The organism is Microvirga arabica, assembly GCF_016811235.1.
GTDB lineage: Bacteria > Pseudomonadota > Alphaproteobacteria > Rhizobiales > Beijerinckiaceae > Microvirga > Microvirga arabica.
Genome location: NZ_JAFBID010000036.1, coordinates 1 through 53633, shown reverse-complemented (window position 1 = coordinate 53633; position 53633 = coordinate 1). Strand labels below are relative to the sequence as shown.

The window sequence follows — 53633 nt, the reverse complement described above, 5'->3', positions numbered from 1 at the left end:
AGCAGCGCGAGGCGCTGCTGCTGGTGGGCGCCGAGGGCGTGTCATACGAGGAGGCGGCGCAGATCTGCGGCACCAATCTCGGCACGATCAAGAGCCGCATCAACCGCGCCCGCACCCGCCTGGCGGAACTCCTGGCCCTCGATGCCCAGGAGGATCTCGGCCCCGACCGTCTGGTCAAGGCCGCTTTGTTCATGCAGACGCCCTGATCCCCCCTACTTGCCGGCCGCCTTGCGCAGGGCCGCATTGATGCGGTCCTGCCATCCCGGACCGTCCTGCTGGAAGTATTCGAGCACATCCTGATCGATTCGCAGGGTGACGCTCTCCTTCACGCCCGGAATCGACGGCGCCGGCGCGGGTCCCTCGATGGGCTTGGTTGTGACTTTCTTGAAGGCCGCCTCGGCCGCCTTCAGGGGATCGGTCGTTCTGCGTTCGCCTGGTGATCTCGACATGTCGGTTTCCTCATTGAGAGCTGCCTTGAAGGCCGCTTCGAGCAAGGCGCCTCTGCGCCACCCGAGTTCGTTGAACCGGCAGGGGCGGCGCGATGGAGCGGCGTCTCGGATCGTGAAAAGGAACGCCTGGGTGAACCGGGGGGCAGGGCGTAAGTTCCGAGAACAGCGATGCCGCACAACCCTGGCCGACCGCTCGCTGCGATGGAGCATCAGCCGCGCCGCGCCGCCTCGATGGCAGCGACGTCGATCTTCGTCATGCTCATCATGGCGTCGAATACGCGTTTGGCCTCTTGGCCGCCTGCCGCCAGCGCCTCCGTCAGCACGCGCGGCGTGATCTGCCAGGATATGCCCCACCGGTCCTTGCACCAGCCGCACGCGCTCTCCTGGCCGCCATTGCCCACGATGGCGTTCCAGTAGCGGTCTGTCTCCTCCTGATCGTCGGTGGCGATCTGGAACGAGAAGGCTTCGTTGTGCTTGAACGCGGGACCTCCGTTGAGACCGAGACAGGCAACACCCGCAACCGTGAAATCGACCGTCAGCACGTCGCCCTGCTCGCCCGATGGATAGTCGCCGGGTGCCCGGTGAACCGCATGCACGGCGCTGTCGGGAAAGGTCTCGGCATAGAAGCGGGCGGCAGCCTCGGCGTCCTTGTCGTACCAGAGGCAGATCGTATTCTTTGCCATCGCGTGTTCCTTTCCCTCTGAAGCCGATTCTCTCACCTTTAGTGGTGCACCGCCGCGTTCTCGTCGATATGGGCGCTGGAATAGATCCTGTGCGCCAAGGCGGCCAAGCCGAGCAGCGTGATCGCCGCGAGGGCGCAGCAGGTTGCGAAGCCCAGCGAGAAGCCGCTGCGTGCCACGTCCAGCCATGCCGGCGCGGTGTCTCCCATGGTTTTCGCCGTCTCGACCGCGCCGGCGAGCGTGCTGGAGACGGCGAGCTGCTGGGCGGCGTTCAGCCCGCTCAGGTCCACGCCGTCCATGGTCATGCGATAGACGAGCGTTCCGAGGCTTCCGAGCAGGGCAACGCCGAGCGCTCCGCCGAACTCCGCGCTCGTCTCGGAAATGGCCGAGGCGGAGCCTGCCTGCTCCGGCGGCGCGGTGCCGACGATCAGGCCTGTGGTGGTGAGGACGACGGGCACGAAGCCGAGACCCACCAGCATGCTGGTCGTAAGGACGCCGACGAGGCTCTCGGCATAGGCGGCAACCGCCATCGCGGTGACGCCGACCGCATAGACGAGCAGCCCAAAGAGAACCGTCTTGACCGGCCCGAGCCGGTTCGTGAACCGGTACGCGTGCAACGACATGATGGTGAAGACGAGCGCGGACGGCACGGACCACACGGCCGCCTCGAGCGGTGACAGGCCGAGAACCAGTTGCAGGAAAAGGTTCTGAAACAGGAACACGCCGAACACGAAGAACATGCCGGCCAGATTGACGATCAGCGAGGCGGTGAATGCCGGGATGCGGAACAGGCGCAGGTCGATCAGCGGATGCGCGAGGCTCTTCTGGCGACGCACGAACAGCACGCCGATCAAGAGGCCGGCCGCGATGGCAACGAGCTGGCGCGGCGCGAAGCCGTCGGCCGCCATGTGCTTGAAGCCGTAGATGATCGGCAGCACCGTCCCGAGCGACAAGGCGACGCTGACGAGATCGAGCTTTTCGCCGCCCCCGGTCCTGTATTCCGGCAGCAGGAAGGGGGCCACGACCAGCAGCGCGAGCATGATCGGGATGTTGATCAGAAACACCGATCCCCAATGAAAATATTGCAGCAGCACCCCGCCGATGAGAGGCCCCACCAGTCCCCCTAAGGCGAAGGCGGTGCCCCAGATGCCGATGGCACGATTCCGCTCGTGTTCGTTCTGAAACAGGTTGACCACCAGGGACAGGGTCGAGGGGGCAATGGTCGCTCCGGCAATGCCCAGCAGCGCACGCGCGACGATGAGCTGTTGCGCCGTGCCGGCAAATGCCGCGAACGCCGACGCCACGCCGAACGCGAATGCTCCGATGAGCAGCACGAGCCTGCGGCCGATCCTGTCGCCGAGCGTGCCCATGGTCACGAGGAAGCCCGCGACCATGAAGCCGTAGATGTCGTTGATCCAGAGAAGTTCCGAAGCCGATGGATCGAGATCCGCCACGATGGCGGGCATCGCCAGGAAGAGCACGGACAGGTCCATCGAGTAGATCAGGCAGGCGATCGACAGCACGCAAAGCCCGATCCACTCACGGCGCCCCGCGAGCGGCTGGTCTTGAACGGGTGCGTGTACGTGCATGAGCCGACTCTCATCCTGGCGGGCGGGCACTGTTACGTCCTCGTGAGGATTCGGCAAGTCTCGGAGAGATTGGGTTGGTGATCCTGTTCATCATTGACGGTAGTTGCGCCCGAACGAGCACAGGAATGCGCTGAAGGGGCCCGGGTGAAGAAAACGTCCAAGATTTTGCCGCGTGACCAGGATGGCCTTTGGCACGCGTTCATCCAGATCGTGCGTGTTTAGGCGTCGGTCTCGTGTTTGTGCACGACAGGGCATGGGTGTACGTGCCTGTCCTCTTGCGCAACGTGCGAGCAGGGCGATGGCTGTCGATATCGTAATTGTATCCGCTGGACCCGATATAAAGTTACATAAAATCCAAATTTCTTCAGTAACAGATCATTGATTTCTTTGGCTGTCATCAAAATCAGCGCGCAAGCTTTAGTATAAGCAAGCTTAAGCTCGGCAGACATTCATCGGGTTATTTTGGGTAATCTGCATCCAGTCGCTGATTTGCCGTGTAGTGTCTCCTCAGGGTGAATGCGGGCTTCGTCTTTGTCTTGCGTGCGGCTGTCTGAGAGCCACAGCTACGCCACTCCCCTGAAGCTCACTCGCTACCAACCATGGGAGTCGTCGATGACTGAGCAAAACCATATGGCACACGGCGGATTGTCTGCCGGCGGAGCCAGCGGATCGCATAGTTCGCTGGAACTCAACAGCGCCAACCTCAATGCCGCCCTTCAAGCCTTTGCCGGTGCAGACCGCGTGTTCTTTGCGGACCTGAGCGAACTTAACAATTCCGAAGCCGAAGGCGGGGCTCTGCTCCTGCTCAAGGGCAACCGGCTCACCGTCATCACAGCTGCCCGTGGTGTGGAGGCTGGCCAGATCCACCCGCAGCACATTCACGGCTTCGTGGACGGAAGCAACGCAACGGTGCCGACCCTGGCTCAGGACGATGACCGGGATGGTTTCGTCGAGCTGGCCGAGGGTCTGGACACCTATGGTCCCGTTCTCCTCAACCTCACGTCCCCTCCTGGCTCTGGTGCTTCCGGTTTCCCTGCACCCACCGGTACCTCGTTCCTGTTCTCCCAAACCTACGACCTGTCGGATGCCCGCAATGGGGATCTCGCAAGGCTGCTGGACGACGTATCGCTGAACAGGCGCGAGATCGTTCTGCACGGCAAGTCGGTTCTCGCCGAGCATGGGCAGGGCACGACGGGTGAGGTGGACGGAACGGCAGGCTATAAGCTCGTGCTGCCGATCGCGTCCGGTGAGATCCGGGAACTCTCCTTCAACAGCGCCCTTGCGTCCTTCGAGGCTGCGGTTTCCCTCCAGGTTCGCGACGCTGTTGTCGGCAATGGCGGCAACAACACGCTCAGAGGGACCAGGAGCGACGATAACCTCCAGGGGCGCGGTGGCCGCGATGTCCTGTTTGGCAGGGCGGGCGATGACTACCTGAACGGTGGCTCGGACCGGGACACGCTCTACGGCGGCTCCGACGACGACTATCTCGACGGCGGCTCAGGCCATGACAGGCTGTTCGGCGAATCCGGCGATGACTATCTTGTCGGCGGGTCGGGCAACGACGAGCTGTCCGGCGGATCCGGTCACGATCACCTCTTCGGCGGCACGGGCAACGACCGGGCCTCCTTCAATGTCTCGTCCGGCGGCTCTGACATCGTCAACCTGGGCACGGGCTCCGACACGGTCAGTGTCACCGCTTCCTCGGCGCGGCAGGTTCGTCTCACCTTTACAAGCGCGGAGGTGGGCAACGGAACGGCGACCGATGCCGGTACGATGACCAATCAGGATGGCGGCCTCGGGTTCGCCTCCAGTCCGAAAACCGTGCCGGCGAGCTCGTTGGCGCCATCAGCCGCTTCGACGACGAGGGGATGACGTTCGATGCTGCCAGGTCCGGACTGACCTTTGACGTACGCGACCTCGTCTCGGGCGCAGCCCGCGGCGATCAGTTCGACGTTGTGAGCCTCGGCACCAGAGGCGCTGACAATCTCAAGGCCGTTCAGTCGGGCGACGCCTACTACTTCAATGCCGGCATGGGCAATGACCGGGTAACGGGCGGGAGAGACGACGACTTCCTAGTGGGCGGTGCCGGCAACGACAGCCTCAGCGGCAGTCGCGGCGACGACACGTTCATCGGTGGCGGCGGCAATGACGTGCTCACCGGCGGCACGGGCGATGACGCGTTTATCTTTGCCGCTCCTCTCGACCCGGCAAGCAATGTCGACAGGATCCGGGACTTCCGCGCCGGTGACGATACGCTGCGGCTCGACAACACCGTGTTCGTCGGGTTGACGGACGGGGCTCTGAGCGCCAACGCCTTCGCGCTCACGAGCGCCGCCGCGGAGGCCGACGACCGGGTCATCTACGATCAGAGCACAGGCAACCTGTTCTTCGATGCCGATGGCGGGGCTCGGGACAACCAGACGCTGTTTGCAACTCTGACCAACAGGGCCAGCATCACGGCGAGCGACTTCTTCGTGATCTAGCCTCCTCACGGCCAGCAAAGGTGCCCCGGCCATATGGCCGGGGCACCTTTGTCCGGCCTCAGCTTTGCTCTTCTCCCAGTCGAGTACCTCAACTGCCAGCGTCATCGCCTTTGATGATTGACCGGATCTTCTGCGCCAGAGCGTCCACGGCGAAAGGCTTCGTGATCATTTGCATTCCCGGCTCCAGGAAGCCTGCTGCCAAGGTGGCGTTCTCAGCATAGCCGGTGATAAAGAGGATCTTGAGGTCGGGGCGTCCTTCGCGCGCGGCATCGGCGAGCTGGCGCCCATTCAGGCCCGGCAGACCCACATCCGTGATCAGGAGATCGATGCGTCGCCTGGATTGCAGGATCTTGAGCCCTTCCGGTCCATCCGCCGCCTCCAGGGTCCGGTAGCCGAGATCCTCCAGCACCTCGACGATCAGGCTGCGAACCACCGGCTCGTCCTCGACCACCAGAACCGTCTCGCCGGTCGCGGCCCGCGGCGCCTCGGCCAGGGTCGCCGCCTCGATCTCCGCCTCCGTCTCGCCGCGATAGCGCGGCAGGTAGATCTTGATCGTGCTTCCTTGCCCGACTTCGCTGTAGATCTTGGCATGTCCCTCCGACTGCCGCGCAAAGCCGTACACCATGGACAGGCCAAGGCCGGTGCCCTGGCCGATGGGCTTGGTCGTGAAGAACGGATCGAAGGCGCGGGCGATCACATCCTGCGGCATGCCGGTTCCCGTGTCCGTCACGCAGATGCAGACATACTGGCCCGGCTTCACGTCGCGCTGAGCGGCGACATACGCGTCGTCGAGATGGGCGTTGCAGGTTTCGATCGTCAGATTGCCGCCGTCCGGCATGGCATCGCGGGCGTTGATGACGAGATTGAGAAGGGCGCTCTCCAGCTGGTTGGGATCGCACAGCGTCGGCCAGAGACCGCCTGCCAGCACCACCTCCAGCGTGACCGTCTCGCCGACCGTGCGCCGGAACAGGTCCTCCAGGGAGGCCACGAGCGCGTTCGCCTGCACAGGCCTCGGGTCGAGCGGCTGGCGGCGTGCAAAGGCAAGCAGGCGATGCGTCAGCGCGGCTGCACGGTTTGCCGAGGTCGTCGCCGCGGTGATGTAGCGCTCGGCGGTGTCCGTCCGTCCCTGCGCTATCCGCGTGCGCAGCATGTCCAGGGAGCCGATCACCCCGGTCAGGAGGTTGTTGAAGTCGTGAGCGATGCCGCCCGTGAGCTGGCCCACCGCCTCCATCTTCTGGGATTGACGCAGAGCCTCTTCCGTCTCCCGTAGGGTTTCGGCCGCAGCCCGCTCCGCCGTGATGTCGCGGCCGATGGCGTAGAATAGTCCTTCCTTCGGCACGGCCGTCCAGGAGATCAGCCGGTAGCTGCCGTCCTTGGCCCGGAAGCGGTTCTCGAACCGGAACGTCTGAATCCCTTGGTCGAGGCGTGAAAGTTCTGCGAGCGTATTTTCGGCATCGTCCGGATGGATCAGACCCAGGAAGTTGCTGGCCAGAAGTTCAGCCTCCGACCAGCCGAGCATCGCGGTCCAGGCCGGATTGATCGCCAACAGGGTTCCGTCGGCCCGGCACACATCCATCAGGTCCGTGCTGAGCTGCCAGATCTGGTCTCTTTCCCGCGTCCGCTCCTCCACCTCGGCTTCCAAGGTTTCGTTCAGACGCCGCAGCGCCTCTTCGGCGCGCCGGCGCTCTTCGATCTCCCGCTGCGCTTTCTGGAACAGGCGGGCGTTGTCGATGGCCACCGCCGCGCCTGCCGCCAAGCCGACGATCAATCGCTCAGACCGCGCGTGGAACACGCCGGGCTGCGCATGCCCGAAGAACAAACCGCCGATCACCTCGCCCGAGCGCGACGTCACCGGCACGGCCAGATAGCTGCGGACCGGCAGGTGGCCCGGGGGCATGCCCCGGTGCGGCTCCGAGTGTCCGTAGGCCGGATCCTGGGTGATGTCGTCCGACCGCACGATCCGTTCGCCGCTGAACGTTGGGGCGAAGACATGCGTGTTGCGCGGCATCGGGAACTTGGAGAACGCTTCGCGCGGAACGCCGGAGATCGCATAGAGCATGTAGCTCTCGCCCGCCTGACTCTCCACGTTGTAGAAGAAAGCGCCGAACTGGGCCCCGGTGAGCTCGACACCCGCATCCGTCACCTTCTGCACGAGCCGGTCCAGGTCGAGCTCGGACGCGGCGGCTGCAAGCGCCGTGTTGAGGATCTCCAGGGCGCGGGTCTCCTCCAGCAGGGCCTCCTGGCTGGCGCGCCGCTCCGAGATGTCCTCCGTGGTGCCGTACCACTTGACGATCTGCCCATCGTCCCCGCGCCGCGGAGAAGCGCGCGAGTGCATCCAGCGATACTCGCCGGCGCGCATCCTGACCCGGTGCTCGATGTCGAAAGGCTCCCCCGTGGCAATGGAGTGCGCCCATGCCTTCAAGGTCGGCTCCACATCGTCCGGGTGCATGGCCTGCGCCCAGGTCCCGCCCAGTCCCGTGGTGCCGGTCCAGTCCTGCCAGCGACTGGCGACGCGATCGAGCTGGCCGTTGGCAAGGGACGTCCAGCTGACCTGGGGGCTCAGTTCGACCGTATGGCGGTAGTGGTCCTCCGCCTCGTGAAGCAGAGCCTCCGCGTGCTTGCGCTCGGAGATGTCGCGGTAGAAGACCGCCAGGCCATCGGGAGCCGGATAGGCCCGGATCTCGATCCAGGCCTCCCGTCCGTCAGGCCATGTGTACCTGTTCTCGAACATGACGGGCACGCGCTCCGCCATGGCCTTCTTGTACAGCTTGCCCAGCGGAGAGTTCTCCGTGTTCGGCCAGACCTCCCAATGCGTGCGCCCGACGATCTCGGCCTCGGCCCGCGTCTCCAGCCGCAAGCCGGCCGGGTTGATCCGGAGAACGCGGAACTCCCGGTCGAGGAGCACGAAGGCCTCGTCCATGCCATCGAGCACGCCCCTGGCGCGCTCCTCGCTCTGGCGCAGGGCCTGCTGGCCGAGGACCTTGCCGGTCGTCTCCGTCGCGGCGCAGAACATGCCGGCAATCTTGCCGTCGTCATCCCAAATCGGGTTGTAGGAGAAGCTGAACCAGGCTTCCTCCCGATAGCCATGGCGCTCCATCGGGATCAGCAGATCCTCGTGCCAGCTCGCCTGGCCGGCCAGGGTCTGGTCCACGAGCGGCTTGATCTGCTCCCAGATGTCGGACCAGACCTCGGCGAAGGGGCGGCCGAGGGCGCCGGGATGCTTGGCGCCGAAAATCGGCACGTAGTCGTCGTTGTAGAGGAAGGCGAGATCCGGCCCCCAGGCGATGAACATCGGCTGCTTGGCGTTGAGCATCAGGCGCACGAGGGTGCGCAGCGTCCGTGGCCATGTGTGCGGCTGGCCCAGCGGCGACGTGCTCCAGTCGTGCGCCCGCATGCGCGCGCCCATCTCGCCACCGCCTTCCAGGAAGGGGTAAGGGGCGCTGGAAGTCGGTCCGCTCCTGCTAGTGTCCATCCGGATCCTCGATGACAGCTTGCGCAGGGCCTAGCCGAGCATGCCGAGGCAGATCAAGCCAAACGGACCAACAGCAACGATCGTCCTGAATGGGGCTGAGCGTGTTCCGGACCAGGATCATAGGCAAACGACAGGGGGAGGATTCCCGATAGGGCGAATGGTTTGCCATAGGTGCAAAGGGAGCCGAAACGAAGGTGTGACGGGGATACGATCTAGAGCAACCAAAAGGGATCTCAACGCCAACCCTCTTCCTAAGGTAGCCTGGCTCATGGTTCTGGTGAGGGGGTCTAGATAGTGTTTTTTGCCACAGGCATCGTCTGCCCCCTTGCCTGAACCAGCTTGGCGGCATCGGGAATGAGGAGCGTATCGCCTTTGCCGAGGCAGCCTTGATTCCCTCCAACCAAGCCTTCAAGGTTTCGGATCGCAGGACAAAGGCCTCGAGCCTGAATAGCCCATTGAGCCAGGAGCAATCGCGTGAATCTCACAAGTTACGGCAGGACACTGGTAGCCGGTGAGGCACGGGGCGAACTGCTCAGCGCGGAGGTGGGTCTCAGCTTCTGGGGCGGCGTGGATCCTCAAACGGGGATCGTCATCGACCAGCATCATCCTTTGCGCAACCGGAGCCTGGCCGGGCGGGTGCTCGCGATCCCGAGCGGCCGCGGATCGTGCTCCGGAAGCGGCGTGCTGCTCGAACTGATCCTGAACGATCATGCGCCGGCGGCCATCGTCATCTGCGAGCGCGAAGAGATCCTCACCCTCGGCGCAATGATTGCCGAGGTGGTCTTCGACCGGTCGATCCCGGTGCTGCGGGTGGACCGGGAGGTGTTCGCGCGCCTCGGTGAGTACCGGTATGCCAGAGTGGCGGGAGCCGGCCTTCAGCTTCTCCACGAGCCGCCCGCTGAGGATTGGCAACCCCACGGGTTACAGCATGAGGTCTCTGGAGAGACGTCCGTCCACCTGGATGCGATCGACCAGGCGTTCCTCTCGGGCCAGCACGGCAAGGCGGCGGAAATCGCCATGCGCCTGCAGCTGCGGATGGCCGCCGTTCAAGAGGCCGAGGCCTTCATGGACGTATCCCAGGTGCATGTCGACGGCTGCATCTACACCGGGCCGGCGAGCTTGCGCTTTGCCGAGATGCTGGTCGCGTGGGGAGCGCGCGTGCGGGTGCCGACCACACTCAACGCCATCTCGGTGGACAAGCGCCGCTGGCGTGCACAGGGCGTGGCAGACGACTTGGGAAATCCGGCGAGCGCCTTGGCGGATGCCTACCTTGCCATGGGCGCTGAGCCCAGCTTCACCTGCGCGCCGTACCTGCTCGAGAGTGCGCCCCGATTTGGCGAGCAGGTCGGCTGGGCGGAGTCGAACGCGGTGGTCTATGCCAACAGCGTGCTCGGCGCCCGGACGATGAAATACCCGGACTACCTGGACATCTGCATGGCCCTGACCGGGCGTGCTCCGCTCGCGGGCTGCCATCGCGATGCCGGACGGCGGGCGACGCTCGCCCTGGATGTTGAGATGCCTCCGGAAGCCGATGACAGCTTCTGGCCGCTGCTCGGCTATTGCTGCGGCGCCATTTGCGGCACCGAGATCCCGCTGATCCGCGGGCTGGAGACGAGCGCTGCCGGGCCGGACGCGTTGAAGGCCTTCGGTGCAGCCTTTGCCACGGTGGCTGCCGCACCGATGTTCCACATCGCCGGGATCACGCCTGAAGCGGACGGGCAAACACCGGAGCGCCAAGCGCGCATCGAAGTGAGCGCGTTGCAGCAGGCCTGGGAGGCGCTGAACACCGCCACATCGCCGGAGGTCGGGCTTGTCAGCCTCGGCAATCCGCACTTTTCCTTAAGCGAGTGCGCGCGCCTGGCCGCGCTCGTGCGGGGGCGGACCAAGTCGGCGGATGTTGCGCTGATCGTGACCTGCGGCCGGGCCGTGTTTGAGGCGGCCTCGCAGGCCGGTCATGTGGCCGAGGCCGAAGCCTTCGGCGTGCAGTTCGTGACGGATACCTGTTGGTGCATGCTCGGCGAGCCGGTGATCCCTCCGGCGGCTCGAACGCTGATGACCAACTCCGGCAAATACGCGCATTATGCGCCGGGCCTGGTTGGGCGAGGGGTCCGGTTCGGCAGCATGGCCGCCTGCGTGGAGGCTGCCTGTCACGGCCGTGCGCAACAGGAACCGCCGGCCTGGCTGCTTTGACAAGGTTGATCTGCCGGGGCGGCGGGCGTACGAGGTCCCGAACCGGCTGCAGGCCTTTGCACAGGAACCGCCTCATGAAGAAGATCGGCTTTCTCTCGTTCGGACATTGGTCGCCTACGCCCGGGTCGCAGACCCGGTCCGCCCGCGACACGCTGCTCCAGTCCATTGAGCTTGCCGTGGCGACCGAGGAACTGGGCGCGGACGGCGCATACTTCCGCGTCCATCACTTCGCCCGCCAGCTCGCCTCGCCGTTTCCGCTGCTGGCGGCCATCGGCGCAAAGACCAGCCGCATCGAGATCGGCACCGCGGTCATCGACATGCGCTACGAGAACCCGCTCTACATGGCCGAGGATGCGGGCGCGGCCGATCTGATCAGCGGCGGCCGTCTCCAGCTCGGCATCAGCCGCGGCTCGCCCGAGCAGGTGATCGACGGCTGGCGCTATTTCGGCTACGCGCCGGAAGAAGGCCAGAGCGATGCCGACATGGCCCGCCAGCACACGGACGTGTTTCTCCGCGTGCTGAGCGGCGAGGGCTTTGCCCAGCCGAACCCGCGCCCGATGTTTCCCAACCCGCCCGGCCTCTTACGCCTCGAGCCGCACTCGGAAGGCCTGCGCGAGCGCATCTGGTGGGGCTCCGCGTCCGACGCCACGGCCGTGTGGGCCGCGCAGCAGGGCATGAACCTCCAGAGCTCAACCCTGAAGGAGGACGAGACGGGCGAGCCCTTCCATGTGCAGCAGGCCCGGCAGATCCGCCGCTACCGGGAGGCCTGGAAGGAGGCGGGGCATGCCCGCGCGCCGCGCGTCTCGGTCTCGCGCTCCATCTTCGCGCTCATCGACGACCGCGACCGCGCCTATTTCGGCCGCGGCAAGGAGGGCGACCAGATCGGCATCATCGACAACATGCGGGCGATCTTCGGCCGCTCCTACGCGGCGGAGCCGGACCGGCTGGTGGAGGAGCTGAAAGCCGACGAGGCGATTGCCGAGGCCGACACGCTGCTGCTCACCGTGCCGAACCAGCTCGGCGTCGCCTACAACGCCCATGTGATCGAGGCGATCCTGAAGCACGTCGCCCCGGCGATGGGCTGGCGCTGACGCGCCGGCCCCGCCGATGCTGGCGCTCTTGCTCGAGCATCGGATGAACCCCAAAAGTGCAGATCCACTTTTGGGTCCGATGCTTTAGGCCGGCAGCACGATCACCTTGGTCTTGACCGGCGTGCGGTCGTAGAGGTGCATCATGTCCTGGGTGAGCAGGCCGACGCAGCCGCTGGTGATGCCGTTGCCGATCGATTCCGCGTCGAGGCTGGCATAGATCGTGTAGAGCGTGTAGGCGCCGTTCTGGTAGAGATGGAGCGTGCGCGCGCCGAGCGGGTTGTCGAGGCCGCCCGGCATGCCGCGGGCCCATTTGGCGGCTTCGGGCTGGCGCTTGATCATCGCCGCGGGCGGGGTCCAGGTGGCCCATTCGCTCTTGCGCCCCACATAGGCGTCCCCGCTCCACCGGAACCCGTCGCGGCCCACATTGGCCCCGTAGCGGGTGGCGTTGCCGCCGTCCTCGATGCGGTAGACGTAGTAATTGCCCGGATCGACGATGATCGTGCCCGGCGCCTCCTTGGTCTCATAGCGCACGGTCTTGCGGAAATACTTCGGATCGACCTTGCTCACGTCGATCGCCGGGATCGGGAACTTCTCATCCGGCACCGGCCCGTAGAGCTTTGAGGCCTCGGCAAGGCTCATGCCGTCCGACGTCACGCAGCCGGCGAGCCCCAGGGCGCCGATTCCGGCCGCCGATCCGGCCAGAAACGACCGGCGGCTCAAAAGCCCCGCTCGGCGCTCCATCAACCCCGCCTCGTCCGTCCCGCCGGCACCGGCGTTTTTAACCTGCCTGATCATGATTGGCCATTTCCCTTGTCCTGGCTGCCCGGCGCAACAAGGCACCGGCAACCACCCGCTGAATGTTTGGTTAAGCGGGAGAGTGCCGTCACAGGGCGCGATTGGCAAGTCCGGGCCTATAGGCGGGGACCAGGGCGTAACGGTGCGGATGACCATGGTGGGGCAAAGGCGCTCCTCGTACGAGGGTGCGTTGGGGCTTTCGGGGTCGGCAATGGGGCTGCCTTGGGGCCTCAACGGGATTGCTGCATGAGCGGGATGGCCTCGAGGGAGGGGAACTCCAGGATGATCCCGTCTACATCGTCATTCACTTCAAAATATGCCGCCACGCAGTTGGCCGACTGCTCGAACGCGGTACCTACCAGGTTCCGCGCCATCGCCTTTGTCAGCTCCCACGCCTGACCCACATTGCGCAGAGCCTCACCCTCGAGATCAGGGAGGGCGCCCTCCCTGATATCCCCATTGAAGCAGATGCGCGCCATGGATGTTTCTGAGGCTTGAGGCGATGGGTTCTCGGTGGAACCCGCGAAGCACCAAGCAATGCGGAGCTGCTCCCTCGGTGCCGCTCTCAGATTGTCGAGGATGCAATGGTGAGAACGCCTCTTGGTTCGGGTTGTGGCGCGTGATCGAGCAAACGTGCGACCTGCTCTCTGGTCAGGGCCCTGAAGTACCGGTAGCCCTGCAGTTCGTCACAGCCTGCACTGCGCAGGAAATGCTCCTGTTCCCTGGTTTCGACCCCTTCGGCCGTGACTGTCAGGTTCATTGCTTGGCCCAGGGCGACGATTGCACTGATGATCGCCCCCGCGCTGTCTTCCCGTCCCAGGCTGCTCACGAAGGAGCGGTCAATCTTGATCTTGTCCACTTCGTAGCGGTGCAGATAGCCAAGACTTGAGTAGCCGGTTCCAAAGTCATCGAGCGCGATCCTGAAACCTGCCGCCCGCAGCTTCCTCAGCGTCTGAGCCGTTTGACCTCCGTCGTCGAGGAGGACCCCCTCGGTGATCTCAAGCTCAATTCTTCGAGGGTCCACACCGGTCTCGCGGACAACCTCCATCACGCGTTCTGCAAAGCCGTCAATGCGGAACTGGACCGGTGACAGGTTGACCGAGATGAACAGATTGGGCCAGTGGCGCGATGTTGCACAAGCCTCCCGCAGAACCCATTCGCCCAGCTGCGAGATGAGGCCTGTTTGTTCGGCAACCGGGATGAACTGATCGGGCAGAATGACTCCTCGTGTAGGGTGGCGCCACCGTACCAATGCCTCAAGGCCTACGATAGGCTTGCCTGCTCCCGCGACTTGAGGCTGATAAGCAACCTCCAGTCCTTCTCCCGACATCAAAGCGACCCGGAGCTCCTCCTCAATGGTTCCGCGTACCTTAACAGTTTCGTCCATCTCAGCCGTGAACAGGCGATAGCAGCCTCGACCTTCTGCTTTGGCGCGATAGAGCGCGATGTCGGCTTTTCGCATGATCTCGACACGCTCGGAGCCTGCGTCAGGCGCTACGGCGATGCCGATGCTCACGCCCACGAAGGCCTGATGGTCAAGAATATCAAAGGGCTCGCGAACAGCTGCAAGAATGCGGGTGCACAGAGCGTCAATGTCCTCGTCGCCTGCAATCCCTGTCTGCACGATGGCGAACTCGTCACCCCCCAGGCGTGCAACGGTGTCGCTGCTCCTCAGGAGCTTCGTCAGTCGTCCTGCCAGTTCCCGGATGAGGCTGTCGCCGGCATGATGTCCCAATGTGTCGTTCACATGTTTGAATCGGTCCAAGTCCAACATCAGCACGGAAATCTTTTCACCACGCTGAGTACGGGCCAGGGCCTGATCAAGGCGGTCGTCGAACAAAGCCCGGTTCGGCAAGCCCGTGAGCACGTCATGGAAGGCAAGGTGCTGAGCCTGGGCCTCACTGGCGCGGAGTTCGACGACCATGGTTTGAAGAGCCGACATCGCGCGCGCAAGCCAACCAAGAAGCAGCCCCATCAGAACAAGAATGAGCACGCTGAACAGGGCGCCGGCCGGTCCGATGATGCCAAGGATCTTTGTGCCCGGCGTCTCAGGCGTCCAGACGAAGTAGCCGATGCGACCTCCCGCATCGGAATCGAGCGGAACTGAGACTTCCGCGCCTGCCTTGTCCTCCGTTAGTGAGAAGCGCAGCCCCTCGATGAGGTTCTTTTCGGAGAGTTGCCGGAGGAATGCGCCGTCGAGAAAGCGGATGCTGACCAGAATGAACTCGCTCCCGGACTGCTGCATGACCTCATCCGAGTGAGGGACAATTTTCATGGCGCTCACAGCTGCGGGCCGGCCGGTCAGCTTCAGGAGATGGGCATCGTACACTGCCCGTCCTGAGGTTAGATACTTTCCGTCCTGCGCGGACCTAGCGGAATTCTCATGAAGGGGGCCCTGCGTCTCCCGCAGTTCTGAGAGGTGGATTCCAAGCTCCCGCTCGATCTGGCCGAAGGTGCGTGGTTCGACCAGGGCGCCATCGACGGCGGCAAAGACGGGCTCATCCTGAGCGTTCAGAATGTAAACCTGATCGTGCCCATAGGTGCGGGTGAGCCAGGAGCCGAGATTCTCATCAAGCCACTCTATATCCAAATTCGTCTTGTTGAGCTGAAGAATCGGGTCGTCCCAAACGGCTACGACTTCCTGTTGCAGTGAAAGCTCGCGTAGGATTCCTCGAACACTCCGCTCTGTCATCTGGAGTTGGCGATCGATGGCGGCGGCATCACTCTGACGGACCGCCCAATACACGGCCAATGCTGCGAGGCCGAGCGCTATCAGAGTGATCACCGCGATCAGTGGCAGAGCCTTGCCTGAGACCTTCAGACCCGCCCGGTTGATTGAGAAAGCTTCATTGCGCAATTTTGCCACCCACCGCATGAGGGCGCCGGCATGATGTTATGGACTGCCCTATGCCACATTGTTCTTCTTACGGCTTTGAATATCTTTGGTATTGGTACGTATGGGAAAATCAGTCTGTGCTGACAGACCTGAAAATGCCGGACTCTCACCGGCCCGGTGGAAGGGCCTCATGCCTTGAGGGGGGCGTACATCGCTCGCCTCCTCATCCACCACGATATCGTGTCTATAATCATAGCTTCGCCGATCCTGGAAGTAAGTCAACAATGCCGTACCGGCTTATCCCCGAATTGAGTCGGTACAGTTAATCTTCAGATCACCTTGCGCGCGGGGCTAATTCATCACACGACAGCTTTGTCTTACGCAGAACCGAAGACGTTAAGATCGGCGCCGGGTTGAAGGTCGCTCCGGATGAGGATGTTGAAAGGTACGCTGACAGTACTTCCCTGATCTTCGAGTTCTCCTCCTCAAATCCCCGCCCCATTCTCAAACGTCCATCGATAGCGCTCGTCATACTCCTTCTCCTCGCGCTCGATGCGCTCCAGATGGGCCGCGAGTTCGTCGCGCAGCTCGTGGAGGCTGCGGCGGGGCTGGTTGTCGATCTCGTATTGCCCCGGCGGTAGGGGCGGGTGGGCGTGCATGTCCATCTCGCCGAGCGTCCGGGTGAGGCGGGCGAGCGGCTGGAGGGCGCGCCCTGCAACGGCGATCGGCTGGTCCTCCAGCTCCTCCGCGTGGCGCTCGGCGAGGCGCCAGAGCTTTTCCGTGAGCTCCTGGCGCCGCTCGCCCGTGACGGGACGGGGCGCTTTCCGTCGGCGCTCCGGCTCCGGGTTGAGGCGCACGAGGCGGGCCGCGGCGGCCGCTCCCGGCGGACGGCGCCAGCCGCCCTGCGCGGCATAGCGCGACAGGGTGGAGGCCGAGACGCCGAGCGCCACCCCGATGCGCTTGAAGGGGAGGGTGGAGCCCTCCACCCATTCGCGCAGCTCCGCGATCCGCTCCGGGGGGAGCTTGTCCCGCGGATTCGCCGGGGCCGGGAGCTCGGGGGCAGAGGAATCAGAGGCAGGGTCCCTGTGCGTCATGGTCGTCGGGTCTTTGCGAATGAGTACAAACCATGAACAAGATAATGTTCGCCGGTTCACCGTCAAGGTTGGCGTCACTCGGGTGAGGGCGTTGCCGTGCGTGAGCCTGCGCCGTACACTCTCCGGTGGGGGCGCGGAGGTTTGTCCGATGCCGATTGAACCGGGCCTGTGGGGCGCGGGAGACGCCTACGAGCGCTATATGGGCCGCTGGAGCCGTCAGGTTGCGCCCCGGTTCGTGGAGTGGCTGGCGCTCGCGCCCGGCGGGGCTTGCATCGATATCGGCTGCGGCACCGGGATTTTGGCCGCCGCCTTGCTGGAGGGGGCCGCGCCCCAGCGGATCGTCGGGATCGACAGCGCGCCGGGCTTCCTCGAGCTGGCGCGGGCGCGGGTGGCCGATGCGCGGGCGGCGTTCAGGCCCGGGGATGCGCTGGCGCTGCCGGAGGGCGACGATACCTTTGATCTTGCGGTCTCCGGGCTCGTGCTGAACTTCCTGCCCGACAAGGCGGCGGCGCTGGCCGAGATGGTCCGGGTGGTGCGGCCGGGCGGAACGGTCGGGCTCTATGTGTGGGATTATGCCGGGCACATGCAGATCATGCGCCGCTTCTTCGATGTGGCGGCCGCCCTCGACCCGCGGGCGCTCGACTTCGACGACGGGGTGAAGGCGCCGGTCTGCCGGCCCGGCCCGCTGCGGGAGCTTTTCATGGGCGCCGGCCTCGAGGGCGTGGAGGTGCGGGCCATCGACATCACCGCCGCGTTCGAGAGCTTCGAGGATTACTGGACGCCCTTCCTCGGCGGCACCGGCTCGGCGCCGAAATACTGCATGTCGCTCACCGAGCCGTCCCGGGAGGAGCTGCGCGAGCGGCTCCACGCCCGGCTGCCCACGGGACCGGACGGCGAGATCCTGCTGGCCGTGCGGGCCTGGGCGGCCAAGGGGCGGGTGGCTGGGTAGGAACGCGCATTCCAAGACGTTCCAGCGCAAGATCAAAGGGTTAGCGGGCGTTCCAAGCCGTTCCAAGGGCGTTCCAAGGCCTCCGCCTTGGAACGTTTCATCACCGTTCCAAGGGCAAACGATCAGATATCATCATTTGTCTTGATGGCTTGGCGGGCGTATTCCGGCAGCTCGACGACACGAACGGATACCCCATGAGCCACGCCACCGCCGCCATGCCCGCCCAGAGCCCGAGCCGGATCGACGGGTCGACCCTCGGGCTTTACGCCGCCACCGTGTTCCTGTGGGGCGTGAGCTGGATCGGGATCCGGGCGCAGCTTGGGGTGGTAGCGCCGGAGATGTCGGTGCTGTGGCGCTTCCTGCTGGCGGCATTGCTCATGTGGGCCTGGGTGCTCGCCACCGGGCACAAGGTGCGCTTTGCGCTGAGTGACCACCTGCGGTTTGCGGCGGTGGGGTGCTGCCTGTTCTCGTTCAACTTCATCTCGTTCTATTACGGCGGTTTGAGCATTCCGTCCGGCCTGCTCTCGGTGGTGTTCTCCCTCGCCTCCGTGTTCAACCTCGTGCTCGGCTTCGTGATCTTCCGGCAGCGGCCGGAGGCCCGGGTGGCACTGGGCGGCGTGATCGGGGTGGCAGGCATCGTGTTCCTGTTCTGGCCGGAGATCACCGGCGCGGGCTTCAACGCGGCGGCGCTCCAAGGGCTGGCGCTCTGCGTGATGGGCACCCTGTTCTTCTGCTCGGGCAACATGATCTCCACCATGGTGCAGCGCCGGGGCGTGCCGCTGCTCTCCGCCACCGCCTGGGGCATGACCTATGGCTGCGCGGTGCTGCTGGCGCTGAACCTCGTGCGCGGCAACGCATTCATCATCGAGCCGACGCTGAAATACGTGGGCTCGCTCGTCTATCTCGCGGTCGGCGCGTCGGTGCTGGCCTTCATGTCGTACCTCACCCTGCTGCGGCGTCTCGGGGCCGCGCGGGCGGGCTACGCCACGGTGCTGTTCCCCATCGTGGCGCTCACGGTCTCGACCCTGATCGAGGGCTATGTGTGGACGCCGCTTGCCGTCATCGGCGTCGTGCTGGCGCTTGTGGGCAACGTGCTCGTGCTGCGGCGTCCGGCTGCTGCGAAATAAGGGTTATTCCGCCGCGATCGGCTGCATCGTGCGGGTGGAGCCGAGATTGTCGAGCGACTGCTTGATGTGGAAGCCGAGCGCGTCCGCCAGCGGGTTCTCCTCGCCGCGGGCGCGGATGAGGCCGATCTTGCACGAGGGCAGGGCCGGGAAGCCGTCGGAGGGACCTAAGATGCGCATGCCGGGGCGCACGGCGCTTTCCGGCAACACGGAGACCGCAAGACCCGCCAGCACCGCCGCGCCGACGGCGGTGGAATGCCAGCTCACATAGGCGATGCGGAACGGCCGGTCGGCGCTCTCCAGGGCTTCCGTGGCCGAGTGGCGCCAGTCGCAGTTGGGGCGGCCCAGCGCCAGGGGAATCGGGCTCTCCTCGTGCACCCCATGCCGCGATGACGTGACCCACAGCAACTGCTCGATGCGCACGATCTCGGACGGGCCGCGCCGGTCCACATGGGTGATGATCGCGAGGTCGATGTCGCCGTGCTGGATGCGCTCGATCAGGTTGTGGGTGGGCTCGCACATCACCGTCACCTCGGCCTTCGGGTTGGAGCGCGAGAAGCGGGCTAGGATCTCCGGCAGGTAGCGGTCGGCGTAGTCGTCGGGGAGGCCGAGGCGCACGCGGCCGGTGAGCTCGTTGTCGTTAAAGGATGCGATGCACTCGGCATTGAGCCGCACGATCCGGCGGGCATAGTCCAGCAGGCGCTCGCCCTCGTCGGTGAGCTTCGACAGGCGCCCGTCGCGCTCGAAGATCGCCTTGCCGATCCGGTCCTCCAGGCGCTTCATCTGCATGGACACCGCGCTCTGCGTCTTGTGCACGATCTCCGCCGCGCGGGTGAACGACCCGGTATCGGCAATGGCAACGAACGTTCTCAGCTGGTCAATGTCGAGCAGGTGCATGGCGCAAACCTCATCATCAATCCCGTTGATGATACATATCTCAAACAATCGTTTCAAGTGATGAAACGTTCCAAGTATAGTGTTCCAGGAAAAATAAATTAACCTATTAAAGTCAGTTACTTAACTGAACTTGGCCGTTCCAAGGCGTTCCAGGGCAGACGATCTGAACGTGAGAGCAAGGAGAACAGCGATGAGCAAGTCGATACCAGCCAGAATGACCTTCACCGGCATGACCGCTCTGGGGCAGTTCGTCCGTTCGCTCATCGATCTCTCCAGAGCCCTCCGACACCGCGGCGAGATCAGGCATCTCGCCGAGTTCGACGACCGGATGCTCAAGGACATCGGGCTCACCCGGAGCGATGTGTCGTGCGCTCTTTCCGAGCCGCTTCTGCGAAACCCGTCCTGGGTGTTGGTTCGAAGCGCCGAGCGACACTCGCGCGGTGAAAGACCTGATCGCTCGGTGAAGCCTGTTCGTCCGGTTGTGCCGATCGTGACGCAGGTTAAGCGCTGCGCCTAAGGCTTGTCGCCGCCAGTCTTGTCGGCATTCGTGAAAATCGACTGCAGGGACGCGAGGTACTGCATCTGCATCTCGCGTCCTTTCTCCATCATATCATCGAGAGGTGTGGTCGAGGATTGCGGCTCCGGCTTCGGCGGCTCCGCCGGCGGAGGCATCTGGAAGAAGCCGGCAAACATCTCCTCGAAAGGATTGGCTGGCTTCTTTTCAGGCGAAGCAGTCTTCATCCAGTTCGTCCAGAGGTCCGCCCACGGATTGGCTGCTGCCGACGAAGCCTGCTGATTGTCTTTCGACGGTGCGAAATTCTGAAACGCCTGCGTGTGCGCCATCATCCACTGGGATGTGCCGCCCGCCAAGATCCCGGCGAGCACCGGCAGCAATTGCTGCATGGTGTCGGCGCTGATGCCTGCATAGCCGGCCGCCTGGTGCGCCACACGCCGGCTGACCTCGTCCGAGCCGAAGATCTGGTCGAGCAGCTTGCGGCCTTCCTGCTGCGCTTGAGGCGTGAAAGGGTTGCCAGCCGCCTGCCAGAAATTCTGATAAGCCCCTCCCATCATGGATTGAAGCACGCGGGCTGGATCGCTCGAGCCCATAGCGTGCTGGAGCCCCATGGCAAAGGCCGGCATGAAGGCCGCCATGGTCCGCTGCGGCTGGTCGCCGGAGAGATTGAACTGCCGTGCGAGCGCATCAAGGGCTGCACTGGTCTGCGCTTGTCGCATCAGATCGAACCAGTTGAACATGGCAGCCTCCTCACAAACGAAACGCCCGCGCCTGAGGATCAGACAACAGGAACAGCTTTCCTCTCAAGGCGCCGGATTGTCCAGAACGCCGTGATGATGGCCGCAATGCCGAAGGCAACAGAGCCGAGGCCGATCCCGACGAGCGCCCCCTTCGGACCTGCCATCTGGGCGCCGAAGTAGGCGAACGGAATCATGCCGAGCGTCGCGCGGCCCCAGTTGAAGAAGGTCGACAGCAGGGGATAGCCTAGGTTGTTGAACGACGCGTTCGACACCAGAACGAGCCCGATGAAGAGCCAGATGAAGCCGCTGAGCTGGCAGAAGAACTGCACGAGCTCGGCTGTCCTTTCGGGCGCGTTGAAGGCCCGGGTGAGCGGCACCTGCACGAGGAACAGGATGAGCCAGACGCAACCTACGTATATCACCGTGACGGTGAGGGCATCCTTCAGGATCTGCTTCATGCGGTCGTAGCGCTGCGCACCCCAGTTCTGCCCCAGCACGGGACCGATGGCGGCGGCGAGCGCGAACAGGCCGGCAAACGCCACCGGCGTGACCCGGTCGATGATGGCGGAGGCCGCAATGATCTCGTCGCCGAACCGGGCGATCACGCCCGTGAAGAAGGCATTTGCCGCCGGAGCCGCGATGTTGGTCAGGATTGCGGGAATCGCGATGGCCAGGAAGGGGCGCGCATCGTGCACCAGGCCGCTCCAGTTGGGAACGACCAGCAGATTGTGGATGCGTGTCACATAGCGGAAACTCACATAGGCCATGACGAAGCGCGCGATGCTGATCGTAATTGCTGCGCCGTCCGACTGCAGGTCGAGGCCGAAGATCAGGATCGGGTCGAGAGCGACCGTCACGATGGCAACGGAGAGCGTGGCATACATGCTCCGCTTGGCGTCGCCCGCTGCGCGCAGGACGGTGGAGAGCCCCATGCCGAGTGCCATCACGGCATTGGTCGGCAGCGCGATCCAGAGAAAGCTCAGGGCAACGTCATAAGTCCGGTCATGCCCGCCCAGCGCTTTCAGGATGACGGGAAGCATGAGCAAAACGATCACACTGACCGCGGCAGCAATCAGCGTCATGAGAATGCTGCACGACGTGGCCAGGCGCCGGGCGTCGTCGGGCCGGCGCGCGCCGAGCGCGCGCGAGACGAGCGCCCCGATGGGGATCATCAGGCCCACATTGATCGAGATCGTGAAGAACATCACCACGGTGGCAAGGCCGACGCCGGCCGTCATGCTCGGGTCGTTGAGCCAGGAGATGTAGAGGAGCGACACCAGATCGACGATGAAGATGGCCACGAGGCCGGCCGCGCCCGTTCCCGTCATCACGAGCACATGGCGCATGGTGGAACCGACGACGAAGCGCGGCGTATCGGCCTTCCGGCCCAGTTCTTCCGTCGAAGGACTTGCGTCCATCAGATGACCCCTTCGCCGAGGATGTCGCGCGTCTCAGGGCTGAGAGCCCTCGCCTTGCCGGCGGGCGCCGTGAGCGGCTCGGGGGTAATCTTGGAGCCCACCATGAGTTCCGCGCCACCCATCGTGCCGACCTCCTTTTGCAGGACAAGTCGGGTAATGTCGCGCTTGCGGACATCGTTGGCTGCCTGGGCGGCCATTTCGGGTTCCGTTCCCAGTTCCTCGAGCGCAGCGCGTCCGAACACGACGGCGGATTCGAAGACCTCGCGGATCTGATAATCCACATCCCGGTTCATGAGCTCGATGGCATGAATGCGGTCGTAGGCGCGCACGAAGCTGCGGGCGTTCTGGAAGTTCTCATGGATGATCTCGATGATCTTCATCATGGCTTCCTGATCGTCGATGCAGATGCAGATCATTTCGGCCTTCTCGGCGCCCGCGGCGCGAAGCACGTCGAGGCGGGTTCCGTCGCCGTAATAGACCTGGAGACCGAAGCGGCCTGCATCGCGGATGCGCTCCACATCGCTGTCGATCACCGTCGCCTGAATGCCCTGGGTTAACAGAACCTGGTTCACGATCTGCCCGAACCGGCCGAAGCCGATCACGAGGACGCGGCTCTCGAGCTCGCCTTCGGGCACATTCAACCCGTGGAGATCCGGCTCATCCGAGCCCCCATGACGGTTCCTGAGAAGCCGCTCGACGATTGTCGATAGGAGCGGCCCCAGAAGCATGGTGATGGCGGCGAGCGCCGTCAGAGGCTGCGCCTCCGCCGGTGCCATAATCCCGAGTCCTGCCGCGACCGGGATCAGCACGAAGGCGAACTCGCCCGCCGTGCACAGAAGAGTCCCCGACCGCAATCCGTCGCGCCAGGTTGCGCCGAACAGCCGCGACAGAACCGCGACGATGAACGTCTTGCCCACGAGGATGACAGGCGCCGCAAGGGCGAGCATCACCCATTGCTCCCGAACGAGGGCGAGATCGATCGACATGCCCACGCTCATGAAGAACAGCCCGAGCAGCATGCCGCGGAACGGCTCGATATCGGCCTCCAGCTGGTGCCGGAAATTGGATTCGGCGAGCAGCAGGCCTGCCAGGAAGGCGCCCATCGCCATGGACAGGCCGACTTCCTGCATGAGGAGCGCCGCGCCGAGCACTACGAGCAGGGCCGATGCGGTCATCACCTCGCGGGCGCCGCTGCGGGCCAGGATCCGGAAGAAGGGGTTGAGCCCGTAGCGGCCGACCAGCACCACGGCGGCGATCCCGAGCAGCGCCACGCCGACCGCCAGAAGGCTGTCCGCCAGCGAGCCCTGGTCCCCCACCCGTGAGGCGAGCAGCGGCAGAATGGCCAGGAGCGGCACGACGGAGAGATCCTGAAACAGCAGGATGGCGAAGGAGCGCTGGCCATAAGGTGTCGGCAGGTCGTTGCGCTCCCCCAGCATCTGGAGGGCGATGGCCGTGGCCGAGAGCGCGACGGCCACCCCGGTGACGAAGGAGGCCTGCGGCGAGAAGCCGATGGCCATGGCGGCAGCGCCGAGCAGGATCGCCGTGATGGCCAGCTGGGCGAAGCCGAGCCCGAAGATGTCCCGCTTCATCTCCCACAGGTGGGAGATCTTCAGCTCAAGACCGATGATGAAGAGCAGCAGCACCACGCCTAGTTCGGCCACGGTCGCGATCGTCTGCGGATCTTCCACCAGGCTCAGGCCTGATGGCCCAATGGCGACGCCGGCTGCGAGATAGCCGAGCACTGCGCTCAAGCCGATCAGCCGGAAAACCGGCACGGCCACGACAGCGGCCGCGCAGAAGGTCAGGATGGGTGGAAGAAAGCTGACGTGTGACGCGGTGGATGCCATGGGGGATCAGGGAGGTGAGAAGCTGCTCGACCTTTCTAGGGATTCTTGGGCGGAGGTGCGAGCGTTTATTCGCAGCCGTTGGGCCGTCCTGTGCCTGATCGCACAGGTTCACGAATAGCGCCTCTCGGTCATCCCCGTCCCCGGACTTGATCCGGGGATCAGTCCCGGGGATCCACGTCTTTGCAGCGGTTGAAAACGTAAATGGCCGGAACAAGTCCGGCCATGACGAGGAGGGTATCATCCTCAGGCCAAGCGCAGCGAGGGAAGGGGATCCACTCACGCGCTCAGTGCTATGGATTCCCTTCCCCTCCGCTGCGCTCCGGCTGGGAATGACAATGAGGCCGTCACACCACCCTCACCGCGAATAAGCGTCGCTCCCGCTTGACAGGAGGGGCCTCGTCTCGCCACATCGCCTCATCATGACGAAGCCACCCCTCGACATTCTGCTCTGTGCCCCGCGCGGCTTCTGCGCCGGGGTCGTCCGTGCCATCGATGCCGTCGAGAAGGCGCTGGCGATTCATGGGGCGCCGGTCTATGTGCGCCACGAGATCGTGCACAACAAATATGTCGTGGAAAACCTGAAGCGAAAGGGCGCCGTCTTCGTCAAGGAACTCGACGAAGTGCCTGATACGCAGGCGCCGGTGATCTTCTCGGCCCACGGGGTCGCCAAGTCGGTGCCCGAGGCGGCTCAAGCCCGCAACCTTTTCGCCATCGATGCCACCTGTCCGCTGGTGACCAAGGTCCACCGGGAGGCGCAGGTTCATTTCAAGCGGGGCCGTCACATCATCCTGATCGGCCATGCCGGCCATCCCGAGGTCGTCGGCACCATGGGGCAGCTCCCCGAAGGCGCCGTCACCCTGGTTGAGACAGTGGACGACATCGCCCGGCTCCAGCCGGCCGATCCCGACAATCTCGCCTTCGTGACGCAGACGACCCTCTCTGTCGACGACACCCAGGACATGGTGGACGCGCTCAAAGGGCGGTTTCCCGCCATCGTCGGGCCGCACAAGGAGGACATTTGCTACGCCACCACCAACCGGCAGGGCGCCGTCAAGCGGGTGGCCCCGCAGGTCGACGCCATGATCGTGGTGGGTTCGCCCAATTCCTCCAACTCCCAGCGCCTGCGGGAGGTCGCCGAGCGCGAAGGCTGCCCCGTCGTCCGCCTGATCTTGCGCGCCGATGACATCGACTGGAGCCTCTACGGCAACATCCGAAGCCTCGGCATCACGGCGGGCGCCTCGGCTCCCGAGATCCTAGTGGAAGAGATCATCGACGCTTTCGCCGCGCGCTACGAGGTGAATGTGGAGAGCGTGTCCACGGCGGACGAGAGCGTGTTCTTTCCTTTGCCGCGCGAGTTGCGTGAGCAGGCGGCGGAGTAGCAGGTGGCGGTCTATACGGAAGTCAGCGACGAGGAGCTGTCGGCTTTCCTCGAAACCTACGACATTGGCACGGTGCTCTCCTACAAGGGCATCGCCGAGGGCGTGGAGAACACCAATTACTTCCTCCACACCACCCAGGGCTCCTACATCCTGACCCTCTACGAGAAGCGGGTGCGGGAGGCTGATCTGCCCTTCTTCCTCGGGCTGATGCAGCATCTGGCGCAGAAGGGGCTGAACTGTCCGCTTCCCGTCAACAACCGGAAGGGCGAGCCCTTGGGCCGGGTTGCCGGTCGGCCGGCCGTGATCATCACGTTTCTCGAAGGCATCGCGGTCCGTCGCCCCACGGCCCAGCATTGCGGGGCTCTTGGCGGCGCCTTGGCAAAGCTGCACCTGGCAGGCCAGGATTTTGACGGGCACAGGCCCAACGCCCTCACGCTCGAGGCCTGGGCGCCGCTGTTCGCGCAGGCCGAGGCCCAAGCCGACACGGTCTCCCAGGGCTTGGCCGAGCGGACGCGGCGGGAGCTGGCGAGCCTGGCTGAGGCTTGGCCGCGTGGCCTGCCCACCGGCATCATCCATGCGGATCTCTTCACCGACAACGTGTTCTTCATCGGCTCCGAGGTGTCGGGCCTGATCGACTTCTATTTCGCCTGCACGGACGCCTTCGCCTATGACGTGGCCATCTGCCTCAACGCCTGGTGCTTCGAGATCGACGGCTCGTTCAACCTCACCAAGGGCCAGGCGATGCTGGCGGGCTACCAGGCTGTGCGGCGTCTGAATGCGGAGGAGGTTGAGGCGCTGCCGGTTCTCTGCCGCGGCTCGGCCATGCGCTTCATGCTGACCCGGCTGGTGGACTGGCTCAACGTGCCGCCGGGCGCGCTGGTGAAGCCCAAGGATCCGCTGGAATATGACCGCAAGCTCAATTTCCACCGGCATGTGCGGCACGCGCGCGAATATGGACTTGAGGCATGAGCGGCTCAGAACGGGTGATGATCTATACGGACGGTGCCTGCTCGGGTAATCCCGGGCCCGGCGGTTGGGGCGCGATCCTGTTCTTCAACGGACGCGAGAAGGAGATCTCCGGCGGGGAGGCTCACACCACCAACAACCGCATGGAAATCAAGGCCGCCATCGAGGGGCTGAATGCCCTCAAGCGCGCCTGCGCGGTCGATCTGTTCACGGATTCCCAGTATGTGCGGCAGGGCATCACCCAGTGGATGCACAACTGGAAGCGGCGCGGCTGGCGCACCGCCGACAACAAGCCGGTGAAGAACGAGGACCTCTGGCGGGAACTCGACGAGGCGGCCGCCCGCCACGACGTCGCCTGGCATTGGGTGAAGGGCCACGCGGACGACCCGATCAATATCCGCGTGGACGAACTGGCGGTTGCCGCAATGCAGCCGTTCAAGAAGAACGGCCGGAGGGCCAGCGTCTAATCTTTCGCGCAACACCCCGAAGTCATGGCCGGGCTTGTCCCGGCCATCCCGATGCTATGGAGCGTTGCGCTTTTCCAATCGAGATCACCGGCACAAGGCCGGTGATGCCGAGAGGGTAGTTTTCCAACAGTCCTGAAACGATCAGAGATCCTTCAGCAGGTTCTCAGCGCCGGAATGCTGCGCCTTGGAGGGGGCGTCCTCCACGTTCAGCGCCTTCACCACCCCGTCCTCGACCACCATGGAATAGCGCTGCGAGCGGGTGCCGAGGCCGAAGCCTGCACCGTCCATGGACAAGCCAATGGCCTTGGCGAAATCCGCATTGCCGTCGGACAGGAACTCGATGCCTTCGGCCTCCGAGGCCTTGCCCCAGGCCTCGAGCACGAAGACGTCGTTGACCGCGGTCACAAGAATGGCATCGACGCCCTTGGCCAGGATCTCGTCCTTCTTCTGCACGTAGCCTGGCAGGTGGTTGCGGTGGCAGGTGGGCGTGAAGGCGCCGGGAACGGCGACGAGAACCACCTTGCGGCCCTTGAAGAGGTCATCCGTGGTCTTGGCCACGGGGCCGTCGGATGTCATGACGCGGAAGGTGACCTGGGGCAGGCGTTCGCCGACCTGAATGGGCATGGGCAGGTTCTCCAAAGCTATGCCGTTGAATGCATGATTCCTAGCGCGGCGGGCCGCTCCCGTCGAGGCTGACTTCCGTCTCGATGGCCTTGTCCCCGGCCACCAGCGTCAGGCGCAAGGGAACGGACCCTGAGGCGTCCTTCGGCTTCTCCTCGACCGTGACGGTGAAGCGGTCGCCGTCGGCCGGATGGGAGGCGGAGACGAACCAGTTCTCCGGTCCCTCGGGGAAGAGGGCAGGCTTTGTGCCCGCCGGCGCCCGGACGGTGACCGCAAAGGCCGGCTTGTCGCCGACCTGGGGAGCGATGGAGAGAATCGACAGATCGGCCTGGGCTCCCAGCGGCTGGGGCAGCGGAACCTTGGCCAGGGCGGCCTCGATGGCTTTGCGTTCGGAATCGGCGCCGCCGAGGTCCAGGGTGAGATTGGCGCTGGCCGGGATGCAAATGTCGTTGCAGACTCCGTAGTCCAGCGCCAGAACGAGCTTGACGGACTTTGCCGGATCCTTCGGCTTCACGAGGATCGGGATCACGGCTTGCTTTCCGTAGACATAGGCGACCCCGGCCGCATCCACATGCCGCTTGGGAGCTGGCCACCGGATCTCGGCGCCGGCCACGTTCTCCGATCCCGACCAGTCGAACCGTGGTGGCAGGCCTGAATCGCCTGGATTGCGCCAGTAGGTCTTGAAGCCCGGATCGAGGGTGATCTCGACTCCGGCAAGCCAGTGCTCCCCCTGCTGTCCTCCACCGATCAAGCGGGCACGGGAATGGAACCCTTGGGTCGAGGCGGAAGGCTTGACGGGCTGCGCGACGGCTGCGGCAAAGGACAATACACAAAAAAACGCAACCGAAGCGGCGCGGAACATGGATGCCATGGAACTGACGCCTCCCTGAGGCACTTCACTTATGCGTTTATTCTCGGGTCTGCCATCCACGATCCTGTGATCGGGCGGGCAAGGCCGGCAAGGCAGATTGTAGGATATGGGCTCTCACCTTTCACCGTACGGCACTGAATCAACCTACCTCGACGGTCAGCTCCTCGTGGCGATGCCGGGGATGATGGACGAACGGTTCGCCCGGGCCGTCATCTTCATCTGCGCCCATTCGTCGGAAGGGGCCATGGGTATCATCCTCAACCGGCCTGCCGCCAACGTGACCATGCCGGATCTTCTGGTTCAGCTGGAGATCGTTCCCGAGCTGGAGCGCATCCGCCTGCCGCAGAAGGTGGGCAACATGCAGGTTCTGATGGGCGGACCGGTGGAGACGAGCCGCGGCTTCGTTCTTCATTCGCCCGACTTTCATCTTGCCCAGTCGACCCTGCCCATCGACGACGGCATCTGCCTGACGGCCACCATCGACATCCTGCGCGCCATCGCGGCCGGCCGCGGGCCTGAGAATGCCGTGCTGGCGCTGGGTTATGCCGGTTGGGGCGCGGGCCAGCTGGAGATGGAGATGCAGGCCAATGGCTGGCTCAACACGCCGGCCGATGCGGAAATCGTCTTCAATACGGCGGCGGATGTGCGCTACGAGATGGCCCTGCGCCGGATCGGCATTGAGCCCGCCATGCTGTCCATGGAGGCCGGCCACGCCTGATCAGGCGTGGCGGATTGTTCAGGCCGCAGCGGGAGCAGCCCCTACCAGCTGGCGCGCCTGCAATGTCGACATCGGCTCGCCGAACACAGGTCCCTGCGCATATTCGCAGCCGAGCTGGTAGAGCTCGATGGCCTCGGATTCGCTTTCCGCGCCTTCCGCCACGATCTCCATGCCGAGCTCATGCGCCATCTTGACGATGGAGCGCAGGATCACAGGCCTGCCGCCCGCCATCTGGCGCACGAAGGATTCGTCCACCTTGATCGTGTCGAACGGGAAACGCTGCAGGTAGGCGAGGGCGGAATAGCCCGTACCGAAATCGTCGAGCGACAGGCCAGCGCCGAGATCGCGCAGGCGCGAGAGCATCTGGGCCGAGTATTCCGGGTTCTCCATCACGAGGCTCTCGGTCATCTCGATCTTGAGCGTGCCGGGAATGACGCCGGAGCGGGCGATCACCGTCTTCACGTCCTGCAGCAGGTCGTGACGCAGTAGATGATGGCTCGACATGTTCACGCTGGCGAAGATCGGCGGCTCGACCTCAAGGGCGTTCTGCCAGGCGGCGAGTTCGCGGCCGGTCTGCTCCAGCAGGAATACGCTCAGCTTGACGATGAGCCCCGTCTCCTCGGCAATCGACATGAAGTCTTCCGGGCCGACGCGTCCGAGGCGCGGATGATCCCAGCGCAGCATCGACTCGAAGCCCGCGATGGTTCGGTCTTCGAGGCGCACGATCGGCTTGAACAGCACCTTCATCTCGCCCCGGTCGAGGGCGTGGCGAAGGTCTGTTTCCATGGTGAAATGATCGCTGCGGTCGGAGCGCATGGTAGGTCGAAACACCTCGATCCGGTCGCCGCCGTTGCGCCGCGCATGGGCCATGGCGATCTCGGCGTTGCGCAGCACCTCCTCGCGCCGCGCGGCAATCTGCGGATCGTGGAGCGCAATGCCGATGGAGGCCGTGAGGAAGAACTCGCGCTCGGAATAGGTGAACGGTGTCGTCACCACGCGCCGGACCATGTCGGCAAACGAGATGATGCGGTCGGTTTCCCGCTCGGACAACAGGATGATCGCGAACTCGTCGCCTGAGATGCGCGCCAGGGTGTCCTGGGGCTTCAGCAGGCGGCTCAGCCGTCGGGACAGGGTCAGGAGGATCGAGTCGCCGGCGGCATAACCGGCGGTGGCATTGGCGTCCTTCAGCTTGTCGATGTCGATAACGACGACAGTGGGGCGTAAGTTATCGTCCTGGCTGGCGAAGGTGAGAGCCGCTTCCAAGCGGTCATAGAAGAGCTGCCGGTTCGGCAGGCTGGTCAGATTGTCGTGCACGGCGTCGTGGAGCAGGCGCTCCTCCGCGGTCTTGCTGTCCATGACGTCCGCGAGCGTGCCGACGATGCGCAGCACCTCGCCGTCCGAGCCGATCACCGGGCGGGCCCGGAGGCGGAACCAGTTATGCGCGCCGGTTGACGAGCGCAGGCGGAAATCCTGGGTCAGGCGGCCGCGGCGCTGCTCGATCACGGCATCGAGGGCGAGCCGGTAGCGGTCCTTGTCGAAGGGATGGATCAGGTCGAGCCAGGCGGAGGCGGGACCTTCCAGCGAGCCGCGCTTGAGCCCGAGCTGATGCTCGACCTCGGGGCTCACGAAGATGTTGTCGGAGACCACATCCCAGTCGAACACGATGTCGCCGGCTCCCGTGAGGGCCAGCGCCCGGCGCTCTGTGTCGTTGACGAAGCCGCGGGCGAATCCGCCGCCCGCGAAGGCATGCTGCATGACCGTGAAGCCGATGAGCATGACCACGAGCACAAGGCCACCGACGAGGGCCGGAGGAACGAGATCGGAGGAGAGCTGTCCGACGACGGTGAAGCTCGCCGCCGTCACCCAAGCCACCAGGAGCAGCCAAGTGGGAACGAGCATCACGGCGCGGTCGTAGCCGTGGGTTGCCAGATGGATCACGAGGACGAAGCCGATGCCCGCCACCGCGGCAATCGACATGCGAGCCACGCCCGAGGCGACCGGCGGATCGACGATGGCGAGCGCCACCATTCCCCCGAGGAACAGGAGCCAGAAGGCCGTGACATGGCTGTAGCGCACGTGCCAGCGATTGAGGTTGAGATAGGCGAAGAGGAAGACGAGGAGCGTTGCCGAGAGGACTGCCTCGGCGCCGGCGCGGTAGATCTGCTCAGTGGCTTCCGTAATCGGGAAGACGCGCTGGAAGAAGCCGAAATCGATGCAGGCATAGGCGAGCACCGCCCAGGCCAGCGCCGCGGCGGCCGGGAAGATCAGGGCGCCCTTCACCACGAACACGATGGTGAGGAACAGGGCAAGCAGGCCCGCGATGCCGATAATGATGCCCTTGTAGAGGGTCAGGCCGTTGACCCGGTCCTTGTAGGCATCCGCATCCCACAGATGGACCTGGGGCAGGTTTTTCGAACGCAGCTCCGCCACGAAGGTGACGGTGGTGCCGGGGTCGAGGGTGATGAGGAAGAGGTCGGCGTCCTCGCCGTCGTCACGCTCGGGCCGGATGCCCTGGCTCGCGGTGATCGCCGCGATGCGGGTGGCGCCTAGATCCGGCCAGATGACTCCGGAGCCGGTAAGGCGGAAATGCGGAGCGACCAGGAGGCGCTCGATCTGCTCGTCGGTATCGTTGGTGAGCGCGAAGACCATCCAGTCCGGCCGGGTGCCGGACTCGCGCGCCTTCACGGCGATGCGGCGGACGATGCCGTCGCGCCCGGGCGCCGTGGAAATGCGGATCTCGTCCCCGTCCGAGTTGTAGCGCTCAATGGCCGGGGTGAGGTCGATGGCCTTCATCTTGGGGTCGACGCGCACAGACTCGACCGCCCAGCCGGATGCCGGCCAGGCGAGCCCCAGGAATGTCGCCAACAGAAGGGCTATGGCGAAAGATACGATCCGCAATGCTTCGGTCTTTCGTCCGATACTAAAATAGTGGAACAGGATTGGTATCGGTCAGGAGGCTTGAGGGCAAGGCGAAGCCTGAATAGGCCGTCACTTGTCCGCAGGACTCAGTTGTTATCGTTATCACGCGCCATGAGGGGCGTTTGCGGCGGGATTGAGGAGAATCGGATGTGCCCATGGGGCAGGTGCGGCCGAAAATTCAGCCGCGCAGCCCCTGGGCAATGCTCTCCAGCGACGGCAGCGCCTTGATGGGTCCAATCGCCGCCAGGGTGGGTGCACCCTGGAGGAGCGAGCGGCCCGCCTCGCGCACATGCTCCACCTCGAGGGCATCGACCTTGCGGACGATCTCGTCGCTGCCGACCACCCGACCCCAGGACAGGAGCTGGCGGGCCACGCGCTCGATGCGGCCGCCGGGTGTCTCCAGGGCCGTGAGCAGGGCCACCTTCATCTGCGCCTTGGCGCGGATCAGCTCGATCTCGCTGATGTCCTGGGTGGCCTGGACCATGCAGGCCAGCGTCACGTCCATCAGCTCGCGCACGTCCGATCCCGCCGTTCCGGCGCCGATGCCGAAGAGGCCACAATCGGAGAAAGGCCAGTGGAAGGAATCGATGGAATAGGCGAGGCCGCGGGTCTCGCGCACCTCGTGCCAGAGCCGCGAGGTCAGGCCCCCGCCGAGCATATGGGCGAAGAGGTGGGCGGCGTAGTAGTTCGGATCCTTGAACGAGAGCCCCGGCAGGCCGAGCACGAGGTTCGCCTGTTCGAGCTTGCGGGAAATCCGCCGCTCGCCGCCCGTATAATGCCCGGACTCGGGTTGACGCGCCTCGACGGCCGGCATGGCGCCGAACAGGCGCTCGGCCAGATCGACGATCTGCGCATGCTCCACGTCGCCGGCTGCGGCCAGCACCATCTTGCCGGGGGTGTATTCCCGCGCCAGGAAGGCGCGGATCGTCGCCTCGTCGAAGCTCTTGATGGTCTCCGGCGTGCCGAGGATCGGACGGCCGACGGCCTGGCCCGCAAAGGCGGTTTCCATGAAGGCGTCGTAGATCAGATCGTCGGGCGTGTCCTCGACGGCGGCGTATTCCTGCAGGATCACGCCCTTCTCGCGGGCGAGTTCGCCTGCATCGAAGGCCGAGTGGATGAGGATGTCGCCGAGCACGTCGAGGGCGACGTCTACGTTCTCGCCGAGAACGCGCGCCGTGTAGCTCGTGTATTCGACGCTGGTGGCCGCGTTGATGTCGCCGCCCACATTCTCGATGTCCTCGGCAATCTGGCGGGCGGAGCGCCGCGCCGTGCCCTTAAACGCCATGTGCTCGATGAGATGCGAAAGGCCGTGCTCATGCGACTCTTCGTGGCGCGAGCCGGTGCCGACCCATACGCCCAGCGTCGCGGTAGCGATCTCGGGCATCCGTTCGGTGGCGACCATCAGGCCGTTGGGTAGGGTGGTGATGTCGATCCGCTTCTCGCGGACGAAGTGCTGGTTCATGCGGCAGCGCCTTTGACCGCCCGCGCGCGCTCGCGGATGAAGCGCTCGACCGCAGCCTGGTCGTTGGGAAGAACGGTGAAGCTCTCCCGGCGCTCCATCAGATCCGCCATGTGCGGCGGAAGTGCAGGGCGAACGCCCGTCGCGCGCTCGACCGCATGCGGGAACTTTGCCGGATGGGCAGTGGAGAGGGCGACCACGGGCGTTTCGGGATCCTGCTTCAGCAGGGCGCGGCCGGCGCGGGTGCCGACGGCGCTGTGCGGATCGAGCACGTAGCCTGTGCTGCGATAGGTCTCGGCCATCTCCGCGATGACGTTGTCTTCGTTCACGGCTTCCGCTGAGAATTCTTCGCGGATGCGGGCGAGCGGCTCCGCGTCGATGAGGAAGGCGCGGGACTGGTGGAGGCTCGCCATCATGCGGCGGACCGCCTCGCCATCGCGGCCGTAGGCCTCGAACAGCAGGCGCTCGAAATTGGACGAGATCTGGATGTCCATGGAGGGCGAGGTCGTGGGATGCACGCCCTTGATCTCGTAAGCACCCGAGCCCAGCGTACGGGCCAGGATATCGTTGGCATTGGTGCCGATCATCAGCCGCTCGATGGGCAGGCCCATGCGCTTGGCCACCCAGCCGGCGAGAATGTCGCCGAAATTGCCCGTGGGCACGGAGAAGGAGACGGGGCGGTGAGGGGACCCGAGCGCAACGGCGGCGGTGAAGTAGTACACGGCTTGAGCCGCCACGCGGGCCCAGTTGATGGAGTTCACACCTGAGAGCTGCAGCTCGTCGCGGAAGCGGGCATGGTTGAACATGCCCTTCACCATATTCTGGCAATCGTCGAAGGTGCCCTCGACCGCGAGCGCATGGACGTTGGGCGAGGCCACCGTCGTCATCTGCCGGCGCTGCACGTCCGATACGCGGCCATGCGGGTAGAGGATGAAGATGTCGACCTGGTCCAGGCCCTTGAAGGCCTCGACAGCCGCGCTGCCCGTATCGCCAGAGGTCGCGCCCACGATGGTCGCGCGAGCCCCGCGCGCTTTGAGCACATGGTCCATGAGCCGCCCGAGCAGTTGCATCGCCACGTCCTTGAAGGCGAGCGTGGGGCCGTGAAAAAGCTCGAGCACGAACAGGTTGTCGCCAAGCTGCGTCAGCGGGCAAACGGCGGCGTGACGGAACGAGGCGTAGGACTCGTCGATCATGCGCGACAGCGCCGCGTCCGGAATGTCGCCGTCGACGAGCGGCCCGAGCACGGCCTTCGCCACCTCGGCATAGGGCTTGCCGGCGAAGCCGCTGATCGTATCCGTGGTCAGGGTCGGCCAGCTTTGCGGCAGGTAGAGGCCGCCGTCCCGGGCGAGGCCGGTCAGCAGGGCGTCAGTGAAACTGAGCGCCGGGGCTTCCCCCCGGGTCGAGACATGGAGCAATGTCGATCTCCTGGAATTCGGCCGGACATTAGGAGCCGCAGCCGGACACGGCAAGCCGCATCCGGTCGCAGAGTTCAAGGTTTTATAGAGTTCAAGGTTTTATCCTGGCCATCGCATAGGCTTCGACGAAGGCCCCGCCCCGGAAGGCGAAATCCCGGTGCGTGCCCTCAATCTCGAAACCGTTGCGCTTGTAGAGCGCGATGGCCGGGGCGTTGTCCACATAGACGGTCAGTTCGATCCGTCTTAGGTTCAGCCAGTCGTCGGCGATGGTGATGATCTCGCGCAGCAGCCTGGAGCCGATGCCGCGGCCGTGGAAATCGTCGTGCAGGCCCATGCCGAGATAGGCCACGTGGGCGCGCCGGCCTTGGTGGCGCTCGAAGCCACCGTTGCCGATGATTTGTCCGTCTTTCTCCACCACGAGACTGACATTGGTGGCCGGGTTGATGCCCTCGAGCCATTTGCGGGTGGCCTCGGGCGTCTGATAGGGCAGGCGCAGGGTGCCCCAGCGATAGCCGGGCATGTTGCCCAAGGCCGTGATGCCGTCGCAATCGCTCGGGCGCGCCGCGCGGATGACGATGTCGTCGGCGGGACTGGGGGGATGAAGTTCAGGCTGAATATCCATGTCGCTCTCCTCTCGATGAGGCGGAGGCGAACGGAACCTTTGGGAAGCCCTGCTCGTCTCCGCAGGGCTTCGGGGTATGCTCGACGCTTGTCCTAGACGCGCAAAGCCTCTCCCGTGCGCCCTGCAAGGCACATCGTGAGATGGTTACGGTCATGAGAAGCGTGAACATGTGAAAAATGGTACAATAGGAAGGATTATAAGCCAAGCTCGCCTTCTACCGGAGGAACGGGTTCATGCGCATGACACGAATCGACTGGATCCTGCTCCCCGTCTTGGTGGGGGTGCTGGCAGGCATCGTGGTGGGATCGTTCCTGCTCGCGGGCTTTCTTGGATCAGGCGTTCTGGGCCTCCTTGTCGGCTTCATGGCTCAACGCATCGAGCTGGAAAAGGACGGGGCCGTGAGCAACGTCATGACCACATCGCTCTACGCTCAACAGTTCAAGGCGCGGGAGGGAATGAGCCGCGCAGAAAAAGCGGAGCACCGGGCTGAGACGAACGCGCTGCTGCGATGGCTGTTCGTCGCCAAGGTCATCAGCGCCGGGCTGGTCATCCTCGGCTTCGGGTTATTCTTCCTGTTTCAGCTCGACTGACCCCGATCCCTTCAGGCGCCGCCACGCGAAGGCCGTGAAGACGCCGATCAGGGTCAGCGCGATGCCGTACCAGGTCACGGCGTATTGCAGGTGGCTGTTCGGCAGGGTGAGGGGCGTCTGCCCTCCGCGCGGCCAGCCGCCCGGGTTCGGGCTCGCATCGGCGTCGATCAGGAACGGGGCGACCCGATCAAGCTTGTGGGCCGCCGCCATGGCTTGAGGATCGCGGGCGAACCATTGATTGCGGGCGGGTTCGTCATTGGGCGTGAACGGATTGCGGATTTCCGGCGCCCGCACGAGGCCGGTGACGGTAACCTCGCCCTGAGGCTGGCTCTCGGGGCGGCGGGCCGGATCGCGCAGGTCCGTCGGCACGAAGCCGCGGTTGACCATCACGGTGGCGCCCGATGCGAGCTTGAGAGGGGTGATCAGGTAATAGCCTTGGATCGGGGCGCCCTGCCGCTCGCCGCGAGCGAGGCCGTAGACCGGGGCCTCGAATTGGTGGAGAAAGGTGCCGGTGACCCGCACCTTGCGGAACTCGTCCTGATCGGCGCGCCAGCTGGGCCATTCCGCCTCCGGCAGAATGGTGCCGGGCTCCCCATAGGCACGGGTCTCGATCTGGGCGATCAGGTCTTCCTTCCAGGCCTTGCGCTGGAGCTGCCAGGTGCCGAGGCCGATCAGGATGGCAAGCGCCACCAGGGCCGCCAGGCCCGGCAGAATAAGGGATCGGCCGTTGTGCAGGCGGGAGGCGATCACTTTTCGAAGCGCCCTTCCTCGGCCTTGTGGTGGTATTGCAGGTTCATCAAAACGCCCTTGAGCGGCCGCACCAGCAGCAGGCTCAAGACGATGCTGAGCGTCGTCCACATGACGAGATGGAGCCAGATTGGCGGCTCATAGGTGAACTCGGCCCACAGGGCGAGGGCCACCACCACGATGCCGACGAAGGACATGACGAAAAAGGCCGGGCCGTCGCCCGTGTCGGTGAAAGCGAGGTCGAGGCCGCAGACCTCGCATTTCGGCTGCACCGTGAGGAAGCCCTTGAACACATGCCCCTTGCCGCAGCGGGGGCAGAGCCCCTTGAGGCCGGTGGTGACGGGCGAGGGCGCAGTCGGGTCATGAGCCACGGCTTTTCTCCAGATTGGGCCGGGGAAGCTGACCAACAGATGGTGACGCAACCCCGAAAATGCGAAGGGCGGCCGTAAGAGCCGCCCCTGCTGAGTTGTTGTTCGACAAGCGGCTTAGTGACCGGCTCCGCTTCCGCCGTAGCCCCACACATAGATGGCGGCGAAGAGGAACAGCCACACCACGTCGACGAAGTGCCAGTACCAGGCGGCGAACTCGAAGCCGAGATGCTGCTGGGGCGTGAAGTCGCCGCGATAGGCGCGCAGCAGGCAGACGGCCAGGAAGATCGTGCCGATGATCACGTGCGCACCGTGGAAGCCCGTCGCCATGAAGAAGGTGGCGCCGTAGATGTTGCCGCTGAACCCGAAGGCCGCGTGGCTGTACTCGTAGGCCTGGACGAAGCTGAACACGATGCCGAGGATCACCGTGAGCCACAGGCCCATCTTCAGGCCCTGGCGGTCGCCATGCAGGAGCGCATGGTGCGCCCAGGTGACCGTGGTGCCGGAGGTGAGCAGGATCAGCGTGTTGAGAAGCGGCAGGTGCCAGGGATCGAAGGTCTCGATGCCCTTCGGGGGCCACACACCGCCGAGCGCCTCGACGCGGGAATAGAGCTGCGGATCGCCGGCATAGAGGGCGGCATCGAAATAGGCCCAGAACCACGCGGCGAAGAACATCACCTCGGAGGCAATGAACATGATCATGCCATAGCGGTGGTGAAGCTGGACCACGCGGGTATGCGAGCCGGTATTGGCCTCCTTCACCACATCGCTCCACCAGGCGAGCATGGTGTAGAGAACGCCGATGATGCCCGCACCGAAGACGATGGGACCGAGATCCATCCCGGCAATGGCGATGTCTTTCCACCAGGTCACGAAGCCGGCGGCCATCAGGAAGGCGCTGACCGCGCCGATGAGCGGCCACGGGCTCGGTTCAAGGATGTGGTAGTCGTGGTTCTTGGCGTGGGCCTCGGCCATTTCGTGTCGTCTCCGTGCCTCGAAGGTGAACTCGCTTTAAGACGTTTCCGCTTAAGTTGTCACGTGTCTTATTGAGATATGGGGGTGGTGGATGATGTCACCTCCGCCACCGGCTTGCCCCCCTTCGAGGGGAAGTAGGTGTAGGAGAGGGTGATGGATGAAAGGTCCTTCACGTCACGATCCTGCGCCAGGCGGGGATCGACGTAGAAGACGACCGCGGATTCGAGGGTTTCGCCCGGCTGCAGGATCTGTTCGGTGAAGCAGAAGCATTCGAGCTTGGAAAAGTAAGTGCCGGCCAGATCGGGCTGCACATTGTAGGTGGCAATGCCCGTGCTTGGCTTGTCGCCCTTGTTGGTGACCTTGTAGAGCACCGTCGTGGTCTCGCCGAGCTTGACCTTGACCTCGGGCGTCTCCGGCGAGAAACGCCAGTTCAGGCCGGGCGCCACATTGGAGTCGAAGCGGACGGAGATCGTCCGGTCCAACACCTGCGAGCCGTTGCCGTCGACCGCGACGGGCGTGCCGCCGAAGCCCGTGACCTTGCAGAAGAGGTCGTAGAGGGGAACGGACGCATAGGCGAGGCCAACCATGCCCACCACGAGACCGACGCAGGCGAAGGCCGTGCGGTGCATCTTGCGTTGGATGTGCGGGTTCTCTGCCATTTCAGACCTCACATGGGACGCTGCAGGACGCCCGGTCCGAGCTTCGCGATCGTGACCACGTAGAACAGAACCACGAGCACGCCGAGGGTGAGCGCCAGCGCGAGCGAGCGCGTGCGGCGGCGCTTCTGTTCTTCAGGCGTCAGGCTCTGGTGTCTTTTGCGATCCGCCATGTGGTTACCCGAACACCGGCCGGAAGAAGCCGAAGCCGTGCTCCACGAGCAGGGTCGCGAAGAGCAGGAAGAGGTAGAGGATCGAGAAGCCGAAGAGCTGCTGGGCCACCCGCATGGCAGGCTCTCCCTGGCGCAGGCGATAGACCTGAACGGCGAGCGCCAGCATGCCGAAGCCGCCGATGAGCGCGATCAGGGCATAAGCCAGTCCGCCGAAGCCCAAGGCCACCGGAGCCATGCCCAGCGGGGCCAAGAGGATCGTGTAGGCGAGGATCTGGAACCGGGTGGCGTCCGGACCCGCCACGTTCGGCATCATGGGAATGCCGGCGCGCTCGTAATCGCCCGACTTCACGAGAGCGAGCGCCCAGAAATGGGGCGGCGTCCACATGAAGATGATGGCGAACAGCACCACGCTGTCCAACGAAACATGGCCCGTGACGGCGGCCTGCGCGACGATCGGGGGGAGGGCGCCCGCCGCACCGCCGATGACGATGTTCTGCTGCGTCGTGCGCTTCAGCCACATGGAATAGACCACCACGTAGAAGAAGATCGTGAAGGCGAGGAGACCTGCGGCCAGCCAGTTGCTGACGAGACCCAGGATAATCACCGAACCGACGGAGAGCGTCACCCCGAAGGCCAAGGCCTCGCCGGGCTGGATCTTGCCGGCCGGGATCGGGCGCTTGCGGGTGCGGGTCATGACCGCATCGATATCCGCATCCCACCACATGTTCAGGCACCCGGATGCGCCGCCGCCGACGGCGATCATGAGGAGCGATACGAAGGCCACGATCGGGTGAACGTTGGATGGGCTCACGACCATTCCAACGAGCGCTGTGAAGACGACGAGAAACATCACCCGGGGCTTCAGGAGGGCGAAGAAGTCGGACACGTCGCCCTGCGACAGGCCTGCCGTGGCAAGGCTCTCGACCTGGGATTCGACCAAACTGTTCGACATGGTGCTCATCACAAATTTCCGAAATGCCGGGACGAGGCGAATAAAGGCCTCAGGAGTGTCGGCTCCTCGCCGGAAGGCTTGTGAGACCCAAGCCCTCTGGGGAGGAGCCGGGCGGCACAAGCCGCCCGACTCAGCTGATTTAATGGTGCGTGTCGATGACGCGCGGCAGGGTCTCGAACTGGTGGAACGGAGGCGGGGAGGACAGGGTCCATTCCAGCGTCGTTGCACCCTCACCCCACGGGTTCGCAGCAGCCTTTTCCTTGCGGATGAAGGCATAGACCACGCCGAACATGAAGATGAAGAGGCCGGCGAAGAACACGTAGCCGCCGATGGAGGATACGAGGTTCCAGCCCGCGAAGGCATCCGGGTAGTCCGCGTAGCGGCGCGGCATGCCCGAGAGGCCAAGGAAGTGCATCGGAAAGAACAGCACATTGGAGCCGATGAAGGCGACCCAGAAGTGCAGCTTGCCGATCCACTCGGGCATCACGTAGCCGGTGATCTTCGGGAACCAGTAGTACATGGCCGCAAAGATCACGAACACCGCGCCGAGCGACAGCACGTAGTGGAAGTGGGCCACCACGTAGTAGGTGTCGTGCATGTAGCGGTCGACGGGAGCGTTCGCCAGAACGACGCCGGTCACGCCGCCGACCGTGAACAGGAACACGAAGCCCACCGCCCACTGCATGGCCGCCGTGAAGCGGATGGAGCCGCCCCACATGGTGGCGATCCAGGAGAACACCTTCACGCCGGTGGGAACCGCGATCACCATGGTGGCGAACACGAAATAGGCCTGGGTCTGGAGCGAGAGGCCGACGGTGTACATGTGGTGAGCCCACACGACGAATCCCACCACGCCGATCGCCACCATGGCGTAGGCCATGCCGAGATAACCGAAGATCGGCTTCTTGGAGAAGGTGGAGATGATGTGGGACACGATGCCGAAGGCCGGCAGGATCATGATGTACACTTCGGGGTGGCCGAAGAACCAGAACAGGTGCTGGTAGAGCACCGGATCGCCGCCGCCCGACGGATCGAAGAAGGTCGTGCCGAAGTTGCGGTCGGTGAGCAGCATCGTGATCGCGCCCGCGAGAACCGGCAGCGACAGGAGCAGCAGGAACGCGGTCACCAGCATGGACCAGGCAAAGAGCGGCATCTTGTGCAGCGTCATGCCCGGAGCGCGCATGTTGAGGATGGTGGTGATGAAGTTGATCGCGCCCAGGATCGACGCCGCACCGGCGAGGTGCAGGGCGAAGATGCCGAAGTCGAGCGCGGGGCCCGGATGGCCGACGGTGGAGAGCGGCGGGTACACGGTCCAGCCGCCGCCGAAGCCGAGCGAGCCCGGGGCGCCCTCGACGAAGAGCGAGCAGAGCATCAGGGCGAAGGCCGAGACGGTGAGCCAGAACGAGATGTTGTTCATCCGCGGGAAGGCCATGTCGGGCGCGCCGATCATGATCGGGATGAACCAGTTGCCGAAGCCGCCGATCAGGGTGGGCATCACCATGAAGAACACCATGATGAGGCCGTGGCCGGTCACGAAGACGTTGTAGGCCTGCGGGTTGGAGAAGTACTGGAGACCGGGGTCCTGGAGCTCCAGGCGCATGCCGATGGAGAGCAAGCCGCCGATAATGCCCGCCGTGAAGCCGAAGATGAGATAGAGCGTGCCGATATCCTTGTGGTTCGTCGAGTAGAACCACCGGCGCCAGAAGCTCGGAAGGTGGTGGTCGTCGTGGTGATCCGCGTGAGCGGCATCAGCTGCATGTGCCATGATAGACCTCTGTGGTCCTTTTCAGATTACTGAGCGTTCGCGAACTTGGTCGGGGCGGAGCTGTCCGTGGAAGCATAACGCTGCTTCGCCTCCGTCAGCCAAGCGGCATATTGCTGCTCGCTCACGACGCGGACTTCGATGGGCATGTAGGGGTGGCCGTTGCCGCAGAGTTCCGAGCACTGGCCGTAATACACTCCCTCCCGCTCGGCCTTGAACCAGACTTCGTTCAGGCGGCCGGGAATGGCGTCGACCTTGAAGTAGAAGGACGGCACCGTGAAGGAATGCATTACGTCGGCCGAGGTGACCTGAACGCGAACCACCTTGCCCACCGGCACGACCATCGCGTTGTCGACGCCGAGCAGGCGGGGCTGGTCGGGCTTACGGGCGCTGTCCTCGGTGACCATGTTCGAATCGAACTTGAAGCCACCGCCCTGATCCTCGGGGTACTCGTAGCCCCAGTACCAGGAATAGCCGGTCACCTTCACCACCAGATCGGCCTGCGGCGGCACGAGCTGCTCGCGCAGCAGGCGGAAGGATGGAATGGCGATCGCCACGAGGATCAGGACCGGGACGATGGTCCAGGCGACTTCGAGCAGAGTGTTGTGGGTGGTCTTCGAGGGGGTTGGGTTCTTGTTCTCGTTGAAGCGCGCAACGATCACAAGGAGCAGCGCCAGCACGAAAAGGCAGATCGCGGCCATGAGCCAAGTAAGGTAGGTGTTGAAGTTGGATACGTTCTGTCCCAACTCGGTCACCATCTCCTGCATGCCGGTTTCCCATGGGGAGGGCTGCCCGGCGGCGGCCCACGCCTCACTTATGCCCAACACAAGTGCGACCGCTGCCGTGGAGAGGGCGGTCACCGATCGACGTGCATTCTCGATCCGCATCGGCGTTCCAAAGCTCCTAAAGATGTGATGGCACAGGGCCATGAAAGCATCGGGGAAGGCGCGGGCGTGCGAATAGCGGCGCCCGGCTTGCGCCATCACCTTTGATCTGCGTCAAAGACCACAGGACGCGCGGAAGCGCAACGGTAGAAGCGTTCCAAACTGTGCGTCATAACCGCCAAAACGCATTTCGACCTTCCAAAGCGCCCCTGTCGCTTGACATTGCGCCCCCTGACATGGTCCCAACGGGCCAAAGTTGTAGTTGGAGCGGCGGCATGCCGCGACCCCTAAACAGGGTTGAAGGAATGGAGAAACCGATGGGCGCATCGCAATGGGTTCGCCACGGCGCGGCCGCTTTCCTGGGGCTGACGGCCCTGCTCGGCGCCAGCAGCGCCGGCGCTCAGGGCATGGTCAAGAACACCTTCGGCGACTGGCAGATGCGGTGCGAGACCCCGGCCGGGGCGACCGCCGAGCAATGCGCCCTGGTGCAGAACGTTGTTGCGGAGGACCGTCCCAACGTCACCCTCGTGATTATCATGTTGAAAACCGCCGACGGCAAAAGCCGCCTCCTGCGCGTGGTGGCGCCGCTGGGTATTCTGCTGCCATCGGGGCTCGGCCTGAAGATCGACCAGACGGATATCGGCCGCGCCGGCTTCGTGCGCTGCCTGGCGTCGGGCTGCGTCGCCGAGGTAGTCATGGAGGACAACCTGATCAACCAGATGAAGACCGGCCAGCAGGCCACCTTCATCGTCTTCCAGACGCCCGAGGAGGGGATCGGCATTCCCGTATCCCTGAACGGGTTCGCGGCCGGGTTCGATGCCCTTCCGTAACAACTAAGAGAGGGTGGGGGACAGACATGAACAAGGGATTGAACCGCGGGACCGGATGGGCCCTCGCCGTGCTCGGCCTCTCGGCCCTGGCCGGCTGCGGGGCGCCGGGCGAGGGCGGCTTCGGCGTCGGCGACATGCTGCTCACGGCGGGAACGACCCAGACGCCGCGACAGGCTGCCGAGACCAGCGACGTGTATTGTCCTACGGTCAGCGTCATGGACGGCGGTTCGGTCATCCGGATCGGCGGCAGTGATCCCGGCTCCGTGCGCAGCCAGATCGCCCTGGGCGACCTCGCCCGCGAATGCGTCGGCCAGCCGGACGGCACCACGCTGGTGAGGGTCGGCGTCGAAGCCCGGGCGCTGCTCGGCGCCGGCGGGTCGGCGGGCCGCTATGACGTGCCGGTCCAGATCGTAGTCAAGGACGGCTCGACCGTTTTCGCCAACCGCTCCCGCCGGGTGGCGGCCGCAATCCCGGCAGGCCAGACCCAGACGACCGTCTCGGTTGTCGAGGAAGGCATCGTGGTTCCGGCTGCGTCCGTGGACAGCTTCGAGATCGAGGTCGGCCTCGGCACCCGCGCGGCGGCAGGACGGCGGGGCTAACGCTCAATACAGGACGGCCGCGCCTGCTCTCTGGTTGAGGGGAGCGGCCAGAACCTTGTCGATCCGGCGCTCGTCGAGGTCGATCACCTCGAAGCGCCAGCCGAAGGTCTCCACGTGTTCGCCCGTGGTCGGCAGGTGCTGAAGCTCGCTGATCACCAGGCCGCCGACCGTGTGATAGCTGCGGGTCTCGGGCAGGGTCACGCCGAGGATCTCCGCCATCTCGTCCACCGGCATGGAGCCGGCGAGCAGCCAGGAGCCATCCTCGCGCCGGACGGCGTCGGGCTCCGGCGCCTCGCCGTCGGACCGGAAGGCGCCGACGATAGCCTCCAGGGCATCCGCCGGGGTCACGACCCCTTCGAAATGGCCGTACTCGTCGTGGACCAGAGCCATGGGCACCTCGGCATCCCTGAGGATCGCCAGGGCATCCAGAGCATAAAGCGTGTCGGGAATGACCGGCGCCTGCTGCAGGTGCTTGCGGATCTCAAGGGGCTGGCCGGTCAGCATGGCGGCCAGAAGCTCCCGCGACTGAACGACGCCGATCACGTTGTCGGGGGTGCCCTCGCTCACCGGCAGGCGCGAATGCGGGGTTTCGATCAGCAGAGCCCGGATCGTTTCCTCGCTGTCCTCGGTATCGATCCAGTCCACGTCAGTCCGGGGCGTCATGAGGCCGCGCACGGTCCGGTCGCCGAGGCGCAGCACGCCCGAGATCATGCGGCGCTCCTCCTCCTCGATCACGCCGGCGCTCTCGGCCTCGCCCACCAGCATCTTGATCTCCTCTTCCGTGACGGTCGACGAATCGTCGGACTTGGTGCCGAAGAGGCTGAAGATCAGGCTGGTGGAGGCATTCAGAAGCCAGACGGCCGGGGCCGCGACCTTCGAGACGACCAGCATCATCGGGGCCATGGCGCAGGCGATGCCCTCCGGGTGGCGCAGGGCGAGCTGCTTGGGAACGAGTTCGCCCACCACGATAGAAAGATAAGTGATGATGCCGATGATGATGCCGTAGCCGAGCGGTTCGGCCGCGCCTTCAGGCATGCCCTGGGCTAAGAAGATATCCGTGAGCCGGCCGCCCAGAGCCGCGCCCGAGAAGGCGCCGGCCAGAATGCCCACCAGGGTGATGCCGATCTGGACTGTTGAGAGAAAGCGGCCCGAATCCTCCATGAGGGTGAGGGCCGTGCTGGCGCCGGAACGGCCCTGCTCGGCCATGGCCTTAAGCCTGGGTCGGCGGGCGGAAACGATGGCCAATTCGGAAAGAGCGAAGACGCCGTTGAGGGCGACGAGAGCGAGAGCGATGATCAGTTCGAGCAACGATGCGTGGAGCTGCTGACCGGATCAGGCCGCGCTTCTCCCCTTCTGTGACAGATGGCCCTAAGATGGAGCCTCCCGGTCGTGCCGTCAATTAAAGGGTGAACAGGCCCGCCTTGCTTTGTTGACAGGAGGCCAATTCCTCTTCAGAGCTTAAAACCAGCCGATGATCCCCGCGGAAGAGACCGGACCTTAGCGTCCGGCGCCGAAGGCGCAACCGCCCCGGAAACGCTCAGGCCAAAGGACCGCGCGGGAGCTGGCACTCTGGAAAGCGACGACGTTTGAAAACGTCGTCCACCGACGGGCGTAACCTTTCGCGCAAGCGTTTGGGAAATCTCTCAGGTCTCGGGACAGAGGGGGCGCAGAGCAACGGGCCGCAAGGCTCGATGGAACGCGCACCTTTGAGGGATACCGATGGCCGAGCCAGCGCATAGCGACGAGCCGCTCCTGAAAACACCGCTCCACGCGGAGCATGTGGCGCTTGGCGCCCGCATGGTGCCGTTCGCCGGCTACGACATGCCGGTGCAGTACCCGACCGGCATCCTCACCGAACATAACTGGACCCGCGAGCATGCGGGGCTGTTCGACGTGTCGCATATGGGCCAGGCCTTCCTCGTGGCCGAGGACAAGAGCCACGAGACAGTGGCCAGGGCCCTCGAGGCGCTGATCCCGGCCGATGTGCTGAACCTCAAGCCCAATCAGCAGCGCTATTCGCAGCTTCTGGCCGACGACGGTGGTATCCTCGACGACCTCATGGTCACGCGCGTCGGCGCTCCCGGTCATGAGGGCTGGCTCTATCTTGTGGTCAACGCCTCCATGAAGGAACAGGACTATGCGCATATCCAGGCGCGCCTGCCGAAAGGCGTAAGCCTGAACCGCAAGGACAACCTTGGGCTGATGGCCTTGCAGGGGCCTTCTGCGGAAACCGTTCTGGCAAAGCTCTCGCCTGAAGCCGCTGCGCTCTCCTTCATGATGTCGGTTGACGTGCAGATCGATGGCATCTGGTGCCATGTGTCCCGCTCCGGCTACACCGGCGAGGACGGCTTTGAGATTTCCTGCCAAGCCGAAGATGCTGCCAAGCTTTGGAGCAAGCTCCTGTCTGATCCGGAGGTGAAGGCCATCGGCCTCGGCGCTCGCGATTCGCTGCGGCTCGAAGCGGGCCTCTGCCTCTACGGCCACGACATCGACACCACCACATCGCCCATTGAGGCAGGCCTGATCTGGTCGATCCAGAAGCGCCGCCGCGAGGAGGGGGGCTTCCCGGGCGCCGAGCGCGTTCAGCGCGAGATCAAGGACGGTGCTTCACGCGTTCGCGTCGGCATCAAGCCGGAAGGCCGCGCTCCTGCCCGCGAAGGCAGCGCCATCACCACGCCTGATGGACGCGAGGTCGGCATCGTCACCTCCGGCGGCTTCGGCCCCACGGTCAACGGCCCGGTCGCTATGGGCTATGTGGCGAAGGACATGTCCGCTGTCGGAACCGATTTGCACCTCATCGTTCGCGGCAAGCCGCTGCCGGCCAAAGTCGCAGCCATGCCGTTCGCTCCCCATCGCTACAAGCGCTGACAACACTATCAAGAGGGAAATCAACATGACTACGCGCTACACCAAGGATCACGAATACATCCGCGTCGAAGGCGATGCCGGAATCGTGGGCATCTCCGATTACGCCCAGGGCCAGCTTGGCGACGTGGTGTTCGTGGAGCTGCCCAGCGTCGGCAAGACCCTGTCGAAGGGCGACGAAGCGGCCGTCGTCGAGAGCGTGAAGGCGGCCAGCGAAGTCTATGCGCCCGTCTCCGGCGAGGTGGTCGAGGTCAACAGCGAGCTCGAAGCCTCTCCCGGCACCGTCAACGAGGACCCGGCCGGCCGCGGCTGGTTCATGAAGATCCGTCTCACGAACGAGAGCGAGCTCGACGGCCTCATGACCGAAGAGCAGTACGGGGAATTCGTGAAGTCGATCTCTTAAAAGAGAACACGGCCATGGCGCACGAATACGGGGCGACAATCCGCTGGACCAGGGGAGAGGACGAGAGCTTCTCCGACAACCGCTACAGCCGCGGCCATACGTGGAGCTTCGATGGCGGCGTCACAGTTCCCGGCTCCGCGTCGCCCTCCGTCGTGTCCTTGCCGCTTTCACGGGAGGATGCGGTCGATCCGGAAGAGGCGTTCGTGGCGGCAATCTCCAGCTGCCACATGCTCACCTTCCTGTCGATTGCTGCCAAGAAGCGATTTGTCGTCGATTTCTATGAGGACAAGGCGCTCGGCATCATGACGAAGAACGAGAACGGCAAGCTCTTCGTTTCCAAAGTGACTCTCGATCCGGCGATTGAATTCTCAGGCGACAAGCAGCCGACGCCTGAGCAGATCGCCGACATGCACCGCCTCGCCCACAAGGAATGCTTCATCGCCAACTCCGTGCTGACGGAGATCGTGGTGGCGGGCATTCCCTCGCATTGATGAAGAGGTGATCCGCATGAGCTTCGACATCCACCTGATCGATGCCACGCAGTCGAAAAGTGCTGTCGAAGTTCAGGCTCTTATCGGTGAGGTTCTCTCCCGACACGCTGCACGGCTCGTTCGCCTGAGTGAGATCGAGCATGTCACGCCGGAGGGAAGAACCTTGAGAGCTGCCGTGGAGAACATCGAGGGTCCAAATGATTTGAGGATCGAATGGTATGGACCTTCTGAAGAGGGAGGCCGAACCTCTGCCCAGGCGACCCCTCGCGACGGCTCCCTCAGGGATACCTGCAAGATTATCTACGACATGGCGGCTCATGTTCCATGGATCATCGCTCCGACCATGGAGGGCGAGGTCTTTCTTCAGCCGATAGAAAGCCGGGATATTCCCATCTCCTACGACGATTTCCCGCCTGTCACCGTCATCGAGAACGCCGACGCTCTTGAAATGATTTTGTCTAAAGGGCTCGACCAATGGTTGGGCTATCGAAACAGGATTCTTGGAATTCCGCAGAACAAGTAAGGCTAGGATTAACTGATGCGTTATTTGCCTTTGTCCGACACCGACCGCAGCGAGATGCTCGCGCGGATCGGCGTTAAACACGTCGATGAACTGTTCGCCGACGTGCCGAAGAACCTGCTCCTTAAGGAGCCGGTGGACCTGCCGCGCCGCAAGGGCGAGCTGGACGTGGAGCGCATCCTCTCGCGCATGTCAGCGAAGAATATTCCGGCTTCGTCGGTGCCGTTCTTCGTCGGCGCAGGCGCCTACAAGCATCATGTGCCGGCGACCGTCGATCACCTGATCCAGCGTTCCGAGTTCCTGACGAGCTACACGCCGTACCAGCCGGAGATCGCTCAAGGGACGCTGCAGTACCTCTTCGAGTTCCAGACCCAAGTGGCCGCGCTCACCGGCATGGAGGTGGCGAACGCCTCCATGTATGACGGTTCCACCGGCACGGGCGAGGCGGTGCTCATGGCGCACCGGGTCACCAAGCGCCGCAAGGCTGTGCTCTCCGGTGGCTTGCATCCGCACTACGCCGATGTGGTGCGGACGCTCTCCGAAATGTCGAGCGACGACGTCGTCACCATGGCGCCTGACGTTGCTGGCGCCGAGGATATTCTCTCGCAGATCGACGACAGCGTGTCCTGCGTGGTCGTGCAGTCGCCGGACGTGTTCGGCAACGTGCGCGACCTGAAGCCCATCGCCGACAAGGCGCATCAGCATGGCGCGCTTCTGATTGCCGTGTTCACGGAGGTCGTGTCGCTCGGTCTGCTGAAGTCTCCTGGCAGCATGGGGGCCGATATCGTGGTGGGCGAGGGGCAGTCCATCGGCAATGCGCTGAACTTCGGCGGCCCCTATGTGGGTCTCTTCGCCACGCAGTCGAAGTTCCTCCGCCAGATGCCCGGCCGCCTCTGCGGCGAGACCGTGGATGCGGACGGCAACCGCGGCTTCGTGCTGACGCTCTCGACCCGCGAGCAGCACATCCGCCGCGACAAGGCGACCTCGAATATCTGCACGAACTCGGGCCTGTGCTCGCTGGCATTTACCATTCACATGACGCTGCTCGGCGAAGCCGGCCTCTCGCGCCTCGCCCGCATCAACCATGCGAATGCTGTGAAGCTGGCCGACCAGCTCTCTGGTGTGAAGGGCGTCGAGGTGCTCAATGAGACGTTCTTCAATGAGTTCACGTTGAGGCTCGCAAAGCCCGCGGCCGAAGTGGTCGAGCGTCTTGCCGAGAAGGGCGTGCTAGCCGGCGTGCCCGTGTCGCGCCTCCTGCCCGGCGCTGGCCTCGACAATCTGTTGCTCGTCGCTTCTACCGAAGTGAACACCGATGATGACCGCGCGGCCTTCTGCGCCGCCTTGAAGGAGGTTCTGTGATGTTGAACCGCCAGGGACGTCCCTCCGCTCCGCAGGCTCATGGCGTGTCCGATCCGGCCGCCGGCATGGGCAATCAGGCAGCCCGCCTGCAGGGCGATGCCAACCGCGCCGCCGGCTCCACTGCTGGCAGCCATCCGACCTTCACCGGCAACAAGGCGCTGGCGCAGATCGAGCCGCTGCTGTTCGAGATCGGCCGCTATGACACCACCGGCGTCGATCTCGACGAGCCGGAGGATTTCAAGCCGCGTCTCGGCGGATTGGAGCGCAAGGAGCCCATCGGCCTGCCGGGTCTGTCCGAGCCTGAGACCATGCGCCATTACGTGCGCCTCTCACAGCAGAACTACGGCATTGATACCGGCCTCTTCCCGCTCGGCTCGTGCACTATGAAGCACAATGCGCGCTTGAATGAGCGCATGGCGCGCCTGCCGGGCTTCTCGGACGTGCATCCTTTGCAGCCGGTCTCCACCGTGCAGGGAGCGCTTGAGCTCATGGACGAGCTCGGACGCTATCTGATTACGCTCACCAACATGACGGCGGTGGCGCTGTCGCCAAAGGCCGGCGCCCATGGCGAGCTCTGCGGCATGATGGCGATCAAGGCTGCCATCGAGGCCAAGGGCGAGGGCGCGACCCGCAACGTGGTGCTGGTGCCGGATTCCGCACATGGCACCAACCCGGCGACCGCAGCCCTCATCGGCTTCAAGGTGAAGCCTGTGCCGGCCCGCGAGGACGGCTGGGTGCATGTGGAGGACGTGAAGGAGCGCCTCGGCCCCGACGTGGCGGCCATCATGCTCACGAACCCCAACACCTGCGGCCTCTTCGAGCCTCAGGTGGCGGAGATCGCAAAGGCGATCCACGATGCAGGTGCGTACTTCTACTGCGACGGCGCCAACTTCAACGCCATCGTCGGCAAGGCGAAGCCGGGTGATCTCGGCGTCGATGCCATGCACATCAACCTGCACAAGACCTTCTCGACGCCGCACGGCGGCGGCGGCCCGGGCTCCGGACCGGTGGTACTCTCCGAGCGTCTTGCGCCGTTTGCGCCGGTGCCGTTCGTTCGCGCGGGCAAGGACAGCTTCGAGCTGGTGGAGCAGGCATCTGACGCCGCTGAGAAGCCTTTTGGCCGCATGACCGCCTTCCACGGCCAGATGGGCATGTATGTGCGCGCTCTGTCCTACATGCTCTCGCATGGTTCGGACGGCATGAAGCAGGCCTCCGAGGATGCGGTGCTCAACGCCAACTACATCCGCGCCGGCCTTGCCGACCTGATGTCGCTGCCCTTCGGCAACAAGCCTTGCATGCACGAGGTGCTGTTCGACGACGCGTGGCTCAAGGACACGGGCGTGACCACGTTGGACGTGGCGAAGGCCATGATAGACGAGGGCTACCACCCGATGACCATGTACTTCCCGCTGGTGGTACATGGCGCCATGCTGATCGAGCCGACGGAATCCGAATCGAAGGCGTCGCTCGACCTCTTCATCGCGATGCTGCGTGATCTCGCCATGGCCGCGAAGAACGGCGACAAAGAGCGCTTCACCGGAGCCCCCTACCACGCCCCACGCCGCCGCCTCGACGAGACCCGCGCGGCGAGGAGCCCGGTGCTCAAGTGGACGCCGCCGGCGCCGGTTGCGGAAGCGGCGGAGTAAGGCTTCTCAAACTGCAAATGCCCGGCCATGTGCCGGGCATTTTCTTTTGTGGTATCGCATCCGTCATCCCGGACGGAGCGCAGCGGAGATCCGGGATAGCGGGACGAGAATGGCGCTTTATTCTGCTGACGATCCCGGATCGGCTTGCGCCGTCCGGGACGACGTCGGTGTTACGCGAACGCTTGCACAGCTCTAGCGAGATCAGTCATCCGTCCGATGATCGTGTGAGCACCTGCCTGCCTAAGCTTTTCCGCATGCTCCGGACCGCAATGGGCGCCGCCGGTGAAGCCGATCACATGCATGCCGGCCGCAAGAGCCCCCTGAACCCCTGCGGCTGAGTCCTCGATCACGATGCAATCCAGCGGGTTTACACCGATGTGCTCGGCCGCATGGAAAAACAGATCCGGTGCCGGTTTGCCGCGCGCGACCTGTGTGGCGCTGAACACCTGGTCGAACAGATCCGACAGCCCTGTGATGCGCAACGACAGGGCTATCCGGTCGGGTGTGGACGAAGACGCCACGCAGCGCGGGTAGGGGAGCGAGAGGATCGCTTCGCGGACGCCCTCGATCGGCTTCAGGTCCGTCTCGAACCTCGCGAAAAGGGCGGTATCCAATTGAGTGCCGAGGTCTGCTGGAAGCGTGCGGCCGTGCTCCGCCTCGAGACGCGCCACCATGTCCTTGAAGCTGACTCCGACGAACTTCCGCGCAATGTCCCGGGCCGAATAGTGGAGCCCAATGTCGGTGAGGATCTGGGCATCAATCTCGCAGGCGAGTGCCTCCGAATCGACCAGAACCCCATCGCAATCAAAGATCAGCAGCATGATGCTCTCCAGCAAAAAGGCCGCCTCAAGGGCGGCCTTCGAGATCGTTGTTTGTGCGAAAAGCCTTACTGCAGCTTCGTGCGCACGTCGTTGAGGCTCGAGGTGACGAGGGAGGCGGCGGTGGCGCCGGTGATCTCGTCGCGCAGGACGCGCTCGGATGCCTTGATGGCGGCGTCGACCGCGGCAGCGCGCACCTCGGCGGAGGCTTGGGCCTCGGCCTGGGCGATCTTCGCCTCGGCGGTGGCCGTGCGGCGCTTCACGAAGTCGGTCATCTTCTCCTGAGCCTCGGCGGCAAGGCGCTCGGCCTCGGCGCGGGCGGTGGAGACGATGTCAGCAGCCTCGCGCTCGGCGGCGGCGCGCTTGGACTCGTATTCCTGAAGCAGCCGCTCGGCATCCTGGCGCAGGCGCTTGGCCTCGGCCAACTCGTCGCCGATGCGCTTGCCGCGGGAGTCGAGCTGGTTCATCACCTTGCCCGGGACGCCGAGATAGAACATCAGGCCCCAGAAGATGAAGAAGGCGACCGCAACCCAGAAATTGGTGTTCTCTAACATGCGGGTCTCCCGATCAGGCCTTGATCTGGTTGAGAGCGGCTTCGACCTTCTGCGGGGCCGGAGCCTTGCCGGTCAGGCGCTCGATAATGGCGGAAGCCGTGTCGCGGGCGATGGCGTCCACGTGGCTCATAGCCTCGGCCTTCTTGGATGAAATGGTAGCCTCGGCCTCGGCGAGACGCTGGTTGAGGTCGGCCTCAAGCGCCTTGCGCTTGGCGTCGCTCTCGGCGGAGAGCTTGGCGCGGGTTTCCTGGGCGAGAGCCTGAGCACGGCCCTTGGCTTCGGCCAGCGACTTCTCGTAAGCGGAACCTGCTTCTTCGGCGCGGGATTTCATGGCGGCCGCGTCGTCGAGATCGCTGGCGATCATGGCGCGGCGGTTTTCGATGATGCCGCTCAGGCGCGGGAGGACCAGGCGTGAGAGCAGGGTGTAGAGCACCACGAAGGTGATGGCGAGCCACAGGAGCTGACCGCCGAACGTCTCCGTCGCGAAGGGCGGGAACCCGACATCGTGAGCGCCGCCGTGGGCCTCTGTTGTGGCGTTGGTCGTTTGAGCCTGAGCCATGAGCAGATCCTAAAGTACCATCCTACAAACATGAATGACGGCGGTTCAATCCGCCGTCACCCCTGTTGAGGCGAAGCGCGCGATGCGCGCCTCAGCCTCCCGATCACCGTCTTGAGATTAGGTGAAGAGCAGAACGAGAGCGACGACGAGGCAGAAGATGCCGAGACCTTCCGCGAGCGCCGCGCCGATGAAGGCGCGGCCGAACTGGCTGTCGGCCGCCGACGGGTTGCGCAGGGCGCCCGAGAGGAAGTTACCGAAGATGTTGCCGACGCCCATG

The 53633-nt window shown here is 64.5% G+C and carries 52 protein-coding genes and 1 riboswitch; of the genes, 21 read left to right on the top strand and 31 right to left on the bottom strand.

All coding sequences use genetic code 11. The annotated features are described in order from the left end of the window. A partial coding sequence (locus tag JQC81_RS17860) for a sigma factor-like helix-turn-helix DNA-binding protein (protein WP_281400301.1) occupies positions 1 to 206 on the top strand: 206 nt, incomplete at its 5' end. Between the two features lie 6 nt (positions 207 to 212). Here JQC81_RS17860 and JQC81_RS17855 read toward each other — a convergent pair. The 3 genes from JQC81_RS17855 to JQC81_RS17845 form a co-directional block, all read right to left on the bottom strand. Then, positions 213 to 449, bottom strand: a complete 237-nt coding sequence (locus tag JQC81_RS17855) for a BrnA antitoxin family protein (RefSeq protein ID WP_203273133.1) — start codon at positions 447 to 449, stop codon at positions 213 to 215. A gap of 209 nt (positions 450 to 658) precedes the next feature. Further along, entirely contained in the window at positions 659 to 1132 is a 474-nt protein-coding gene (locus tag JQC81_RS17850; protein ID WP_203273132.1) for a VOC family protein, read from the bottom strand. A 38-nt stretch (positions 1133 to 1170) separates the two neighbouring features. Beyond that, positions 1171 to 2718 (bottom strand): MFS transporter, encoded by a 1548-nt coding sequence (locus JQC81_RS17845; protein ID WP_203273131.1) that lies wholly within the window; start codon positions 2716 to 2718, stop codon positions 1171 to 1173. 612 nt (positions 2719 to 3330) lie between these two features. On the opposite strand from JQC81_RS17845, the gene JQC81_RS17840 reads away from it, so the two are divergent. Further along, on the top strand, positions 3331 to 4590 hold the full coding sequence (locus JQC81_RS17840) for a calcium-binding protein (protein ID WP_246520505.1): 1260 nt from the start codon (positions 3331 to 3333) through the stop codon (positions 4588 to 4590). Continuing rightward, positions 4587 to 5201, top strand: a complete 615-nt coding sequence (locus tag JQC81_RS17835) for a calcium-binding protein (protein ID WP_246520504.1) — start codon at positions 4587 to 4589, stop codon at positions 5199 to 5201. Before JQC81_RS17840 ends, JQC81_RS17835 begins: the two co-directional genes overlap by 4 nt. Before the next feature lie 88 nt (positions 5202 to 5289). Here the strand turns inward: JQC81_RS17835 and JQC81_RS17830 are convergent, their stop codons facing one another. Further along, a complete protein-coding gene (locus JQC81_RS17830) occupies positions 5290 to 8673 on the bottom strand; it encodes a PAS domain S-box protein (protein ID WP_203273130.1) in 3384 nt (1127 codons plus the stop codon). A 474-nt stretch (positions 8674 to 9147) separates the two neighbouring features. Between JQC81_RS17830 and lhpI the strand changes: the two genes are divergently transcribed. Beyond that, the gene (gene lhpI, locus JQC81_RS17825; RefSeq protein ID WP_203273129.1) at positions 9148 to 10863 is read left to right on the top strand and encodes a cis-3-hydroxy-L-proline dehydratase; all 1716 of its coding nucleotides are present in this window, start codon (positions 9148 to 9150) and stop codon (positions 10861 to 10863) included. Between the two features lie 74 nt (positions 10864 to 10937). Beyond that, positions 10938 to 11954 (top strand): LLM class flavin-dependent oxidoreductase, encoded by a 1017-nt coding sequence (locus JQC81_RS17820; RefSeq protein WP_203273128.1) that lies wholly within the window; start codon positions 10938 to 10940, stop codon positions 11952 to 11954. An 84-nt stretch (positions 11955 to 12038) separates the two neighbouring features. On the opposite strand, the gene JQC81_RS17815 is transcribed toward JQC81_RS17820, so the two are convergent. The 4 genes from JQC81_RS17815 to JQC81_RS17800 all read right to left on the bottom strand — a co-directional run bounded on the left by JQC81_RS17815 (position 12039) and on the right by JQC81_RS17800 (position 16679). Beyond that, on the bottom strand, positions 12039 to 12749 hold the full coding sequence (locus tag JQC81_RS17815) for a L,D-transpeptidase family protein (protein ID WP_203273127.1): 711 nt from the start codon (positions 12747 to 12749) through the stop codon (positions 12039 to 12041). A 230-nt stretch (positions 12750 to 12979) separates the two neighbouring features. Then, positions 12980 to 13228 (bottom strand): hypothetical protein, encoded by a 249-nt coding sequence (locus JQC81_RS17810; RefSeq protein ID WP_203273126.1) that lies wholly within the window; start codon positions 13226 to 13228, stop codon positions 12980 to 12982. 86 nt (positions 13229 to 13314) lie between these two features. Then, positions 13315 to 15606, bottom strand: a complete 2292-nt coding sequence (locus JQC81_RS17805) for a putative bifunctional diguanylate cyclase/phosphodiesterase (RefSeq protein WP_203273125.1) — start codon at positions 15604 to 15606, stop codon at positions 13315 to 13317. A gap of 464 nt (positions 15607 to 16070) precedes the next feature. After that, the gene (locus tag JQC81_RS17800) at positions 16071 to 16679 is read right to left on the bottom strand and encodes a hypothetical protein (RefSeq protein ID WP_203273124.1); all 609 of its coding nucleotides are present in this window, start codon (positions 16677 to 16679) and stop codon (positions 16071 to 16073) included. 19 nt (positions 16680 to 16698) lie between these two features. Between JQC81_RS17800 and JQC81_RS17795 the strand changes: the two genes are divergently transcribed. Together JQC81_RS17795 and JQC81_RS17790 are read left to right on the top strand one after the other, a co-directional pair. Beyond that, positions 16699 to 17628: a class I SAM-dependent methyltransferase gene (locus tag JQC81_RS17795; RefSeq protein WP_246520506.1), complete on the top strand. Its 930-nt coding sequence runs from the start codon at positions 16699 to 16701 to the stop codon at positions 17626 to 17628. Positions 17629 to 17822: 194 nt separating this feature from the next. After that, positions 17823 to 18755 carry a DMT family transporter gene (locus JQC81_RS17790; protein ID WP_203273123.1) on the top strand — a complete coding sequence of 311 codons (933 nt, stop codon included), beginning with the start codon at positions 17823 to 17825 and terminating at the stop codon, positions 18753 to 18755. Positions 18756 to 18758: 3 nt separating this feature from the next. On the opposite strand, the gene JQC81_RS17785 is transcribed toward JQC81_RS17790, so the two are convergent. Next, positions 18759 to 19649: a LysR substrate-binding domain-containing protein gene (locus tag JQC81_RS17785; RefSeq protein WP_203273122.1), complete on the bottom strand. Its 891-nt coding sequence runs from the start codon at positions 19647 to 19649 to the stop codon at positions 18759 to 18761. Between the two features lie 190 nt (positions 19650 to 19839). Between JQC81_RS17785 and JQC81_RS17780 the strand changes: the two genes are divergently transcribed. Next, positions 19840 to 20166, top strand: a complete 327-nt coding sequence (locus JQC81_RS17780) for a DUF1127 domain-containing protein (protein WP_203273121.1) — start codon at positions 19840 to 19842, stop codon at positions 20164 to 20166. Here the strand turns inward: JQC81_RS17780 and JQC81_RS17775 are convergent. From JQC81_RS17775 to JQC81_RS17765, 3 genes are read right to left on the bottom strand one after another with little or no spacing between them, the layout of a single operon-like run. Further along, positions 20163 to 20903, bottom strand: a complete 741-nt coding sequence (locus JQC81_RS17775) for a DUF937 domain-containing protein (RefSeq protein ID WP_203273120.1) — start codon at positions 20901 to 20903, stop codon at positions 20163 to 20165. The genes JQC81_RS17780 and JQC81_RS17775 overlap by 4 nt on opposite strands. Positions 20904 to 20941: 38 nt before the next feature. Beyond that, positions 20942 to 22321, bottom strand: a complete 1380-nt coding sequence (locus JQC81_RS17770; RefSeq protein ID WP_203273119.1) for an MATE family efflux transporter — start codon at positions 22319 to 22321, stop codon at positions 20942 to 20944. After that, positions 22321 to 24168, bottom strand: coding sequence for a monovalent cation:proton antiporter-2 (CPA2) family protein (locus JQC81_RS17765; protein WP_203273118.1), 1848 nt, complete (start codon positions 24166 to 24168; stop codon positions 22321 to 22323). The genes JQC81_RS17770 and JQC81_RS17765 overlap by 1 nt, the downstream gene beginning before the upstream one ends. 419 nt (positions 24169 to 24587) lie before the next feature. On the opposite strand from JQC81_RS17765, the gene ispH reads away from it, so the two are divergent. The 3 genes from ispH to rnhA are packed head-to-tail and all read left to right on the top strand — an operon-like array spanning position 24588 to position 26980. Further along, positions 24588 to 25547 (top strand): 4-hydroxy-3-methylbut-2-enyl diphosphate reductase, encoded by a 960-nt coding sequence (gene ispH / locus JQC81_RS17760; RefSeq protein WP_203273117.1) that lies wholly within the window; start codon positions 24588 to 24590, stop codon positions 25545 to 25547. Positions 25548 to 25550: 3 nt separating this feature from the next. Next, complete coding sequence (locus tag JQC81_RS17755) at positions 25551 to 26516, top strand: homoserine kinase (protein ID WP_203273116.1); 966 nt, start codon at positions 25551 to 25553, stop codon at positions 26514 to 26516. Further along, positions 26513 to 26980, top strand: a complete 468-nt coding sequence (rnhA, locus tag JQC81_RS17750; RefSeq protein WP_203273115.1) for a ribonuclease HI — start codon at positions 26513 to 26515, stop codon at positions 26978 to 26980. Before JQC81_RS17755 ends, rnhA begins: the two co-directional genes overlap by 4 nt. A 141-nt stretch (positions 26981 to 27121) precedes the next feature. On the opposite strand, the gene JQC81_RS17745 is transcribed toward rnhA, so the two are convergent. After that, positions 27122 to 27604: a peroxiredoxin gene (locus tag JQC81_RS17745; protein ID WP_203273114.1), complete on the bottom strand. Its 483-nt coding sequence runs from the start codon at positions 27602 to 27604 to the stop codon at positions 27122 to 27124. A gap of 40 nt (positions 27605 to 27644) precedes the next feature. Next, positions 27645 to 28472: a protein-disulfide reductase DsbD domain-containing protein gene (locus tag JQC81_RS17740; protein WP_203273113.1), complete on the bottom strand. Its 828-nt coding sequence runs from the start codon at positions 28470 to 28472 to the stop codon at positions 27645 to 27647. A gap of 106 nt (positions 28473 to 28578) precedes the next feature. On the opposite strand from JQC81_RS17740, the gene JQC81_RS17735 reads away from it, so the two are divergent. Further along, on the top strand, positions 28579 to 29190 hold the full coding sequence (locus JQC81_RS17735) for a YqgE/AlgH family protein (RefSeq protein ID WP_203273112.1): 612 nt from the start codon (positions 28579 to 28581) through the stop codon (positions 29188 to 29190). A gap of 18 nt (positions 29191 to 29208) precedes the next feature. On the opposite strand, the gene JQC81_RS17730 is transcribed toward JQC81_RS17735, so the two are convergent. The 4 genes from JQC81_RS17730 to JQC81_RS17715 form a co-directional block, all read right to left on the bottom strand. Then, positions 29209 to 32088, bottom strand: a complete 2880-nt coding sequence (locus tag JQC81_RS17730; protein ID WP_203273111.1) for an EAL domain-containing protein — start codon at positions 32086 to 32088, stop codon at positions 29209 to 29211. A 199-nt stretch (positions 32089 to 32287) separates the two neighbouring features. Beyond that, positions 32288 to 33571: a M16 family metallopeptidase gene (locus JQC81_RS17725; RefSeq protein WP_203273110.1), complete on the bottom strand. Its 1284-nt coding sequence runs from the start codon at positions 33569 to 33571 to the stop codon at positions 32288 to 32290. Then, entirely contained in the window at positions 33568 to 34983 is a 1416-nt protein-coding gene (gene thrC / locus JQC81_RS17720) for a threonine synthase (RefSeq protein WP_203273109.1), read from the bottom strand. The genes JQC81_RS17725 and thrC overlap by 4 nt, the downstream gene beginning before the upstream one ends. Before the next feature lie 91 nt (positions 34984 to 35074). Continuing rightward, positions 35075 to 35605, bottom strand: a complete 531-nt coding sequence (locus JQC81_RS17715; RefSeq protein ID WP_203273108.1) for a GNAT family N-acetyltransferase — start codon at positions 35603 to 35605, stop codon at positions 35075 to 35077. A 233-nt stretch (positions 35606 to 35838) separates the two neighbouring features. Between JQC81_RS17715 and JQC81_RS17710 the strand changes: the two genes are divergently transcribed. Next, positions 35839 to 36195: a hypothetical protein gene (locus JQC81_RS17710; RefSeq protein ID WP_203273107.1), complete on the top strand. Its 357-nt coding sequence runs from the start codon at positions 35839 to 35841 to the stop codon at positions 36193 to 36195. On the opposite strand, the gene JQC81_RS17705 is transcribed toward JQC81_RS17710, so the two are convergent. From JQC81_RS17705 to coxB, 8 genes are all read right to left on the bottom strand, one after another. After that, entirely contained in the window at positions 36169 to 36945 is a 777-nt protein-coding gene (locus tag JQC81_RS17705) for an SURF1 family protein (protein ID WP_312887546.1), read from the bottom strand. The two genes, JQC81_RS17710 and JQC81_RS17705, sit on opposite strands and share 27 nt — an antisense overlap. Next, the gene (locus JQC81_RS17700; RefSeq protein WP_203273106.1) at positions 36942 to 37313 is read right to left on the bottom strand and encodes a DUF983 domain-containing protein; all 372 of its coding nucleotides are present in this window, start codon (positions 37311 to 37313) and stop codon (positions 36942 to 36944) included. Before JQC81_RS17700 ends, JQC81_RS17705 begins: the two co-directional genes overlap by 4 nt. A gap of 114 nt (positions 37314 to 37427) precedes the next feature. After that, positions 37428 to 38285, bottom strand: coding sequence for a cytochrome c oxidase subunit 3 (locus JQC81_RS17695; protein WP_203273105.1), 858 nt, complete (start codon positions 38283 to 38285; stop codon positions 37428 to 37430). A gap of 68 nt (positions 38286 to 38353) precedes the next feature. Beyond that, a complete protein-coding gene (locus JQC81_RS17690) occupies positions 38354 to 38944 on the bottom strand; it encodes a cytochrome c oxidase assembly protein (protein WP_203273104.1) in 591 nt (196 codons plus the stop codon). A gap of 8 nt (positions 38945 to 38952) precedes the next feature. Continuing rightward, complete coding sequence (locus tag JQC81_RS17685; protein WP_203273103.1) at positions 38953 to 39114, bottom strand: cytochrome c oxidase system small membrane protein; 162 nt, start codon at positions 39112 to 39114, stop codon at positions 38953 to 38955. Positions 39115 to 39118: 4 nt separating this feature from the next. Further along, positions 39119 to 40075: a heme o synthase gene (locus JQC81_RS17680; RefSeq protein WP_203273102.1), complete on the bottom strand. Its 957-nt coding sequence runs from the start codon at positions 40073 to 40075 to the stop codon at positions 39119 to 39121. 130 nt (positions 40076 to 40205) lie between these two features. After that, the gene (gene ctaD / locus JQC81_RS17675) at positions 40206 to 41831 is read right to left on the bottom strand and encodes a cytochrome c oxidase subunit I (RefSeq protein ID WP_203273101.1); all 1626 of its coding nucleotides are present in this window, start codon (positions 41829 to 41831) and stop codon (positions 40206 to 40208) included. Positions 41832 to 41857: 26 nt separating this feature from the next. After that, a complete protein-coding gene (coxB, locus tag JQC81_RS17670) occupies positions 41858 to 42715 on the bottom strand; it encodes a cytochrome c oxidase subunit II (RefSeq protein WP_203273135.1) in 858 nt (285 codons plus the stop codon). Positions 42716 to 43029: 314 nt separating this feature from the next. Here coxB and JQC81_RS17665 point away from each other — a divergent pair, with 314 nt between their 5' ends. Then, complete coding sequence (locus JQC81_RS17665; RefSeq protein WP_203273100.1) at positions 43030 to 43542, top strand: invasion associated locus B family protein; 513 nt, start codon at positions 43030 to 43032, stop codon at positions 43540 to 43542. A gap of 26 nt (positions 43543 to 43568) precedes the next feature. Continuing rightward, positions 43569 to 44141 (top strand): hypothetical protein, encoded by a 573-nt coding sequence (locus JQC81_RS17660; RefSeq protein ID WP_203273099.1) that lies wholly within the window; start codon positions 43569 to 43571, stop codon positions 44139 to 44141. A gap of 3 nt (positions 44142 to 44144) precedes the next feature. Here the strand turns inward: JQC81_RS17660 and JQC81_RS17655 are convergent, their stop codons facing one another. After that, complete coding sequence (locus JQC81_RS17655; protein WP_203273098.1) at positions 44145 to 45449, bottom strand: hemolysin family protein; 1305 nt, start codon at positions 45447 to 45449, stop codon at positions 44145 to 44147. A gap of 163 nt (positions 45450 to 45612) precedes the next feature. Further along, positions 45613 to 45704: riboswitch (glycine riboswitch) on the top strand. 156 nt (positions 45705 to 45860) lie between these two features. On the opposite strand from JQC81_RS17655, the gene gcvT reads away from it, so the two are divergent. From gcvT to gcvPB, 6 genes are read left to right on the top strand one after another with little or no spacing between them, the layout of a single operon-like run. After that, complete coding sequence (gene gcvT, locus JQC81_RS17650) at positions 45861 to 47009, top strand: glycine cleavage system aminomethyltransferase GcvT (protein WP_203273097.1); 1149 nt, start codon at positions 45861 to 45863, stop codon at positions 47007 to 47009. 25 nt (positions 47010 to 47034) lie between these two features. Next, positions 47035 to 47409: a glycine cleavage system protein GcvH gene (gene gcvH / locus JQC81_RS17645; protein WP_036357800.1), complete on the top strand. Its 375-nt coding sequence runs from the start codon at positions 47035 to 47037 to the stop codon at positions 47407 to 47409. Positions 47410 to 47423: 14 nt separating this feature from the next. Then, positions 47424 to 47900 carry an OsmC family protein gene (locus JQC81_RS17640; RefSeq protein ID WP_203273096.1) on the top strand — a complete coding sequence of 159 codons (477 nt, stop codon included), beginning with the start codon at positions 47424 to 47426 and terminating at the stop codon, positions 47898 to 47900. Between the two features lie 16 nt (positions 47901 to 47916). After that, positions 47917 to 48423 carry a hypothetical protein gene (locus tag JQC81_RS17635; protein WP_203273095.1) on the top strand — a complete coding sequence of 169 codons (507 nt, stop codon included), beginning with the start codon at positions 47917 to 47919 and terminating at the stop codon, positions 48421 to 48423. A 15-nt stretch (positions 48424 to 48438) separates the two neighbouring features. After that, positions 48439 to 49779, top strand: coding sequence for an aminomethyl-transferring glycine dehydrogenase subunit GcvPA (gene gcvPA / locus JQC81_RS17630; RefSeq protein WP_203273094.1), 1341 nt, complete (start codon positions 48439 to 48441; stop codon positions 49777 to 49779). Further along, complete coding sequence (gcvPB, locus tag JQC81_RS17625; protein ID WP_246520503.1) at positions 49779 to 51425, top strand: aminomethyl-transferring glycine dehydrogenase subunit GcvPB; 1647 nt, start codon at positions 49779 to 49781, stop codon at positions 51423 to 51425. The genes gcvPA and gcvPB overlap by 1 nt, the downstream gene beginning before the upstream one ends. Before the next feature lie 170 nt (positions 51426 to 51595). Here gcvPB and JQC81_RS17620 read toward each other — a convergent pair whose 3' ends face one another. The 4 genes from JQC81_RS17620 to JQC81_RS17605 all read right to left on the bottom strand — a co-directional run. Next, positions 51596 to 52246 carry an HAD family hydrolase gene (locus JQC81_RS17620; RefSeq protein ID WP_203273093.1) on the bottom strand — a complete coding sequence of 217 codons (651 nt, stop codon included), beginning with the start codon at positions 52244 to 52246 and terminating at the stop codon, positions 51596 to 51598. 65 nt (positions 52247 to 52311) lie between these two features. Next, on the bottom strand, positions 52312 to 52797 hold the full coding sequence (locus tag JQC81_RS17615; RefSeq protein WP_203273092.1) for a F0F1 ATP synthase subunit B family protein: 486 nt from the start codon (positions 52795 to 52797) through the stop codon (positions 52312 to 52314). Positions 52798 to 52810: 13 nt separating this feature from the next. Beyond that, positions 52811 to 53356 carry a F0F1 ATP synthase subunit B family protein gene (locus JQC81_RS17610; protein ID WP_203273091.1) on the bottom strand — a complete coding sequence of 182 codons (546 nt, stop codon included), beginning with the start codon at positions 53354 to 53356 and terminating at the stop codon, positions 52811 to 52813. Positions 53357 to 53473: 117 nt separating this feature from the next. Next, the coding region (locus JQC81_RS17605; protein WP_203273090.1) for a F0F1 ATP synthase subunit C at positions 53474 to 53633 on the bottom strand (160 nt) is incomplete at its 5' end.

Coding starts and splice junctions, on each gene's coding strand:
- JQC81_RS17735 (WP_203273112.1), top strand. CDS start 28,579: ATGGGCTCTCACCTTTCACCGTACGGCACTGAATCAACCTACCTCGAC.
- coxB (WP_203273135.1), bottom strand. CDS start 42,715: ATGCGGATCGAGAATGCACGTCGATCGGTGACCGCCCTCTCCACGGCA.
- JQC81_RS17695 (WP_203273105.1), bottom strand. CDS start 38,285: ATGGCCGAGGCCCACGCCAAGAACCACGACTACCACATCCTTGAACCG.
- JQC81_RS17690 (WP_203273104.1), bottom strand. CDS start 38,944: ATGGCAGAGAACCCGCACATCCAACGCAAGATGCACCGCACGGCCTTC.
- JQC81_RS17640 (WP_203273096.1), top strand. CDS start 47,424: ATGGCGCACGAATACGGGGCGACAATCCGCTGGACCAGGGGAGAGGAC.
- JQC81_RS17810 (WP_203273126.1), bottom strand. CDS start 13,228: ATGGCGCGCATCTGCTTCAATGGGGATATCAGGGAGGGCGCCCTCCCT.
- JQC81_RS17685 (WP_203273103.1), bottom strand. CDS start 39,114: ATGGCGGATCGCAAAAGACACCAGAGCCTGACGCCTGAAGAACAGAAG.
- JQC81_RS17660 (WP_203273099.1), top strand. CDS start 43,569: ATGAACAAGGGATTGAACCGCGGGACCGGATGGGCCCTCGCCGTGCTC.
- JQC81_RS17710 (WP_203273107.1), top strand. CDS start 35,839: ATGCGCATGACACGAATCGACTGGATCCTGCTCCCCGTCTTGGTGGGG.
- JQC81_RS17680 (WP_203273102.1), bottom strand. CDS start 40,075: ATGAGCACCATGTCGAACAGTTTGGTCGAATCCCAGGTCGAGAGCCTT.
- JQC81_RS17845 (WP_203273131.1), bottom strand. CDS start 2,718: ATGCACGTACACGCACCCGTTCAAGACCAGCCGCTCGCGGGGCGCCGT.
- JQC81_RS17615 (WP_203273092.1), bottom strand. CDS start 52,797: ATGTTAGAGAACACCAATTTCTGGGTTGCGGTCGCCTTCTTCATCTTC.
- JQC81_RS17850 (WP_203273132.1), bottom strand. CDS start 1,132: ATGGCAAAGAATACGATCTGCCTCTGGTACGACAAGGACGCCGAGGCT.
- gcvPA (WP_203273094.1), top strand. CDS start 48,439: ATGCGTTATTTGCCTTTGTCCGACACCGACCGCAGCGAGATGCTCGCG.
- gcvH (WP_036357800.1), top strand. CDS start 47,035: ATGACTACGCGCTACACCAAGGATCACGAATACATCCGCGTCGAAGGC.
- JQC81_RS17800 (WP_203273124.1), bottom strand. CDS start 16,679: ATGACGCACAGGGACCCTGCCTCTGATTCCTCTGCCCCCGAGCTCCCG.
- JQC81_RS17785 (WP_203273122.1), bottom strand. CDS start 19,649: ATGCACCTGCTCGACATTGACCAGCTGAGAACGTTCGTTGCCATTGCC.
- ctaD (WP_203273101.1), bottom strand. CDS start 41,831: ATGGCACATGCAGCTGATGCCGCTCACGCGGATCACCACGACGACCAC.
- JQC81_RS17775 (WP_203273120.1), bottom strand. CDS start 20,903: ATGTTCAACTGGTTCGATCTGATGCGACAAGCGCAGACCAGTGCAGCC.
- JQC81_RS17815 (WP_203273127.1), bottom strand. CDS start 12,749: ATGATCAGGCAGGTTAAAAACGCCGGTGCCGGCGGGACGGACGAGGCG.
- JQC81_RS17855 (WP_203273133.1), bottom strand. CDS start 449: ATGTCGAGATCACCAGGCGAACGCAGAACGACCGATCCCCTGAAGGCG.
- JQC81_RS17715 (WP_203273108.1), bottom strand. CDS start 35,605: ATGGATATTCAGCCTGAACTTCATCCCCCCAGTCCCGCCGACGACATC.
- rnhA (WP_203273115.1), top strand. CDS start 26,513: ATGAGCGGCTCAGAACGGGTGATGATCTATACGGACGGTGCCTGCTCG.
- JQC81_RS17835 (WP_246520504.1), top strand. CDS start 4,587: ATGACGTTCGATGCTGCCAGGTCCGGACTGACCTTTGACGTACGCGAC.
- JQC81_RS17830 (WP_203273130.1), bottom strand. CDS start 8,673: ATGGACACTAGCAGGAGCGGACCGACTTCCAGCGCCCCTTACCCCTTC.
- JQC81_RS17820 (WP_203273128.1), top strand. CDS start 10,938: ATGAAGAAGATCGGCTTTCTCTCGTTCGGACATTGGTCGCCTACGCCC.
- JQC81_RS17610 (WP_203273091.1), bottom strand. CDS start 53,356: ATGGCTCAGGCTCAAACGACCAACGCCACAACAGAGGCCCACGGCGGC.
- JQC81_RS17740 (WP_203273113.1), bottom strand. CDS start 28,472: ATGGCATCCATGTTCCGCGCCGCTTCGGTTGCGTTTTTTTGTGTATTG.
- JQC81_RS17725 (WP_203273110.1), bottom strand. CDS start 33,571: ATGAACCAGCACTTCGTCCGCGAGAAGCGGATCGACATCACCACCCTA.
- JQC81_RS17620 (WP_203273093.1), bottom strand. CDS start 52,246: ATGCTGCTGATCTTTGATTGCGATGGGGTTCTGGTCGATTCGGAGGCA.
- JQC81_RS17840 (WP_246520505.1), top strand. CDS start 3,331: ATGACTGAGCAAAACCATATGGCACACGGCGGATTGTCTGCCGGCGGA.
- JQC81_RS17635 (WP_203273095.1), top strand. CDS start 47,917: ATGAGCTTCGACATCCACCTGATCGATGCCACGCAGTCGAAAAGTGCT.
- ispH (WP_203273117.1), top strand. CDS start 24,588: ATGACGAAGCCACCCCTCGACATTCTGCTCTGTGCCCCGCGCGGCTTC.
- JQC81_RS17780 (WP_203273121.1), top strand. CDS start 19,840: ATGAGCAAGTCGATACCAGCCAGAATGACCTTCACCGGCATGACCGCT.
- JQC81_RS17665 (WP_203273100.1), top strand. CDS start 43,030: ATGGGCGCATCGCAATGGGTTCGCCACGGCGCGGCCGCTTTCCTGGGG.
- JQC81_RS17745 (WP_203273114.1), bottom strand. CDS start 27,604: ATGCCCATTCAGGTCGGCGAACGCCTGCCCCAGGTCACCTTCCGCGTC.
- JQC81_RS17795 (WP_246520506.1), top strand. CDS start 16,699: ATGAGTACAAACCATGAACAAGATAATGTTCGCCGGTTCACCGTCAAG.
- JQC81_RS17770 (WP_203273119.1), bottom strand. CDS start 22,321: ATGGACGCAAGTCCTTCGACGGAAGAACTGGGCCGGAAGGCCGATACG.
- JQC81_RS17790 (WP_203273123.1), top strand. CDS start 17,823: ATGAGCCACGCCACCGCCGCCATGCCCGCCCAGAGCCCGAGCCGGATC.
- JQC81_RS17765 (WP_203273118.1), bottom strand. CDS start 24,168: ATGGCATCCACCGCGTCACACGTCAGCTTTCTTCCACCCATCCTGACC.
- gcvT (WP_203273097.1), top strand. CDS start 45,861: ATGGCCGAGCCAGCGCATAGCGACGAGCCGCTCCTGAAAACACCGCTC.
- gcvPB (WP_246520503.1), top strand. CDS start 49,779: ATGTTGAACCGCCAGGGACGTCCCTCCGCTCCGCAGGCTCATGGCGTG.